This window comes from Bizionia sediminis, assembly GCF_042684585.1.
GTDB classification, from domain to species: domain Bacteria; phylum Bacteroidota; class Bacteroidia; order Flavobacteriales; family Flavobacteriaceae; genus Algorimicrobium; species Algorimicrobium sediminis.
Genome location: NZ_JBHULS010000008.1, coordinates 1 through 57,671, shown reverse-complemented (window position 1 = coordinate 57,671; position 57,671 = coordinate 1). Strand labels below are relative to the sequence as shown.

The following is a 57,671-nucleotide window of genomic DNA, read 5'->3' as shown; positions in this document are numbered from 1 at the left end:
TGAGGAAGAATTTGCCTTTGTAAGAGCTTTTGAATGGAATGCGGCTAGCAACAAAATAGCATTTATTCGTTTTGATGAAACGGAAGTGCCCGAGTTTTCTATGGATGTGTATGGTACGGATTTGTACCAAACCCAACATGTATTTAAATATCCAAAAGCGGGGGAGGCCAATGCAAAAGTGTCTTTACATATTTACGATGTGGCGGCTAATACCACGCAAGATGTAGAATTTAACTACGCGGATAGCGATTTGTACATACCAAGGCTTACATGGACTAACAATCCAGATTTGTTAAGCGCACAGGTAATGAAGAGACACCAAAATGAATTGGATTTGTGGCTTGTAAACGCGGCATCCAACCAGTCTCAAATTATTTTAAAGGAGCGCGATTCTGCCTACATTGATGTGACAGATAATTTAACATTCTTAAAAGACAATAGTTTTATTTGGACAAGTGAAAAAGATGGTTTTAATCACATTTATCACTACAGCAAAGAAGGTGAATTAATTAGTCAGGTTACCAAAGGAAATTGGGAAGTAACCAATTACTATGGGTTTGATGACAAACACAACACTATATTTTATCAGTCTACAGAAAATGGCTCTATTAATCGGGATGTATATGCCATAAAACTTAATGGTCGTAATAAAACACGTTTAACTACTGATACGGGTACAAATAGTGCTGCCTTTAGTGCCGATTTTACGTACTTTATAAACACTTATTCCAGTGTGTCCACACCACCAGTGTATACCTTACATTACGCTAAAAATGGAAAAGAAATAAAACGCATAAAAGATAACGCCAAATTACAAGAAAAGTTGGCGGATTATCAAATGGCAGAGAAACAGTTTTCAACCATACACGTTAATGGTAACGATTTAAATATGTGGATGGTAAAACCACCAAACTTCGATGCAACAAAAACCTATCCTTTGTTTATGTATCAGTATTCCGGACCTGGTTCTCAAAGCGTTGCAAATTCTTGGCATGCTGCTAACGATTATTGGTACCAGCTATTAGCACAAAAAGGATATATTGTGGTGTGTATTGATGGGCGTGGTACCGGCTATAAAGGAGCCGACTTTAAAAAAGTAACACAAAATGAATTGGGTAAATACGAAGTAGCAGATCAAATAGAAGCCGCTAGAAAACTTGGAGCACAAGCTTATATTGATGCCGCCCGAATAGGCATTTGGGGTTGGAGTTATGGCGGTTTTATGAGTAGTAACGCCTTACTGAAGGGTAATGATGTTTTTAAAATGGCTATTGCTGTAGCACCGGTTACAAGCTGGCGCTTTTACGATACTATTTATACCGAGCGCTACATGACAACGCCACAAGAAAACCCAAGTGGTTACGACGATAATTCGCCTATTAATCACGTAGACAAACTGAAAGGCGACTACCTTTTAATACATGGCACCGGAGATGATAACGTGCATGTACAAAACACAATGCGCATGGTAGAAGCTTTAGTTCAGGCCAACAAGCAGTTTGAGTGGATGATTTATCCGGATAAAAATCATGGTATTTACGGCGGAAATACCAGATTACATTTATATACTAAAATGACCAATTTTATTGATAGAACATTGGGGAATTAAAGAGCGTTTTAGGACAGCTTAAAGCAATTAAAAATTTACACTAACACTAACACTAACTAATATTACTTATTATGGAATATAAATTTGGAGGATCTATTGAGAATCAAAAAACAGTTCTGGGCCATCCTTCTGGATTGTTTGTATTGTTTTTTACAGAAATGTGGGAGCGTTTTTCTTATTATGGTATGCGCGCCTTATTGGTTCTTTTCTTGGTATCCTCACTTATAGATGGTGGTTGGGAATGGTCTCGAGCAGATGCCCTAGTGCTATATGGTTGGTATACCGGTCTTGTTTTTCTAACACCTATAATAGGTGGTTTTATTGCTGATAAATTTATGGGCTACCGGCGTGCAGTCGTGCTGGGTGCCTTTATCATGACGCTAGGTCATGCGTCCATGGCTCTAGAGGGTATTACACCCATTTTCTTTTATCTAGGTTTGTCCTTTTTAATTGTTGGAAACGGCTTTTTTAAACCAAATATTTCGTCCATGGTAGGACAGTTGTACAAAAACCAAGGCAAAGAAAAGGATTCTGGATACACCATTTTCTATATGGGTATTAATGCCGGTGCTTTTTTAGGCATTTTATTGTGCGGCTACATTGGCGAAAATGTAGGCTGGCATTATGGCTTTGGTCTAGCAGGTATTTTTATGCTTTTAGGCATGTTACAATTCTTTTTCACACAAAAAATATTTGGAAGTATTGGGTTATCGCCTAAACAATCTGCAGATTTTGATGATGTTATTGAGGATGGGGTTGAGAAAATTGGCGACGATATAGAAGATGCTATTGAAGAAGCAGAAAATTCCAAAGTTGTAAGAGACCGCATGGTGGTTATTGGTGTGTTTTCATTGTTTGTCATCTTTTTCTGGTGGGCTTTCGAGCAGGCCGGTGGTTCCATGACGGTGTTTGCAGCCGACTATACAGACAGAGGTCTAGAGGGCAGTGCCGCTCTAACTTTTAAGGTTGTTAATGCCATAATAACCGTGGTGCCAATGTTAGTTATAACGTGGGTTTTAATTTTATTATTTAAACAAACCTTTCAAAATTACGCCTTGGCAAATATTCTGTTAGGTTTCAGTTTTATAATTATTTGGGGTATTGTAATCTGGATGCTAAATAGAGAGTTCCAATCGGATGCTACCGAAGTACCAGCTTCGTGGTTTTCGGTGTTAAACTCGTTGTTTATTATTCTATTTGCGCCCTTATTTTCTAAACTTTGGGAAAGTAAATTAAATCCGTCTGGGCCTATTAAATTTGCCATTGGCTTGCTATTAGTTGGTTTAGGTTTTGGGGTGTTAGCGTATGGTGCCGCAGGTATTCCAGATGGCGCGAAAACAGCATCGGTTAGCCTATTATTTTTGGTAGCGGCTTACTTTTTACACACGCTGGGCGAATTGTGCGTATCGCCAGTTGGCTTGTCGTATGTAAGTAAATTAGCACCTGTAAAGTTTGTAAGCCTTATGTTTGGTATTTGGTTTACAGCTAATTTCTTTGCTAATTTGCTAGGCGGTTTTACGGGAAGTTTCATCGATCCTATTTCTGAAAAATACGGCTTGTCCACTTTCTTTTTAATATTTACCGTTATACCAATCGCTGCAGCTGTTATTATGATGTTACTAAACCCTATGCTTAAAAAGAAAATGCATGGCGTGGAGTAGTGCCGGGCGTTAGGCCTAAAATGTGCACATTGAGGGCTTTAAACACCAGTCATATAAACACCTACGTTATTAATATGCTTTTTATATACTAATAAATTATACTATGAACACAGACATTGAAAATCTATTTAAGGACACGGTTCTTGGCCACCCGGTAGGACTCTTTATTTTATTTTTTACTGAAATGTGGGAACGTTTTTCATTTTATGGCATGCGTATCCTGCTTATTCTTTTCTTAACAGCGCCGATGATGAGCGATAATCCAGGTTGGGATTGGCCGCGAGAACATGCATTAGCTTTAATAGGTACCTATGCGTCGCTATTATATTTAACACCAATTATTGGGGGCTGGATTGCCGATAAGTTTACAGGATACCGTATGGCCGTAGTTATTGGTTGTGTTATCATGACGCTTGGACATGCTGCCATGGCTTTCGAAACCACCGGTTCATTTTACCTAGGTCTGGCTTTGTTAGTAGTGGGAACTGGTTTTTTTAAGCCTAATATTACTTCTATTATCTCGGAAATGTACAAAACCAGAGAGTCCAAAAAGGATGGTGCTTATACCATATTTTATATGGGTGTTAATGCTGGTGCATTTTTTGGAATGATGCTTTGTGGGTATTTAGCAGAAAACTACGGTTGGCATTGGGGCTTTGGTTTAGCCGGAATTTTTATGCTACTTGGTATGCTGCAATTTTTATTTGCTCATAAAATATTTGGCGATGTAGGTGCAGCACCAACCAAAAAGGTTGATGTCGTGTTTCATGAAGGCGAGGATACATCGGACCCAGAAGTTGTAAAAGAAGAGGTTGAGGCCGCTTCTAAATTAAATCCATTTACTACCCTGGACAAAGCCTTAATTGTTCTGTCATCTGTGGGTGGTTTGCTGTATTTATTTAACGATCCACTTGAAAAAATTGGCGGAACATCTATGTTGCCTTTCGAGATTATGGGCTTAACCGGTTCTAACTTTATTGTACTAACGGCATTAATTTTGTTTTTGGTTCTGTTAATTAGTCGTATTTCACGCTACATCCCAATTGTTCGCGATAGGTTAGTAGCCGTATCCATTTTTGCCTTATTTACGGTTTTCTTTTTTGCGTTTTTTGAGCAGTCTTTGGGCTCCATGACCTTATTTGCAAGCGATTATACAAACCGAGAACTTGTAGGGGGTGCAGCTACGGTCTTTAAAATTATTGATGGTCTTTTAACCACCATTCCGCTTATTATTATTACCTACGTTATTATTCTAATCTTTAAGAAAACCTTTACTAAAATTGGTTTGTCCAATGTGATGTTGGCTATTGCTTTTATTGGTGTTTGGGGGTTGGTAATTTATAGAATTTACGACAAGTCATTTTCTGAAGAATTACGTGTAGATGCTACTTGGTTTGGGATATTAAATTCCTTTTTCATTATTACTTTGGCACCGCTGTTTTCAAAGTGGTGGGAGAGTAAATACAATCCGAGTGCTGCTATGAAATACGCCATTGGTTTAATATTATTAGGCTTTGGTTTTGCTATTTTAGCTTATGGCGCATCCGATATTCCATCAGGAGCAAAAACAGCCTCTGTAAGTATGATTTTCTTAATACTAGCGTATTTATTTCACACCATGGGCGAGCTTTGTTTATCGCCGCTTGGTTTGTCCTACTTAAGTAAATTAGTGCCTGCCCGAATGATTGGTTTTATGTTTGGGGTTTGGTATTTGGCTATTGCTGTTGGGCAAAAAGTAGCAAATACTATGGGTGGTATGATTGATAAAATTTCTGAACAATACTCACTCGGTGTATTCTTCTTAATTTTTGCCATTGTACCTGTTGCTGTCGGTTTAGTTTCAGTGGTATTAAATCCATTATTAAAACGTTTAATGCACGGTGTGCGATAAGCTATAAAATTGTTAAAATTTATTTTAAACACGCCTTTTTGGCGTGTTTTTTGTAAGTTCGATAGTATAATTTCAATATAAATAACATGAAAAAAATAATACATACCCTGGTTTTGTTTGTGGCTGTTTCGGCAATTGGTTTTGCGCAACAAATAAACTGGGTTACCTTGGAAGAGGCGGTAGCACTTCAGAAAAAAAATCCAAAAAAAATTATGATGGATATGTACACTAATTGGTGTGGTCCTTGTAAAATGTTGGATAAAAATACCTTTCAGAATAAAGATGTGGCAGACTACGTAAATAAATATTTTTATGCCGTGAAATTTAATGCAGAAGGAAATGAAACAGTGAATTTTAAAGGGAAAACCTACACAAATCCTGGGTACGATCCAGCAAAGGCCAACAGGCGTAATTCAGCGCACGAACTGGCACGTTATTTTAGTGTACGTGCGTATCCTACCATTGTGTATTTGGATGAAAATGCCGATTTACTGGCGCCTGTTGCAGGTTATAAAACGCCACAGCAAATAGAATTGTATCTAAAAATATTCAAAAACAACGAACATACCAAGTTTAAAACGCAACAGGACTTTCAAGCTTACGCCCAGTCTTTTAAACCGGAGTTTAAAAATTAACTCACGGCCATGTTGCTGTAAAAGCGCCTTTTTCGCCTGTGTAGTGGAAAAGGCGCTTTTTCTTTTTGCAAGTTTCTGCCCATTTGACCACAACTGTTTTGTAGTTGCTTCCGTCTGCAATAAGTAATTTAGGTTGCAACGAATCCAGCATTCGGTTTAAATTAATTTTTGGCGATTGCCGCAATAAAACATAATCAGGTTTAAACGATAAGCCTTTATATATTCCTAAACTATCAATTACTAACAGCTTTTTGTTGTAAAAGGTGTAAACGTTTTTAATACTATCCATGGCTACAGTTTTAATAAAATTACCCACCCTGTAGTCTTTAATGGGGTACTGGCTGCTCTGGTTTTTTATAGGGCCTAAATCGTGGAATACCTTTAAATTCTGGCCATCTCTAAATCCTATCAAACTATGTCTGGTTTTATGGAAAATAACAAGTTCCTTTTTTGATTGCTGCAAAAAAGTATTGCCTATATATACAATTTGAAATCCAAATATGGCAAGTACGGCTATTTGCAACCTAAAAAAGGATTTCTTCAAGACATATTGTACTGCCAAAATAAAGACTATATACAAGCTAATTACCATAATAAGATTAAATGACAGGGCCTTAAAAACAAACGTTTCTTGTTGTGCCACCCAGCCAAAAAACGAATTCATCCAGCTTATAATTTGTCCAAAAAAATCGGATAAAAAACTTTTTGGAGCGCCTAATAAAGCCAATAAAAATATAAAAAGGCCGTAGCCTAGTATAAAACCAAGCGCTGGAATAATAAAAAGGTTGGTAAGTAAAAACAATCCGGGAAATTGGTTAAAATAAAAAATGCTTAATGGAAATATACCTATTTGCGCGGCCAATGACACGGCTATTAAAGCCCATATTTTATTTAAGAAACGGTATTTGGTTTTCAAAGGATTGTAAATTAAGGGATACACAGCAACAATACCCAATACCGCTAAATAGCTTAACTGAAATCCAATTTCAAAAAGCATTAAAGGGTTTATTATTAAAATTAAAAATGCCGAAATAGCCAAGGTGTTGTAAATATTATTAGGTCTGTTTAAATACATGCCTATGGTTAATACACTAAACATGGTTACGGCACGTAAAATGGAAGGCGATAATCCCGCTATAATGGCATAACTCCAAAGTATCATTAATATCAATATCGGCACTAAATACTTACCGTTTTTTAGGTGTAACAGGGGTGTAAAAAGCCATTTTAACAAAAAGAGTATAATGCCAATGTGTAAGCCCGAAATGGCTAAAATATGAATGGCTCCAGCATTCACATAGTTGGTGTATAAACTGGTGGTAATTTGCTGCCTTTGTCCTAAAAATAAAGCGTTTATTACAGCTAGTTCGGAAGGTTTAAATTGATAAGCTTGTAGCGCTTGGTTTAACTTGCTTCTTACATTGTGCGCTAAACCAAAAACACTTTCCGTAGCCTTTTCATGCTTGTAAATTTGCTTGTGCTGGCTGTATAATTGTGCGTATACTTGGTGTCGCTCTAAATACCGTTTGTAATTAAATTGATATGGATTTAGTGGAGGTTGTAGTGCTTGAATAGAGCCGTAAATATGCAATTTGTCATCTACGGATAGTTTGGGTACACTATCTTGTTTTGCAATATTTAAAAGCACGGTGCCAAAAACCGGCGTTTGGTCTATTCGTTTTATTTTGGCTAGGTAACGGTTATTAAAGGCGTTTGGTTTAAGAAGCTCTGTAATTTGGAGTTCATGCAAACGTAAGTTATTAGTTGTCGTATCGGAAATATGCGTGAAATGAGATTTGTAATTGGTGTGTTGGTGTACAGCAACACTAACATAACCTAGACTTAAAATACTGGTATAAGTTGCCATTGCAAACCACAGGTTTCTGTTGTATTTAAGACTATTTAAGAAAAATAAAGCAGTTAAAACAAGTACAGAAATACACGCAAGCAACATGGCAGTAAATAAAGACGTTTGTACCAAATCGCCTGTTAAAATGCCAAGCATGAAACAACATACAAGTCTAACTATTGGAAAATCAACTAATTTCACAATAGTAAGATACAAAAAAATTACAGGATACGTCTGGCTTGAACAAATGCAAAATACCAATAGCGTTCAGATAATTCAGACAACATAACCCCTTTGCTAGTTGAAGCGTGAATGAATTCTACAAAACCAGGGCGGGATTGGGTAACAATTCCGACATGATTAACTTTTCGACTATTTTTTTTGGTTGCAAAAAATAATAAATCACCTTTTTTTACGGCTTTAACATCTACCCAATTACCAGTTACAGCCAATTCGGAGGTTGTTCTAGGCAGCAGCACGCCTTCTTTTTTAAATGAAGTAACAATAAGCCCAGAGCAATCCATCCCTTTTTTAGAACTTCCTCCGTATTTATATTTTACGCCATTAAAAGTCTTGGCGTAATTTATAACCGATTCAGCAGTAGGGTTGTAAGTAGCGTTAGTAGCACCGATGGCCTTGGTGGATGTCGGACTCTTTTTAGAACGGTAAGCCGTATTTTTACTGGATTTACAGGCTGAAAAACAGATGAAACAGATTAAAATAAGTACGATTTTTTGCATAAATCGAAAATACATAAATTTAAATTAATAGTAAAATACGAAGTAAAAACATCATTGGTCATTACATCAAAAACCTGTACTTTTAAAGCAGCATTATAAAATTTTTATGACTCTAATCGATTTATTTTCGGGTTGCGGCGGTTTGGCTTTAGGTTTTAAATGGGCTGGCTACAAAACGTTACTCGCTAGCGATGTGGACCACAACTGCGAGAAAACCTATACCTATAATTTTCCAAATGTCCCTTTTATAACCTCCGATTTGAGGGCGCTTACAACTGCGCAAATTCAAGAAAACCTAAAGGAGCCTGCAGATGTAGTAGTGGGTGGTCCACCGTGCCAAGGTTTTTCTTTGGCCAATAAAAATAGAAACAAAACAAAATCCGATCCGCGAAACGAGTTGTTTTACGAGTTTGTTCGTGTGGTAACCGATATCCAACCAAAGGCTTTTGTAATGGAAAATGTACGCGGCTTATTATCTATGCAAAAGGGAGCTGTTATAAAGCTGATGAAAACAGAGTTCGAAAACGCTGGCATAGGGTATGAGGTGGCCTATAAAGTATTGTTGGCTTCAGATTATGGAGTGCCGCAAACTAGGCAGCGTGTTATAATGATTGGGATTCGTAAAGATTTAAACACAGTACCTGTTTTTCCAAAAAAAACCTATACACAACCTGTAACAGTTTGGCAAGCCATATCCGATTTACCACAAATAGAGGCGGCTCAAGGTACCGAAAACATGGTTTACCCATATGCTTCAAAAAATGCCTACCAAAGTTTTATGAGACAGGACAGCCGTATAGTTTGCAACCATGTAGCCATGCGCCATACACAACGCGTTATTAGTAGGTTCAAGGTTATTAAAGCGGGGCAATCTTTAGCGCATGTTACGCCAGAACATGCCGCGGTTAAGCGCGGAAATCCTAAAGAGAAATCGAAAATTGTGTTTTCGCAAAATAACCAGCGTTTGCATGCAGAAAAACCAGCTCCCACAATTGCTGCTTCATTTCAAAGTAATTTTATTCACCCGTATTTACACCGAAATTTTACAGCTAGGGAAGGGGCGCGTTTGCAGTCTTTTCCAGACACCTTTGTGTTTCAGGGTATGCGTACTAAAATGAGTTGGGAAAAGGGCTTGAGTCAGTATCAGCAAATTGGCAATGCGGTACCACCACTGTTAAGCTATGCCATTGCTAAAACACTTCGAGAAACGCTTCTGGGTACAAAACAATTACATAACACCTTGTTTTAGCATGCTTTAGGAGTTAAGGGCCTTGTAAATTAGTTTGGCAGTTTTGGCACTTGCACCCGTACCCCCTAATTTTTTCTCTAATTCATTATAGGCTTCTAACATCTGTACGCGGTTGTTGTTATTTAAAATGGCGTCTAGTTCGGTTTTCAGGTTTTCAGCAGTAAAATCGTCCTGTATTAACTCCGTAACCACGGCTTTATCCATAACCAAATTCACTAACGAAATAAAATTAATATGCGTAATTAAACGTTTTCCTATTTGGTAGGATAGCCAACTGCCTTTATAGCAAACTACTTGCGGTACTTTAAATAAAGCTGCTTCTAGTGTTGCAGTACCAGAAGTAACCAAAGCGGCGGTTGCAACACTTAAAATATCGTAGGTTTTATTGGAAATGAAATGAATGTTAGCTGCTTTTATAAAAGATTGGTAAAAACTAAAATCCTGACTAGGCGCACCGGCAATTACAAACTGGTAATTGGGGTATTTCGGGACTAAAGTTAGCATAACGGATAACATTTTAGCAATTTCCTGTTTTCTGCTACCGGGCAATAAAGCAATAATGGGTTTGTTTTGCAAACCGTATTTGTTTTTAAATTCGGAAGCCTTTATGGCGTGTCTGTTTGAAATAGCGTCAATGAGCGGATGTCCAACAAAATGAACCGGATACTGGTGTGCCTCGTAAAATGTTTTTACAAAAGGCAAAATAACGTACATGGCGTCTATATCGCGTTTTATAGCTTTTACACGTCCCGCTCTGGAAGCCCAAACCTGTGGCGAAATGTAATAGTGCGTTTTAAAACCGGCTTGTTTAGCCCATTTTGCAATGCGTAAATTAAATCCGGAATTATCTATAAAAATGATAACATCGGGTTGGTATTGTTTTATGTCGTTTTTACAGCGTTTAAAATCTTTTCTTATGGTATTTAAATTCAAAATTACTTCAGCAAAGCCCATAAAGCTTCGCTCTTTGTAATGCTTTACTAGAGTACCACCAACGGCCTGCATTAAATCGCCTCCCCAAAATTGAAATTCAGCCTGGGGATCTTCATTTTTTAAAGCCTTCATTAAGTTGGAGCCATGCAAATCGCCGGAAGCTTCGCCTGCAATTAAGTAGTATTTCATATTACAAATATTTAATAATAAATGTAGCTATGGCAATAACCACAGTAGCCAGCAACACCCCTCTGGCGCGATAGTCTTGTTTCTTCCTTATAAAAATAAAAAAAGCTAATAAATTTAAAATGGCGCCTAAACTAACCAGTTTTCCTAAAAAGCCTTGTGCAGAGGCATTACGAAGCGCTGTTTCAAAATCGTCGTGCGAGCCCAATAAAATGGTGGCTAGTATTAAACCAAGTGTATTGGCCAATAAGCCTACCAAAAACCCGATTAGTATTTCTTTTTTAATCATTAAAATTCCATGTGTTTAATTGTTGCACATAATGGTGTGCCGTCAGGTCAAATTGTACTGGTACAACCGATACAAATCCGTTGGCCAAAGCCCACTCGTCCGTGTCTGTTCCTTTGTCTAAATTAACAAATTTTCCCGTTAGCCAGTAGTAATCTTTCCCTTGTGGTGTTTGGCGTTTATCAAATTCCTCTTGCCAATTCGCTTTGGCTTGGCGGCATATTTTTATGCCTTTTATGTCGGCTTCTTTTATATTGGGAATATTCACGTTCAACACCATATCGTTTGGTAAGGTATTGTTTAAAACTTCCTGCGTAATACGTTTTGCAATTTTTTTTGCTGCCGTAAAATCAGCGTTGTAATTATAATCTAATAAGGAAAATCCTATTGCAGGAATTCCTTCAATACCTGCCTCAAGCGCCGCACTCATGGTACCCGAGTAAATAACGTTTATGGAGGAGTTGGAACCGTGATTTATTCCAGAAACACATAAATCTGGCCGGCGATCCAGTATTTCATTAACAGCCAGTTTTACACAGTCGGCGGGCGTGCCCGAGCAGCTGTATTCAATACGGCCAGAATCGTCAATGGTTACTTGTTCTAAATGGAGTGTCGAGTTTATGGTTATGGCATGTCCCATAGCACTTTGCGGACTGTCTGGTGCAACCACTACAATATCGCCTAAATCTTTTACCGCCTCAATTAATGCCCGCACACCTGGTGCCGCAATACCGTCGTCGTTAGTAACTAAAATGAGTGGTCTTTTTGTCATGGTACTTATTTGTTTTACAATCGCAAAAATACATAAAATAGGCCGCAATGCTTTAATTTATCCTGTTTAACAAAAAATTAATAGCAAGGCACTATATTGGCATGGTTTTTTCGTTAATTTAGTGAAAAATAACCTATGCTTTTTTTGAGACTTATGAAAAGGAATTATAATATGTTGATTTTGTTGCTGTTATTAGCTTTTGCTTCTTGCAGCTTCACCTCTAAAACGTTTGAAGACCCCGATAAAGATAAATTACTGGTGCAAGTAGTAACCTATGTTTTGGAGCGCGGGCATTTTGATCCAAAAACGATGGACGATGCTTTTTCGGAGGCCGTTTATACCGAATACCTAGACCAAATAGACCCACTAAAACAATATTTTTACAAATCGGATATTGAAGAGTTTGAAAAGTTTAAAACCCAGCTAGACGATCAGTTAAGAGTATCGGATATTTCTTTTTTTAATCTTACTTACGAGCGCCTCATGACACGTATTTCGGAGGCAAAAGAAATTTATAAAGCCATACTAAACGAGCCTTTCGATTACAGTAAAAACGAAAATTACAATGCCGATTACGATAGTATTGATTTTGTAAAAAATAAACGCGCTTTAACCGACAGGTGGCGCCAGCGTTTAAAATACACCAACCTTGCCAATTACGACGATTTAATAGAAGAGCAAGAAAATTTGGAAGAATTAAATGCACAAGCCGATTCGCTACAAACGGAGCCTATTGCCAAAAAAACAATGAAAGAGGTAGAGGAAGCGGCACGTAAGGAAACATTAAAAACCATTAACGTTTATTACAACGATTATATAGATGATATGGACCGAGACGATTGGTTTGTACTTTATCTAAATGCGGTGGCCCAGCAATTTGATCCACATACTACCTATTTTGCACCACAGGACAAAGAGGCTTTTAACCAAGATATGGCTGGTAAGTTGGAAGGCATAGGTGCCCGTTTGCAAAAGCGCGATAACAACACAAAAATTTTAGAACTTATTTCTGGTGGTCCAGCTTGGCGCGGAAAAGAACTTGAGGTTGGCGATATTATTGTGAAAGTACGTCAGGAAGACGAAAAAGAAGCGGTAACCATTACCGGAATGCGCATAGACGACGCTATTAAACTTATAAAGGGGCCTAAAGGAACCAATGTTTATTTAACGGTTAAAAAAGTGGACGGTAGTACTAAAATTATTAAAATAACACGCGATGTGGTGGAAATTGAAGAAACACACGCTAAATCTGCTTTTGTAGACAAGGACGGTAAGCGGTTTGGCATTATTAATCTGCCTAAATTTTATGCCGATTTTGAGGATTACGAAAAATTAAACGCCGCCTCCGATGTGAAACGCGAAATAATCCGCCTGAAAGAGCTAGGAATGGAAGGTCTGGTATTAGATTTACGTAATAATGGAGGAGGCTCCTTACAAACCGTGGTGGAAATGGCTGGATTTTTTATAAAATCGGGGCCAGTGGTGCAAGTGCGCTCTACCGAAGCCCCTAAAGAAATTTTAAACGATACCGATAAGTCTATTGTCTGGGACGGACCCCTAGTTATTTTGGTAAACGAATTCTCTGCCTCGGCCTCCGAAATTCTGGCGGCAGCAATGCAGGACTATAAGCGAGCCATTATTATAGGAAGCAAACAAACCTACGGTAAAGGTACTGTACAGTCCTTTTACGATTTAAACCGGATGGTAAAAAACAATAAGGAAGGCGATTTAGGAGCCTTGAAAGTTACCAGACAAAAATACTACCGTATTAACGGCGGTTCGGTGCAACTGGAAGGTGTTAAAAGTGATGTAATTGTACCAGACAGATTTAGCTATATTGATATTGGCGAAAAAGATCAGAAAAATCCATTAAGTTGGGATGAAATTGATGCAGCCGATTATGAAGTTTGGGATGGCTATTTCGATTATGATACAACAATTGAAATGAGTAAAAGTCGCATGCAAAACAATCCGCAACTACAGCTCATTTCCGAAAATGCGAAATGGGTTCGCGAGCGCATGGACGAAAAGGTCTATCCTTTAAATTACGCCGACTATAAAATGCGTTTGGAGACAAATGAAAAACAGTCTAAAACCTTCGATAAAATTGCCGAATACAAAACCAATTTAACCTATAAGTCCTTGCCTTACGAAGCCCGCTTATTTGAAACCGATACGGTTTTAAAAGATAAGCGCGAGCGCTGGCACGAAAGTTTAAGCAAAGATGTTTATGTAGAAGAAGCTTTGCATGTACTTAAAGATTTAAAGGCATCTCATGCCGTTAAAAAACTAGCCAACGTAAAAGAGTAAGCTACTACATGCATTCTAGTAATTCAAGCTCATTAAGTAAATTAGCGCTCCAGAAATTTAAAAAAGATTTCTGGGGCGTTTTTAGTTTGGGCTTCATCATTTTGGTTGGTTTGGTAGCGGTGTTTGCCTACGTTATAGCACCCGATAATTCGGAGTATGCCAACCAAATGCACGTGTCTATACATTCGCAAAAACCAGGATTTAAGGTAAATATGTTGGTGCTGCCACAGGAAACTGCCAATAAGCAATCGGTGTTATCTGCTATGTTTTTTGGTAACAAGGTCCCTGCTACCCAAATACCTATTAGTCAGTATCACATACAGGATTCCATTTTACATTATACAGAGTACGCCACCGATGGCTTGCAAGGTTTAACAAAATCCATACCGTTAAACGGCCTGTCTGAAACCAATATTATTCAGTCTAAAACGTTCTTGTTTGGAACGGATAAATATGGCCGCGATTTGTTAAGTAGAATTTTGGTGGGCGCCAGAATTTCTTTTTTTATTGGATTCATTGCTGTGTTTATATCCTTGGTTTTGGGCATCTTTATGGGTAGTGTTGCTGGGTATTTTGGTGGGCGTACAGATGCTTTAATAATGTGGTTTATTAACGTTTCTTGGTCTATACCTACGTTGTTGCTAGTTATTGCAATTACCTTGGCCCTGGGAAAAGGCTTTTGGCAGGTGTTTATTGCTGTAGGCCTAACTATGTGGGTAGAGGTGGCGCGTGTGGTGCGTGGCCAGGTTTTGAGCGTAAAAAAAATGCAATATGTTACGGCTGCTCGCGCCTTGGGGTTTACAGATTTTCGGATTATATCCAGACATATTTTGCCCAACATTATGGCGCCAGTTATTGTTATTTCGGCAGCTAATTTTGCAGCGGCTATACTTATTGAAAGCGGTCTGAGCTTTTTGGGTATTGGCGCACAGCCACCAATGGCTAGTTGGGGCGCTATGATAAAAGATCATTACAATTATATTATTTTAGGAAAACCCTATTTAGCCCTTATCCCGGGTATTTGTATTATGAGTTTGGTAATGGCTTTTATGCTTGTGGGTAATGCGCTGCGCGATGCCCTAGATGTTAAAACCTAATGTGTAAAACTGGTTTTGTACCGACCTACAAATGTAAAAATCCAAATATTTATTTGGTTTTATCGGTATTCATTTGGTCGTTTATTTGCTGAATGTAATTTAGTAAATGGTCTTTTCCTATGTGCTTTGAAGAAGAGGTAACAAAATAATTAGGCATTTCTTCCCATGTTTGAAGCATTATGGCGGTATAGTCTGCTATATGTTTTTCAATGGCCTTGGGTTTTAGTTTATCTGCTTTTGTAAAAATAATGGAAAATGGAATGCCATTTTCGCCCATCCAAGCCATAAACTCTAAATCTATACTTTGTGGTTCATGCCTAATATCTACTAGCACAAAAGCTGAAACTAATTGTTCCCGCTGCCTAAAATAATCGGTTATAAACTTTTGAAATGTTTTTTTAGAACTTTTAGAAACCCGAGCATAACCATACCCCGGCAAATCTACTAAATACCAATTGGCGTTTATTAAAAAATGATTAATTAACTGCGTTTTACCCGGGCGTCCAGATGTTTTTGCTAAACTTTTTCTGTTGGTTAGCATGTTTATTAACGAGGACTTGCCTACGTTGCTGCGCCCAATAAAAGCATATTCCGGTAGCGGGTTTTTAGGGCATTTAGCAACATCAGAATTACTCATTACAAATTCTGCCGATTTAATTTCCATAACTAGTTCGCGTAATTAGTGTTAGTAGTGGTTTTTTGTTACAAGCCGCGTTTAGTTAACCAAGCACTTAAAATACTATTAAATGTTTCAGGGTGTTCCATCATGGCGGCATGACCACATTTGTCAATCCAAAACAGTTCAGAGTCGGGTAATAAGTCGTTAAACTCTTCTGCTACTTCTGGTGGTGTTACCGTATCGTTTTTGCCCCAAATTATACAGGTTGGTGTAAACATTTTGGGTAGGTCTTTAGCCATATTGTGCCTAATGGCGCTTTTGGCAATGGCCAAGGTTTTTATGAGTTTATTGCGGTCATTAACGGTTTCGTAAACCTCGTCTACAATAGCTTTGGTTGCTACTTCAGGATCGTAAAAAACATCTTGTGCTTTCTTTTTAATAACTTCATAATCACTTCGTTTTGGGTAGCTACCACCCATAGCGCTTTCATACAGTCCGGAGCTTCCTGTTATTACCAAAGCTTTTATTTTTTCTGGGTATAACTTGGTATGGTACAAGCCTATGTGGCCACCTAACGAGTTGCCTAGCAAAATAACTTGGTCTAATTCTTTATGGGTAATAAATTCGTGTAGGTATTTGGCAAAACTCTTTACGTTCGTTTTCAGTAACGACATGGTGTAAATTGGCAGTTCTGGAATAATTACGCGGTAGCCTCTTTTGCTAAAGTAGTCGGTTACCGAGTCGAAATTGCTTAAGCCGCCCATTAAGCCATGTAAAATAATGAGAGGTTTTCCTTCGCCTACTTCAATATAACTATAACTTTTTTCTTTTTTTAATCTATGAGCCATTAAGTTGTTGGTCTTTTCTTCAAACAAATATAGTTAAATCATTCAGAATAATCGGACTTTTATTAAAAGTGACAGACTGGAAAGTCATTTCGCTTGTTAATAACTTTAAAACTGCTATAACATACCGTGTTTAAACGCTTGATTGGTAGATTTTAAGCCAATTTTCTTTTCTATTCAGGAATTTTTAGGTAGGCGTTAAGGGAAAAATTATTAACAAAGTGGTAAAAAGTGGTAAAAGGTGGTAATATTTTCAATATATTTGAATTTGAAACCCAATAGCTAACTAAAATTGTTTTGAGCTCACTTATAGGAACATACGAATGTAAAGTAGACGCCAAAGGCCGCCTTATGTTACCTGTGGCGCTTAAAAAACAGTTAGCGCCTATGTTGCAAAACGGCTTTGTTTTAAAACGTTCCGTTTTTCAGCCGTGTTTGGAGTTGTACCCTATGTCCGAATGGGAAGCGCTTATGCAAAGCTTAAACGGCTTGAATAGGTTTAATAAAAAAAACAACGATTTTATTCGGCGGTTTACAGCAGGTGTCAAAATTATTGAAGTAGATGCTACAGGAAGGTTGTTAATACCGAAAGACTTGGTTGCTTTTGCAGCTATTTCTAAAGAAATTGTTATGTCTGGGGCTATTAATATTGTGGAGATCTGGGATAAAAATAAATATGAACAAGCTATTGACGATGCAACGGTGGATTTTGCAGATCTAGCCGAAGAAGTTATGGGACAAGACATAGGCTTTAATGGAATATCATAACCCTGTTTTATTGAAAGAAACCGTAGATGGTTTAAATATTAAGGAAGATGGCATTTATGTAGATGTCACTTTTGGTGGAGGTGGTCATAGCAAGGAAATTCTAAATCGGTTGGGTAGCAACGGGCGGTTGTTTGCTTTCGATCAGGATCCAGATGCTTTAGCTAATACCCTTCCAGATAATCGGTTTACTTTAATTCATGAAAATTTTGAATTCATGAAACGGTTTTTAAGGTTTTACGGGGTAAAAAAAGTAGATGGTATTTTGGCCGATTTTGGCGTGTCATCTCACCAATTTGATGTGGCGGAACGCGGCTTTTCTACACGATTTGAAGCAGATTTAGATATGCGGATGAATCAAAAAAGTACGCTCTCTGCATACCACGTAGTTAATGAGTACGCCGAAACTGAAATAAGCAAATTGCTTTGGCAGTATGGCGAGCTTCGGCAAGCAAAAGCCATGGCGCAGGCTATAGTAACTTATAGGGAGGAAGCGCTCATTATAACAACAGAACAGTTAAAAACAGCCTTAAAGCCGTTTTTACAGCACAGAAAGGAAAATAAAGTTTTGGCACAAATATACCAAGCTATTCGGATTGAGGTAAATCAGGAGATCGAGGTGTTAAAAAAGTTTTTAATCCAAGTGCCAGAGGTGTTGGTTGTTGGTGGCAGATTAAGTGTTATTTCCTATCATTCATTGGAAGATAGGTTGGTTAAACGCTTTATTAGAAATGGGCTTTTTGAAGGTGAGCCCGAGCGCGATATGTATGGTAATTTTGATGTGCCTCTTAAAAAAGTTGGGGGTTTAATTGTACCAAGCGCAGCCGAGATAAAACTGAACAATCGCGCGCGTAGTGCCAAATTACGCATCGCAAAAAAAATATAAACTTTAATAAAATTAAGTGGCTGTTGATATAAAAAAGCAAGCATGAAAAAAGGATTCCATAACATATTAAAAGGTGCGTTTTTAGTAAACGAGGATGCTCCAAAAAGTTGGCGAATGATTTTGTTTGTGTCTGTTTTGGCTATTGTAATGATTGCCAGTTCGCATAGTGCCGATAAAAAAGTGCATCATATAGCAAAACTTAATAACGAAGCAAAGGAATTGCGCTCTGCCTTTGTAGATGGTAGAACCCATTTAATGGAGCTGAAAAAAGAAACGGTGGTGGCTTTAAAAATGAAGCAAAAAGGATTGGCAATATCCGAAATACCACCAACCAAAATTAAAGTCAAATCTAAAAAGTAGTTCAACTTGGCAACAAACGAGAAGAACATATTAAACCGATTGTATTTTGTGGCAGGATGTATGTTCATCTTCGCACTGGCAGTCGTGTTTAAACTTTTAAGTATTCAGTTTGTACAAGGCGAAAAGTATCGCAGCATGGCCGAGGAACGAAATATAGACAACGTAGTTATTCCTGCCAATAGGGGCAACGTATATTCTGTAAACGGTAATTTACTTGCTACTTCTGTGCCAAAATACGATATCCGTATCGATGCCATTACGCCAACCGCTAGCCGTTTTGAAATGTATTTAAAGCCCTTGTGCGATTCGCTATCCAAATTTTTAGGAAAGCCCTCGGCTTACTACCAAAAGGAACTTCGGAAAGCACGAGCTAACCGAAATCGGTACTATTTATTAGCGCGAGATATTGGTTACAGCGATTATGTGCGCATGCGTAATTTTCCATTATTAAATTTAGGTGCATTTAAAGGCGGTCTCATAGTGGAGCAAACAACCAAGCGCGAACATCCGTTGGGTGGTATTGCGCAACGTTCTATTGGTTACGAGCGTTTTGATGAGGAGGGTAATGCAACACGTGCGGGCATTGATGGTGCTTTTGGTCAGAAGTACTTACGTGGAACGGATGGAAGGCGTTTAAAACAAAAAATAGGAAAAGGCCAGTGGAAACCAATTGTAGATTATAATCAAATAGAGCCTCGCGATGGTTACGATGTGTATACCACCTTAAGCGTAAATATGCAGGATATTGCGCACCATGCTTTGTTGCAGCAATTGGAATTTTACGATGCTGAACATGGTTCGGTGGTGGTTATGGAGGTTGCTACAGGAGAAATCCGTGCTATTTCTAATTTAGGCAAAACTAAAAGTGGTGGCTACTACGAAAAATTGAATTACGCCGTTGGCGAATCGCATGAGCCTGGTTCTACCTTTAAAGTGATGGCCCTCATGGCGGCCTTAGAAGATAAGGTTATCGATACCGCAACTATAATTGATACGAAAAAAGGACGTAAAGTATTTTACAATCGGGCTATAACAGATTCTAAACATGGCGGGTTTGGTAAGATTTCAGCGGCTCGGGTGTTGGAGGTGTCATCCAATATTGGTATTGCTAGTATTATTAACGATCACTATGCTAGCCAACCTACTAAATTTATTAACCGCCTTAAAAGTTGGTCTTTGCACGAGCCCTTGGGTTTACCAATTTTAGGCGAAGGAAAACCAGTTATTCCCGAGCCAGGTCATGACATATGGAGTAAAAACGCCTTGCCCTCTATGGCTTATGGATACAATATGGCTTTAACACCGCTTCAAACGCTTACGTTTTATAATGCGATTGCTAATAATGGTGTTATGGTAAAACCGCGATTTATTAAAGAGGTAAAAGAACTTGATAAGAACATCGAGTCTTTCGACAAGCATATAATTAACAGTAAAATAGCATCGGATAAAACGATTAAAGAGATTCAGGAAATTTTGAAAAATGTGGTGGTGCGTGGCACAGGAAGTTCCTTGTATTCACCTTACTTCTCTATGGCAGGTAAAACAGGAACAGCAAAATCGGAGTATTGGATGAAAGATTGGGAGGATAATCCGCGCTATGTGTCCTCGTTCGCTGGCTATTTTCCTGCCGATAACCCAAAATATTCCTGTATTGTAGTCATTCATAAACCACGTGTTCAGAAGGGTTATTACGGAGCCGATGTTTCTGGCCCTGTGTTTAAACGCATTGCCCAAAAAATATTTACCGATACACCTATTGTAGATGAGGTAGAAACCTTGGAGGTTCGCGACTTGGCGGTTGTTTCGGAATACGATTCTTACTATAAAACAGCGCAAACCTACTTAACCATTATGCCTAGTGTTATTGGTTTGCCTGTAATGGATGCGGTAGCACTGTTGGAAAATATGGGTTTACACGTAACATTTAAGGGCGTCGGAAAAGTGCAATTTCAATCGGTGCCTAAAGGCGAAAAAGTAAAAAGAAATCAAACGGTAACACTCATAACGTCATGATTATTTTAAAAGACATATTGTATAAAGTTCCGCTAATATCGGTTGCAGGTAGTACACACTTGGCTGTAAATGCGATTGCATTCGATTCTAGAAAGGTGGTTAAAAATGACGTATTTGTGGCTATTAAAGGTGCCTTAACCAATGGGCATGATTACATTCAAAGCGCCATAGACAATGGGTGTGTGGCAGTTGTGTGCGAAAACTTACCAGATATTATCTATAAAGATGTGGTGTATGTACAGGTGTCCAATGCTTCCAGTGCTTTAGCTATTATGGCTGCCAATTATTATGGCGAACCTTCGGCTAATTTAAAACTGGTGGGTGTTACCGGTACTAACGGTAAAACCACTGTAGCCAGTTTACTATTTCAACTTTTCCGGGATGCGGGTTATCAAGTGGGCTTGCTTTCTACCGTAAAAATTATGATTGGTAATACAACCTACCAGGCTACCCATACCACACCCGATTCGTTAACAATAAATGCCTATTTGAAAAAAATGAACGAGGCAGGCGTGGCATACTGTTTTATGGAAGTTAGTTCGCATGGTATTCATCAAAAACGAACCGAAGGCTTGCATTTTGCTGGTGGTATTTTTACCAACTTGTCTCACGATCATCTAGATTACCACCAAAACTTTGCAGCTTACCGCGATGTTAAAAAAGCCTTTTTTGATGGCTTACCTAAACAGGCTTTTGCTATTACAAATGCCGACGATAAAAATGGCATGGTTATGCTTCAAAACTGCAGCGCTAAAAAATATACCTATGCCCTGAAGTCTTATGCCGATTTTCAGGCACAAATTTTAGAAAATCAGCTTACCGGGTTGTTGTTAAAAATTAATGGAAACGAGGTGTGGACCCGTTTAATTGGTTCTTTTAATGCTTATAACATCTTGGCTATTTATGCAACAGCCAAATTATTAGGACTGGAAACGGTTGAGGTACTGCGCTTAATAAGCAATTTAAATACGGTATCGGGCCGGTTTCAATACCTAATATCCGATTCTAAAATAACAGCTATTGTAGATTATGCCCACACACCAGATGCTTTAAAAAATGTGTTGGAAACCATAAATAGTATTCGTACCAAAAATGAAGAGCTCATTACGGTGGTTGGTTGTGGTGGCGATCGGGATAAAACAAAACGCCCTAAAATGGGACACATTGCAGCGGCTTTAAGTACCAAAGTTATTATTACAAGCGATAACCCTAGAACCGAAAATCCAGAAAACATTATAAACGAGGTTATGGCTGGCGTAGCGCCTCAAGATTATAAAAAGGCCTTGGCTATAACCGACAGGAAACAAGCTATAAAAACGGCATGCCAATTGGCTAGGCCTAACGATATTATCCTTATTGCGGGTAAGGGCCATGAAACATATCAAGAAATTCAAGGACAGCGCCTTAATTTCGACGATTTTAAAACGGTGAAAGAAACTTTAAACGAATTAGATAAATAAGATGCTGTATTACCTTTTTGAATATTTAGACACCTATTATGACTTCCCGGGCTCCGCCTTGTTTGGTTTTATATCATTCCGAGCCGCGGTAACCATTATATTGTCGTTGCTAATTTCAACTATTTTTGGTCGGCGCATTATTCGTTTTCTTCAAAAACAACAAGTTGGCGAAACCATTCGGGATTTAGGATTAGAAGGTCAGGTAGAAAAAGCTGGTACCCCTACAATGGGCGGTGTTATTATAATTCTTGCTACGCTAATCCCTGTTTTACTGTTCGCAAAACTTGAAAATATTTACATCATTCTTTTGGTAATTACCACGCTATGGATGGGTACCATTGGTTTTATTGATGATTATATTAAAAAGTTTAAAAACGATAAAGAGGGCTTAAAAGGACGATTTAAAGTGTTAGGCCAAATAGGTTTGGGTATTATTGTAGGCGCTACATTGTATTTTCATCCAGACGTTACACTAAAAGAAAAACTACCACAAGCGCAACAGCAAGAAATTCTGGCAGCCAATCCAGAGGTGGCTTCTTCTAAATTGTTTCAAATGGAAGAGAAGTCTACCAAAACCACCATTCCTTTTGTAAAACAAAATGAATTTGATTACGCCGACTTAATAACCTGGATTAGTCCGGATCTTGCAAAATACGCTTGGATTGTTTTTATCCTGGCGGCTATTTTTATTATTACTGCGGTATCTAACGGTGCTAATTTAACCGACGGTATAGATGGTTTGGCCGCAGGTACCTCGGCAATAATTGTTCTAACCTTGGGTATTTTTGCCTGGGTGTCTGGTAACATTATTTTTTCCGATTATTTAAACATTATGTACATCCCCAGGGTGGAGGAAATAACAATTTATATAGCTGCTTTTGTGGGCGCCCTTATTGGGTTTTTGTGGTACAATGCGTACCCAGCACAAGTGTTTATGGGCGATACAGGTAGTTTAACTATAGGTGGTATCATAGCTGTAATTGCTATTGCTGTTAGAAAAGAATGGCTTATACCTGTATTGTGCGGTATCTTTTTAGCTGAAAATCTTTCGGTAGTCATGCAGGTTAGCTGGTTTAAGTATACCAAAAAGAAAACAGGTGTGGGCAAACGTATTTTTAAGATGGCACCTTTACACCACCACTACCAAAAGTCGGGCTACCACGAGAGTAAAATTGTTACCCGTTTTTGGATTATAGGTATTTTACTAGCCATTATAACCATTGTTACGTTAAAAATTAGATAAAAAAATAAGGCGAATTAGCACAAGCAACACACGCATTACAAACACGAAAATGAAACCAGAAACAACCAACACAATACGTATTAAAACACCTTTTAAAAAAGAAGGCAGGTTGGTTGTGCTTGGTGGTGGCGAAAGCGGTATTGGTGCGGCACTATTAGCCCAAGCAAAAGGTTATGAGGTGTTTGTGTCGGATAAGGGTGTTATTAAAAACAAATTTCGGGAGCTGCTTAATCAGCATGCCATTCCTTGGGAAGACACACAGCATACAAAAGCACTTATTTTAAATGCCGATGTTGTGGTTAAAAGTCCGGGTATTCCAAATACTGTGCCTTTAGTGGCGGCCTTAAAAGAGCAGGGTATTCCGGTAATTTCTGAAATAGAATTTGCTGCAAACTATACCCAAGCAAATATTGTGGCTATTACAGGAAGTAATGGCAAAACCACCACAGCGTCGCTAACACACCATGTGCTTAAGCAGGCGTTAAGTGTGGGTTTGGCTGGTAATATTGGTGCTAGTTTTGCCAAACAAGTACAGGCTAATAATTATCCTAATTATGTACTGGAAATAAGTAGTTTCCAACTGGACGACTGCTTCAGCTTTAGGCCGCATATAGCCGTATTATTAAATATAACACCAGACCATTTAGATAGATATAATTACAATTTTGATGCCTATGTGGCTTCTAAATTTAGAATTACTAAAAACCAAACGGCAACCGATTATTTTATTTACGATGCCGACGATCCGGTAATTACCAACTGGCTTGAAAAGCATCCAACTAAAGCCACGTTATTGCCATTTTCGTTGCACAAACGAATTGAAAATGGTGCCTATTTCGAAAATAATACATGTATAATAACCATAGATAATAACCAAATAATTATGCCAGCAAAGGATATAGCATTGCAAGGGAAACACAATATTAAAAACGCCATGGCGGCCTCTACTGTGGCACATCTCTTAAAAATAAGAAAGCAAACTATACGCGAAAGTCTCGAAAATTTTCACGGCGTAGAGCATCGTTTAGAAGATGTGCTTAAAATTAATAAAGTAAATTATATTAACGATTCTAAAGCTACTAATGTAAATGCCACCTACTACGCTCTAGAAAGTATGGATGCTCCAACTATATGGATTGTTGGCGGAGAAGACAAAGGGAACGATTATACGGAGTTGTTTCCGTTTATAAACGAGAAGGTAAAGGCTATTATTTGCTTGGGAGTGGATAATAAAAAGTTATTCGAAAACTTTCAATCGATGGTCGATATCATGGTGGAAACCCAAAACATGAGCGAGGCGGTTAAAATAGCATATAAATTAGCCGAGTCCGGCGATAACGTTTTGCTTTCGCCAGCATGTGCTAGTTTCGATTTATTTGAAAACTACGAAGATCGCGGCCGTCAATTTAAGGAGGCCGTTAGAAATTTATAAAGTATGTAAAGCAAAAAGCAATTTAAACTAAAACAAAAACAGTGCAACCAATTTTTAAAAATATAAAAGGCGACCGATTGTTATGGGCTGTAGTGGCCGTACTTGGTATTTTTTCTTTTTTACCAGTGTACAGTGCTGCAAGTAACTTGGCTTACACCGGTGTTGGCAGAGGAACCTTTTCTATATTTTTTGGTCATTTTATGCACTTGGTATTGGGTTTTCTCATTGTGTTTGTAGTGCATAAAATACCCTATCGTTACTTTAGGGCTTTTTCTATTTTGCTATTGCCTGTGGTGTTGGTGTTATTGGTTATTACACTTATGCAAGGTTCGGCTACGGCAGGAACCAACACCAGCAGATGGATACAAATTCCAGTAGTGGGCGTGTCCTTTCAAACATCTACATTCGCTTTTGTCGTGTTAATGGTTTACGTAGCGCATTATATGGCGCGAATAAAAGATAAAATAATTACGTTTAAAGAGTCAATTTTACCGCTTTGGATGCCTGTATTTTTAGTTTTAGCCTTAATTTTGCCAGCTAATTTTTCTACGGCAGCCATTATGTTTAGTATGGTGCTCGTTTTGGTGTTTTTAGGCGGCTATCCGTTTAGGTACATTGCTGTTATTATTGGCTCTGGTTTGCTGGCTTTAACGCTATTTGTGTTAACAGCAAAAGCGTTTCCCGATGCTATGCCAAACCGTGTAGACACCTGGATGAGTAGGATAGCTAGTTTTACCGACGATGCTATTACCGAGGAAGATTACCAGATAGAAAAAGCAAAAATAGCCATTGCTAGTGGCGGCTTGCATGGTGTGGGACCTGGAAAAAGTATTCAAAAAAACTTTTTACCACAATCCACATCCGATTTTATTTTTGCCATTATTATTGAAGAATATGGCTTGTTTGGTGGCTTGGTACTTATGTTTTTTTACTTAACATTTTTAGTGCGTGTGGCTGTTATTGCCCAAAAATCGGATACCATATTTGGGAAATTGGTGGTTTTAGGTGTAGGACTACCCATTGTTTTTCAGGCGCTTATTAACATGGCCGTTGCGGTCCAGTTGTTTCCAGTAACAGGCCAGACATTACCGCTAATAAGTAGTGGTGGTACCTCTATTTGGATGACATGCTTGGCAATAGGTATTATTTTAAGTGTAAGCGCTAAACGAGAAGAATTAGTAAAAAAGGAAGCACAAGACGAACAAGAAGATAATCCGTTAGATATTTTATCGGAAGCAGTTTAATTATAAAATGAAGCATACCACAGTGGTAGATTACAACAAAACATATCATATTATTCTCTCGGGAGGTGGTACAGGCGGCCATATTTATCCCGCTGTTGCCATTGCTAACGAGCTTAAACAGCGTTTCCCGAATGCTAAATTTTTGTTTGTTGGCGCCAAGGATCGAATGGAAATGGATAAAGTACCCGAAGCAGGTTACAAAATTCATGGCTTGTGGATTTCTGGTATTCAAAGAGCATGGACACTTAAAAATTTAAGTTTTCCGTTTAAGCTAATAAGCAGTTTGTGGGGAGCTAAAAAAATTATTGCCAAATTTAAGCCAGATGTGGTTATTGGTACTGGCGGATTTGCCAGCGGGCCGCTGTTACATATGGCTGCTGCCAAAGGTATTCCAAGTTTAATACAGGAGCAGAATTCGTTTCCGGGAATTACCAATAAACTGTTGGGTAAAAAAGTGTCCAAAATTTGTGTGGCTTACGATGGTTTGGAGCGCTTTTTTCCTGCTAATAAAATTATTAAAACAGGAAATCCGGTGCGAGCAGATTTATTACATATTAACGAAAAACGGAGCGCAGCCCTAAAAACGTTTCAGTTAGATGCTGAAAAGAAAACCATTTTAGTGCTTGGCGGTAGTTTAGGCGCGAGAAGAATTAATGAGTTACTAGAAAAAGAACTGGATTTTTTACTTACACACAATGTACAGGTGGTGTGGCAATGTGGTAAATTATATTACAATCAGTATAAAATTTACAACCACACAAAACACATACAAGTACATCAATTTATTAACGATATGGCCAGTGCTTATGCGGCGGCCGATATTATTATTTCGCGAGCCGGTGCCATTTCGGTATCGGAGTTATGTATTGTTGGTAAGCCGGTTATTTTTATTCCCTCGCCAAATGTGGCCGAGGATCATCAAACAAAAAATGCACAAGCTATTGCCAACGAACAGGCCGCTATTCTAATAAAAGAAAGTGACTTGGATGTAGATTTTCAAAATAAATTCATCCAACTTATTGTGGCGCCAGATAAGCAAAAAGCTTTGGCAGACAACATAAAAAAGTTAGCACGGGAAAACGCAACCAAGGATATAGCGGATCAGGTGGAACAATTATTAGGGGTTCAAAAAGCAAAAACGGCCTAAAAGGAATTAGTAATTATGCAACAAAGGCAGTCTATAAAATTAACTAAAAACAACAGTCACTCCAGCACAGCATGGTCCTGGGAGGCAGTTTATTTTATTGGTATTGGCGGTATTGGTATGAGTGCCTTGGCGCGGTATTTTCACGCCTACGGAAAACGGGTTTCTGGTTACGACAAAACCCCATCGGCCATTACCAAAGGCTTGGAGGCATTGGGCATAAACATACATTACACCGATGCCGTGTCTGCCCTGACAAACGAGACCTTGGATCCGGAAAAAACGCTTATTGTTTACACGCCAGCTATTCCAAATACGCATGCGCAGCTATTGTATTTTAAGGCTAATAACTTTAGCATTTTTAAACGCGCTCAAGTATTAGGGCAAATAACGCAAAATACGTTTTGTTTGGCAGTGGCAGGAACACACGGAAAAACCACTACCACAAGTATTTTGGGGCATATTATGGCAGTTTGCCAAGCACCGGTAACGGCTTTTTTAGGCGGTATAAGTGAAAACTATCAGAGTAATCTCATTTTAGAAGGCACCGATGTAACGGTTGTGGAGGCAGACGAGTTTGATAGGTCCTTTTTAACACTTACACCAAACATAGCATGTATTACGGCTATGGATGCCGACCATTTGGATATTTATGGTCATGCGGAAGCATTGGAAGCAGCCTTTAAGGAATTTGCGAATAAACTAAAACCTGACGGTAAATTATTTGTTAAAAATGGTTTGCCCATCTCTGGAATTACCTACGGTATTGAAGACGATGCAGCCTATTCTGCGCATAATATTCGTATAGAAAATGGTGGTTATGTGTTTCACGTAAAAACACCTGTAACTACCTTGCATAATGTACGCTTTTATTTACCAGGCAGACACAATTTATCCAATGCTTTGGTAGCTTTGGCTATGGCTTTGGAGTACGGTTGTCCGGAGGAAACAGTTATTGCGGCTTTAGCTTCGTATTTGGGCGTAGAGCGCCGTTTTTCATACCAAATAAAAACACCAGATTTGGTATATATAGACGATTATGCGCACCATCCCGAGGAAATTTTAGCCGTACATCAAGCGGTGCGCGAAATGTACCCAACCGATTCTATTTTAGTGGTGTTTCAGCCGCATCTATACAGTCGTACGCGGGATTTTGCTGCAGGCTTTGCAACCAGTTTGTCATTGTTTGATAGCGTTATATTATTAGATATTTATCCTGCCCGCGAGGAGCCTATTCAAGGGGTTACCGCCGCTTGGTTATTGGAAAAAATAACGCAACCAAACAAACAATTAGTATCCAAACAGGATCTTATACCAGCTATTAAAGCTCAAAATAAAAACATTGTTTTAACATTAGGAGCGGGAGACATTGGTCAAGAAGTTAAACATATAAAACAAGCCTTACAGCATGAAAATTAATTGGCATCATATAAAAATGGTTTTGCTGCTAATTTTGGTGGTTACCTTATTTGCGTTTTCGTCTAAAAAAAACGAAGCACGCCTAGTAAGCAACCCAAAAGTGCATTTTAAAGGCGATAATAATCTGTTTATCACGCAAGAAGCTGTTAGTAAATTGTTAATACAAAATCAAGGAGGAACGCCAAATGTGCGTAAAGAAAGCCTAGATTTGAATGTATTGGAAACTGCCTTAAATGCAAATCCCATGATTAAGTCGGCCGAGGTGTTTGTAGATATAAACGGCAATTTAACCGCCGAAGTAGAACAGAAAAAACCCATTGCACGGGTTACGCATTCGGAGCCTTTTTATATAGATGATACTGGACATGTTATGCCTTTGTCTGCAAACTATACAGCCCGGGTGCCACTGGTAACGGGAACCGTTTCAAAAAATAATTTGGAAGTGGTATACCAAATAGCTCAAAAAATTAAAAGCGACCCGTTTTTAAATATGCATGTTACCAGCATACACCAGTATCCGGATCAAACGGTGTCGTTGCGTTTGCGGCAATACGATTTTGAAGTTTATCTGGGGCATTTAAGTCAACTGGATAAAAAAATTAATAATTTAAAAGCGTTTTATAAAAAAGCGTTTAAAGACAAGATATTAACTAATTACAGCAAGGTGAATCTGCAGTTTGATAGCCAAGTAATATGCACTAAATCTTAAATCATGGAAGGGAATATTGCAATAGGATTAGACATAGGAACCACAAAGATTGTGGCTATGATTGGTCGTAAAAACGAGTACGGTAAAGTGGACATTTTAGGTATAGGGCGGTCTAAAAGTTTAGGCGTTCATCGTGGGGTGGTTAATAACATCACACAAACCATTCAGTCTATTCAGCTTGCTGTACAGGAGGCCGAAGCTGCTGCAGGTGTAACCATAGAAAATGTGACGGTTGGCATTGCTGGGCAGCATATTAGAAGCCTACAGCACAGCGATTATATTACGCGTAGCAATTCTGAATTGGTAATAAATGAAGAAGATATAGACCGACTTATTAACCAGGTTCATAAATTGGTTATGTTACCTGGCGAAGAAATTATTCATGTACTGCCGCAAGAATACAAGGTAGACGGCCAAGCCGAAATTAAGGAGCCCGTTGGTATGTACGGAGGGCGTTTAGAGGCTAATTTTCATGTGGTTGTTGGTCAGGTTTCATCTATCAGAAACGTGGGGCGCTGCGTTAAAAGTGCGGGCCTGTATTTGGAGGGCATTACACTGGAACCACTGGCTTCTGCCAACGCGGTATTGAGTCAAGAGGAAAAAGAAGCCGGTGTGGCTTTAATTGATATAGGTGGCGGCACCACGGATTTGGCTATTTTTAGAGATGGTATTATTAGGCATACCGCGGTAATTCCTTTTGGAGGCAATGTTATTACAGAGGACATAAAAGAAGGGTGTTCCATTATTGAAAAGCAAGCCGAACTTTTAAAAATTAAATTTGGCTCGGCTTGGCCAGGCGAAAATAAAGAAAATGAAATCGTTTCTATTCCTGGTCTGCGTGGTCGCGAACCCAAAGAAATAACACTAAAAAACCTTTCAAAAATAATTCATGCCCGCGTGGTAGAAATTATTGAACAGGTGTATGTAGAAATTAAAAACTACGGCCACGAGGAGCAAAAGAAAAAGCTTATTGCAGGTATTGTGCTTACCGGTGGTGGCGCGCAATTAAAGCATTTAAAGCAGTTGGTAGAATATATTACAGGTATGGATACCCGCATAGGGTTTCCTAATGAACATTTGGCAGGAAACAGCGATGAGGAAATTACCAGTCCGTTGTATGCCACAGCTGTTGGTTTGGTAATGGATGGCTTAAAACGCCAAGAACGTAAAAATATGGAATTAGCTCTGGAAGAAGCCAAAAAAGAAGCGGAAGCAGAAACCGAACTACCATCCGAAGAACCTGAAGAACCAGTAGCACCACCAAAACGCTCGTTTTTAGACAAATTTACAGAGCGTATAAAAGATTTTTTAGACAATGCCGAATAAGGCAAGCCTAAAAAAATAAATAACCATAATAAGAGAATAATTAAGTACATATAAAACGAAATTCATGAGCAGCAACAGAGAATTCGAAACAAACATTTCATTCGATTTACCTAAAAATCAATCAAATGTTATTAAAGTAATTGGTGTAGGCGGCGGCGGCAGCAACGCCATTAACCACATGTTTCAGCAGGGGATTAAAGGAGTCGATTTTGTAATTTGTAATACCGATGCGCAAGCGCTTCAAAATAGCGGTGTTCCCAATAAAATTCAATTGGGTGTAAACCTTACCGAAGGATTAGGAGCTGGTGCCAATCCAGAAATTGGCGAGCAGTCCGCCGTGGAGAGTTTTGAGGACATTCAGCGCATGCTGGATACCAATACCAAAATGGTGTTTATAACCGCTGGTATGGGTGGTGGTACAGGAACTGGTGCAGCACCTATTATAGCTAAAATGGCCAAGGAATTGGATATACTAACGGTAGGAATTGTTACCATGCCTTTTCAGTTTGAAGGTAAAATGCGAAACCAACAAGCGCAAATAGGTATCGAAAAATTACGAGAAGTTGTAGACTCTCTTGTGGTTATAAACAATAACAAACTTCGCGATGTGTACGGAAATTTAGGCTTTAAGGCTGGTTTTTCTAAAGCCGACGAAGTCCTTTCTACAGCTGCTCGTGGTATTGCCGAAGTTATTACCAATCACTACACACAAAACATCGATTTACGCGATGCTAAAACCGTGTTAAGCGGCAGTGGTACAGCCATTATGGGCTCGTCTAAATCTGCTGGTCAAGACCGTGCTAAAGAGGCTATTAGGAAAGCACTCGATTCGCCATTATTAAACGATAACAAAATTACAGGTGCTAAAAATGTATTGCTGCTTATAGTATCTGGAACGCAAGAAATTACCATTGATGAAATAGGCGAAATAAACGATCATATTCAAGATGAAGCCGGACACGGTGCTAATATTATTATGGGTGTGGGTGAAGACGAAACCTTGGGCGAATCGATAGCTGTAACCATTATTGCTACTGGTTTCGATATGGAGCAACAGGACGAAATTTCGAATACCGAAGTTAAAAAAGTTATTCATGCGCTGGAAGAAGATAAACCCGAAGAACCACAGCCTGTAAAAAAGGAGAATAATCCAACCATAGTAACCCCGCGCATAGATTTTGAAGCAAGTCAGGCGCAGGAGGTCGTTAAGCACACCTTGGATTTAAATGATTTGGAAGACCTTAAATCGCCAGAACCTAAAAAAGATGCTGGTACAGGTTTAATTCAAACAACGCAAGCTATTAAAGATATTGAGGTTAGTTACACCAATGCCTTAACCGAAGCAGATGCAGACGATTTTGTAATTACCAATGCACATGCAGAAGCGAACGAACCTGAAAAAACAGTTGTGCAACCAGAGGAGGAACAGCAAATAACCCTAACATTCGATTTGCCCATAAGCAATCCGCCAGCCACCGAAACACCTAAACAGGACACTATTACCCACCAATTGGATGCCGAGGTTTCCAATATACAGGTAACCGATCCTGTTGAAATTATTCCGGTAACAGAAACCAGTCAAAAAGGCGAGGTGCGCTATGCCTTGGACGATTATATTGAAGCCGAATCTGAAATGAACACGAAAAAACAAACGGAAGCCTCTAAAAAATCGTTAGAAATTGAGGACACCGACGTGGTATTCGAGAAAAAAACCTTACAGCCAGATGCTGAAGAGGCGCCTACAAAGTCGGCCGAAGATATAGATCCTATACACACACCTATTTCCGAAATGTTGAAGGAGCGCGCAGCGGAACGCCGACTAAAAATGAAGGATTTTAATCATAAGTTTAACCGTTCTAAAATCGACGATATTGAGCGCGTGCCTGCCTATAAACGCCAAGGCGTTAATTTAGATCATACGCGGCCTTCGTCAGATTCTAGCTTGTCTGGAACACGAATTAGTCTAGACGATAACGACGATTTGCAATTGCGTAATAACAATTCCTTTTTGCACGATAACGTAGATTAGTGTGTACTAATTAATTACCAGAAAAAAAGACATTCAAATGCCTAAACGCATTACATTGAATGTCTTTTTTTATAATAGACACTTAAAAAAAGGTTTTGTTTACTATCTTTGCGCCACAAAAAAGCATTAATAAAACATGAGTTTACAGCAAGACATAATGGCCGCTATGAAAACGGCTATGAAAGCCAAAGATCAAAGAGCTTTAACAGCTTTACGTGCTGTGAAATCGGCTATACTACTAGCGCAAACTGAAACCGGTTCGCAAACCGAATTAACAGAAGCCGACGAATTAAAAATGCTGCAAAAACTTGTAAAACAACGTAAAGACAGTGCTGCCATTTTTATGGAGCAAGGTCGCGAAGATTTGGCGCAACCTGAATTGGAGGAAGCCGAAGTTATTAGTCAGTTTTTGCCAGAAGCTTTATCGGAGGCCGAAATTGAAGCCGCCGTTGTGGCTGCAATTAACCAAACGGGCGCAGAAGGAATGAAAGATATGGGTAAGGTTATGGGTGTAGTTAGTCAAGCATTGGCAGGAAAAGCCGATGGTAAAACTATTTCAAATATTGTAAAAGCGAAACTGTCTTAACCCAAGGCGGATAAGAAAAATAAACAAAGGCCTCGTAGTTCAACTGGATAGAATATCAGATTTCGGCTCTGAGGGTTGGGGGTTCGAATCCCTTCGAGGTCACGAATAAAAGAAACGGACAAAAAGAAAATTGAGGGCACTCAAAACTTTCTTTTTGTCCGTTTCTTTTTCAAAGCGGCGCTTTGGGGATGTGCGCAGCAAATCTCTTCGTGAAAGGTGTTGTTATTTGTTATTGTTCACTAAAAAAGTTCTTTTTGTCCGTTTCTTTTTCAAAGCGGCGCTTTGGGGATGTGCGCAGCAAATCTCTTCGTGAAAGGTGTTGTTATTTGTTATTGTTCACTAAAAAAGTTCTTTTTGTCCGTTTCTTTTTCAAAGCGGCGTTTTGGGGATGTGCGCAGCAAATCCCTTCGTGAAAGGTGTTGTTATTTGTTATTATTCACTAAAAAAGTTCTTTCTGTCCGTTTCTTTTTCAAAGCGGTACTGTAGAGGTGTGTGTCAGTTATTTTAGGTATGCTCTCTGATACCTTGTAAATAACAATGGTATGCATTATAGCTCAATATTGCTCAAAAAATGCCAAGAACTAAAAAACGCCAAATTAGCTTTCCAACGCACTTTTGGGGTTTCTGAAGTTTTTTTAGGGTTTTGGTAAATAAAATAAAAACCAGAAATAGACTTTTTTTCTGGTAAAAAGTTAATAAAAGAGCTTTATTTTAAATAAAAACGCAACCAAAAATCAATTAAATTCATTTTACTTAAATTTTATAAATAAAAATAAATTTATCTTTTTTAACTTTGGTCATTCCAAATAGCGGTCCACTTAGGGCACAGTCCTACTTATATGAAACAAAGTAAACATGTTAACGCATACATGCTGTTCTTGAAGGTTTTTAATGCTTTAGCAACAGGAACAAAATTAAATTTATTTAAAAATATAGGGTTAATTTGTCTGACTTTGTGTTTTTCTGTGCCTGGCGCTCAAGCACAAAATCAGGAAACCCTGTTAGATTCTATTTCAAGTTACAGAAGGATTCTCTTTCAATCGCCTGATGAGGTTAAAACAAAGCTTAACAACTTAAAGCAAAGCATACCTGAAGCAGATTCGCTTGTTTTTCATATTTATCACGATCTTTATGGTATTGCCGAAGCAATTTCTGGCAACCCTTTAGAGGCACTTACAAATTTTGACTTGAGTTATAATTTTGCCACTACAGATAAGCAGAAAGTGGTGGCTTTGGTTAATCAATCTAATATTTATAAAAATATTAATGAGAATAAAAAAGCACTCGAGTTATTAGATATCGCAGAAAAAAAAGTGCTCAAATTAAAAGATTCTACGGGTTTAATTCGCATTTATTCTGCTTCGGCTTCTATTTACAAAAATAAAGGCTTGTTAGATTTATCTGTAGAATTCTCTTTAAAAGCAATTGCAGTCATAAAAGCAACCCATAATAAGCCTTACGATTTAAATATTGAACGTCAAAAATTGGGAAATACCTATTTGGTGTTGAAAGATTATAAGTTCGCCATACAAGAATACGAATCTATTTTACCTTATTTTAACGAACAGAATAATGTATACACGGCAGCAGTTATAAATTATAATTATGCAGACGCTCTGTATAACGATGGCCAATTTAATAAGGCCAGTAAATTGAATGATGAAGCGGTTTCTATATTTACTAAAATTGACAACAGGCCGCTTCTTGCATTATCATTAACCCAAAAAGCACGCTTACTATATTTGAATTCAGGGAACTTAACAGCCAGTACAGAAATATATGAGCAGGCTATGCAAATGGTATCGGGTGAGAATGACCAGTTCCGATTAGAAATTACATTGGATTATCTGAATTTTTTAAATGATAACAAGAGTGTACAGGAATTTAATAACCTTTTTAAAGCGCAGCAAGATTATATAAGTAGTCAAGATTTGGAGCTTACAGAATCTATAGAATTTCAAAATTTATTATTGGCTTACCATACTAATGTAGGTGCTTTAAAGGCCGCTTTAAATGTTGCCGAAAATTTAATGTCCCTAAAAGACTCTTTAAGTAATAGGCAGTCTGATATAAGAGCCCGGCAATTACAGGTAAAACATAAAACAAATTTACTAGAGGCGGATAATAAGCTCATTAGAATTGAAAAAGAGTTGTTAGAGAGTCAGAATGCGCTTAATAGAAAACAAATTTGGGTACTCATTGCGCTATCGCTATTATTAATTGTTTTATTAGTAGCTCTGGGTTTTATGATAAATTACAAACGAAAACAAACAAAGTTAAAGGTGCAATTCCTGAAAGACGAAAATTTGCTACAGGCAAGAAATATGGCGCTTAAAAACACCATCCTAAATCAATATAAAACAGAAGCATTAGAGGCTGCTGGCAAAGAGGCGTTGTTGGTTAAAGGAATAAAGGATTTAAACAAGGCAATTGACGCTAAAAATATAACCAAAGCAAAAACGATTCTAAAAGAAATACATATTCCAAAAAGAACTTGGAAACTGATTATTGAAAAGTTTAAAAAATTTGATAATTATTTCATTCAGAATCTATTAAAAGAACATCCTAATTTAACGGCGTCTGAAATTGATTTCTGTATTTTAATTAAACTAAACTTTACCAACCAAGAAATTGCCGAAATTTTAAATATTACGCAAAAAAGTGTTTTTATGAAAAAATACAGAATTGTAAAAAAAATGGCACTTCCCGAGTCACGAGATTTCTTACATTACCTAAATACAATTGAAGAAAAAAATGCAGCACCCTAGCGTTTATGCTATTGGCAAGTGCAGCGCCTGGGCTTTTGTTCGCTCAAATAAACAGCCTTACCCATATATTGGATTTACTGACAATTCAATTGTAGCAAACTTCTCCCAAAAAGAAACGGGTATTTAGTCCTTTGTTAATTTTAAAAATTTTAAAAAAGGGGTCGTTTTTTTGCCGTTAAAAGCACAAAAACAGAATCGCTAAAAAGAAAATTGAATGCAATTAAAGGGTTGTATAGCGCAGTATAAAATTCTAAATTAAAAATACGAGCAGTATGGCCTGTGGTATGCTTTGCAGTGCTGTTTCTAGCTGTATATAATTAAGTATATATTTTAATGATTTGGTTTTGAGTGGTGTATAGATGGTATTGAGGTGTTATAAATACACTTTTTTTTAGTTTGTAGAACTTTTGTAGAACTCACAAAAGCCATTTGTTTCGATTTATGCTATAATTTCGCTGCATAAATTTATGGGTTTCTTTACTACCATTTCAAAAGTAATGGTAAATGCCGAAAAACCCTATTAAAAATTGTTTAAAACGAACAGAATGAGTCAGCCTCATTTTAGGGTTCAAAATAAAAGCAACTTTAATTACAAACAAATAATAACAGTAATAGCAAGCTTAATGCAAACACAATTTACTAAACTATAGAATACCCAAAAACCAAAAACTTAACCTATTTATGCGACTACAAAAAGAACGGAGCTTCAAAGCGGCGTACTTTACTACCAGCTTTATACTGCAACCTTTAATGTTTGGACAAGAAGGCATAACTACTAATGCAGCAGGAAATTTAGCTATGTTAGAAGTAGCCTATGCAAACAAAGGAACGCCTTTACCCTAACCAAGCGCCAAACCTTAAGTTTCTCCATTTGGCAAGCAATGGCAGCCTACTTAATTATGGCTGCACAATCTTGGAGAGTCCCTAAAGTCATGAATACTATGTAACTGTCAGATTACACGCATCTTCCAAAGCAATTCCAATACAAATTATTTTAACATGAGGGCGTGTAAACCGGGTTTTAAACAAAAATAGAACCCGCGACACAGGTATTAAAGGCATATCTAATTCATTACATACATTTTAAAACAATCCTAATGAAAAAAATTATTTTACTATTTTGTTTAATATCTAGCTTTTACGCGTTTGCTCAGTGTACACTAGAAAAAGGTTATGCCGATTTTCCGTTTACCATCGATGGGGTTACGGTTACTGGAACAGGTACTGGAGGCTTTACCAACTACGCCTATGCTTACTCATATTGCGGTGTAAACTTAAAACCTAACAGCGTTTATATTGGGCAATCCGCATCAACGTATACAAACACGTTCTCTGCCCCAGTCAATGATATGATTTACAATTTTGCTGGTGCTAATCCTGGAGAAATTATTACCGTTACTGTAAACTCTGGCACACCTACATTAACATCCTTTGGCGGCAATTGCCCGCAAAACACAATAATTACAGGTAATGTAGTTACATTTTCTGGTATTGCTGGCGGTAGCATTAAGGTGTCGTCAAGCTCACCATACACAAGTATAACGTTCTCTCATAACGGAGGTGTAGGTGGAGTATTGATGACCATGTGCTTTGATGGTGTACAAGAAGTGATATCACCACCTGATTTAAATCCTGCCTTAACTGTAGATGCTTCGGCACTATCCAATTTTACGTCTTGCTTTGGTACGTCTTCAGATGAACAAATTATAAGCGTTACAGGTACGGAGCTTATAGACGATGTTTTAGTAACAGCGCCTGCAGGTTTTGAAGTAAGTTTAACATCAGGGGGTACTTTTTCTAATTCGGTAACAATACCAGCTAATGGTACCTTACCGCTTACAAATGTTTATACTAGAACGATAAATACTGCAGCCTCGGGCTCTTTTTCTGGTGTAATTACCTTGGCATCAACGGATGTTACAACTCAAAATGTTGCGGTTGCTGCTACAGTAAACTTGGTGCCACAACCCTTAGTTGTATCCAATTCATTATGTGAAGCCAATAGTTTAGAATGGGTGGTTTTTAATACGATTACATCCACAACGGGAACAGGAATTTTGTTCGGGGATGTTACGGCTACCGTAACACACTCTAATGGTGGTATGCAAACTTCGGCAATGTTTAATCACGCCGCATTCCCTACAGCGTATAATGTACCAACTAACAACGTTGTAAGAAATGATTTTGCCGGTACGTTTACTATTGCTTTTAGCGAACCGGTTACAAATCCACAAGTCGCATTTTCAAGTATCGGAAACCCTACTTATCCTGTTGGTATTGTTACTTCTGTACCGTATCAGGTAATTTGGAATGGTTTAGGCATGACCTACTCAAATTCCACGAGTATGACTGGTGCAGAGGGGTTTACCATTGTTAGTTTTCCGGGCACGCATTCGTCCTTAACATTTGATTATTTAAATGATGAAGTGTATGTAAACATGGCATTTGGTGCGCAAAACCCAGCTTGCAACAATATTACCCTTTGTGAAGGTGAGTCGATTACATTAACAGCGTCTGGAGGCACAACATATGCTTGGAGTCCTGCTACCGGCTTAAACACAACATCGGGCAATCAAGTTATTGCAACGCCTACAGAAACCACAACTTATTCGGTTGTGGATACCTCCGATCCTTGCGCACAACCAGCCGAAGTTGTCATTACGGTTAAACCAGCTCCAGAGGCACCTGTGGTTCTTGATACTGGCAGAAAATTAATTTGTAATGGCGATACACTAGCAGACTTACAAGCCACAGTGCAAAATGACGAAACCTTACAATGGTTTGATGCTGCCACTGGTGGTAACGTGCTTTCGGATACCGAAGTATTGGTTTCTGGAACAACGTATTACGCCGAGTCCCTTGCTTCAAACGGTTGTTCCAGTGTAACCAGAACACCAGTTTACGTTTCTACTAACAATTCATTGTATTTTGATGGCGTTAATGATTATGTGTCTCTATCCGGCTTAAGTATTCAGGACGGAGCCACTGCGTTTACAATAGAGGCATGGATTAAACCCGATGCAAGCAATTTTGATGATACTAATTACCATGCTATTTTTGGAAATCAAGCTGGAAGTACATCAAATACAAGAAATCCATCAATTTATTTTAAAGAAAGTAAAATATATTTAGATACTTATGAGGACAACACCCTTAATCGTTTTGAATATTATCCGGATACGAATCAGCCCATAGTTTTTACGGAAAATAATTGGTCTCATATCGCATTAGTTAAGCAAGGTAACCAGTATATAGTATATGTAAATGGTGCGGTATGGGTAACAACACCTGCACCAAATAACGTTAATATTACCGGGCCTTATCAATTTGGCTTTATAGATAACTATTTTGCAGGGCAATTGGATGAAGTTCGTTTTTGGGATGATGCCAGAACGCAATTAGAAATTCAAAACAATATGAATACGTCTCTAACTGGCCAAGAGAATGGCTTGTTAGGATATTATACTTTCGACCAAGGTGTTGCCAATGGTGTTAATACAAGTGTTATACAATTACTGGATGCTACCACTAACAACAACACAGGAACCTTTAATAATATGTCCTTAACGGGCAATAGTAGTAATTTTGTAGAAGGCTACTTTCCACAAATAACAGGTGGCCATGAATTGCCAGTAGGTGGTAGCTTAACATTGTCGCATGTGTATCCAAATGGCACGTGGTCAATAAGTGATTCAAATATCGCTTCTATTAGTGCTAGTGGCGAAGTTACAGGACTTACAGTAGGAACTACAACAGCTATATTTACTTCTTGTGGTAATAGTGCTTCAAAATTAATTTCGGTTATTAATCCAGCACCTTCTATAACCGCTGTAAGCAATCAAGAAAGTTGCCCTAATTCAGATATACGTGTTACTGTAACAGTTGCAGATTTTGCAACGCCAGTAGATAATTTAACGCTGTCAGGAAGTTCCTCAAACACAGCTATTGTTGCTAATGCAAATATAGTGGCATCTAGTACAGGAGCAGACCGCACCATTACCATTACCCCGGTTACAGATGCACAAGGTTCAGCAACCATAACCTTAACGGTTACAAACGACTTTGGGGTAAGCGAAACAACAACTTTTGATGTCTCTTTTACAGATTCAGAATTACCTACCGTAATGACACAAGACATTACTGTACAATTAGATGCCAATGGCGAAGTTACGATTACGCCAGATTTGGTTAACAATGGCAGTACCGACAATTGTGGTTTTGATGACATGTCTCTGGATATTACAAATTTTACCTGTGAAGATATAGGCGCTAACCAAGTAATCTTATCAATTACAGATTTTAGCGGTAATGTGTCAACAGATACGGCTATTGTAACGGTTGAAGATGCTTTAGCACCTACCGTAATGACACAAGACATTACCGTACAATTAGATGCCAATGGCGAAGTTACGATTACGCCAGATTTGGTTAACAATGGCAGTACAGACAATTGTGGTTTTGATGACATGTCTCTGGATATTACAAATTTTACCTGTGAAGATATAGGCGCTAACCAAGTAATCTTATCAATTACAGATTTTAGCGGTAATGTGTCAACAGATACGGCTATTGTAACGGTTGAAGATGCTTTAGCACCTACAGTAGCCACACAAAATATTACCGTACAATTAGATGCCAACGGCGAGGCAATGATTGCTGCGTCCGACATTGATAATGGTAGCAGTGATAACTGTGGTATTGCAAGTATGACACTAAGTAGTACGAACTTTGATTGCAGTCATTTAGGAGCTAATACGGTGGTATTAACGGTAACGGATGGTAGTGGTAATGTGAGCACCATGGCAGCAGAGGTTACAGTAGAAGACACGACAGGAGCCACAGTAGTAACACAAGACATAACGTTACAACTAGATGCTAACGGCGAGGCAATGATTGCTGCGTCCGACATTGATAATGGTAGCAGTGATAACTGTGGTATTGCAAGTATGACACTAAGTAGTACGAACTTTGATTGTAGTCATTTAGGAGCAAATACAGTAACGTTAACCGTAACAGATACTAGTGGTAACGTGTCAACAGGTACGGCTACGGTAACGGTTGAAGATGCTGTGTTACCTACTGTATTCACGCAACCGCTTACTATAGAGCTAGATGCTTCCGGAACAGCAAGCATAACCGCAGATCAAGTTAATAACGGTTCGTTTGATAATTGTGCGGTGGCTTCTGTGGTTGTGTCACAAACTACGTTCGACTGTTCAAATTTAGGAACCAACACGGTAACTTTAACGGTTACAGATGTTAATGGAAACGAAAACACAGATATAGCTATAATTACCGTGCAAGATTCTATTGATCCTGTGTCTGCAGCACAAAATATAACGCTAGCCTTGGGCGCTAATGGCCAACTGGTTATTACACCCGATCAAGTAGATAATGGCTCCTCTGATAATTGTGACTTTAGCCTATTGGTTTCTCCAAACAGATTTGGAACGGCCAACGTAGGCGATAATGCCGTTATTTTAGTGGCAACAGATGCATCCGGGAATCAGGATTATAGCACGGCAATTGTTACTATTGTGGATACCACGCCTCCGGTAGCAATGACACAAGATATTACCCTTGTTTTAGATTCAAATGGTGATGTAAGTATGACACCGAATCAAATAAACAACGGTTCTACAGATAATACGGAAATAGCAAGTGTTATAGCAAGTATAACCGATTTTGATTGTACGAATTTAGGTGTGAATATGGTTACGCTAACCGTAACAGATATATACGGTAACCCGAGCACGGCTACAGCCAATGTAACTATAATTGATACCACAGCACCAACTATTACGGTGCCTGCGGATGTTGTAACAACCGCCGATGCCAATTGCGAAGCCACAACGGTAGCATTAGGCACCGCCACAACCGCCGATAACTGTGGCGTGGCTACAACCACCAACAATGCACCAGCCACATTCCCATTAGGCGACACGGTTGTAACCTGGACCGTAACAGACGCATCCGGAAATGTTACAACAGCAACACAATTAGTAACTGTAATAGATGCAAGCAGCCCAATAGTAACGGCTCCCGCCGATGTAACGGTAAGCACTAACAACAGTTGCGATGCTTTAAACGTCACATTAGGCGTACCAACGGTAAGCGATAACTGTGGTATTGCAAGTGTAACAAACGATGCGCCAGCAACCTTCCCACTAGGAATCACGGTGGTAACCTGGACCATTGCAGATGAAGCCGGAAACACCACAACGGTAACACAAAATGTAACAGTTAATGATACGGTGAATCCAACGATTGTCGCACCAGCCAACATCACGGTAGCAGCCAACGCTGCCTGCGGTGCAGAAATCGCGACATTAGGTAATGCCATTACCAACGATAATTGTGCTGTCGCTTCGGTTACCAACAATGCACCGAGTATTTTCCCATTAGGCGAAACCACAGTTATTTGGACTGTAACAGACAACGCTGGAAACACGGCAACAGATATGCAGTTCGTAACGGTTTTAGATGAAACACCACCAATTTTAACCTGTATAGACGATATTTTAGTAACAAGCGAGGACGAATTATGTGGTGCCGTAGTCACTTTTGATCCACCAACAGCAACAGATAACTGTTCTGGTGCTGGACAGACTAATACAGAAATATTTTATATCCCATTATCTCAAATTTCGTATAACGAAGATGATGCTCCTTATGTAAATACTGGTGGTCCTTTATGTAACGATACATTAGATTTTTTCGCATGTCATTACACTGGGGAGTCTATACCTGTAATAAATTTTGCATGGACGTCTACAAATCTAGAAACACCATCTTCTGTTGTGGTGGAGTTTTACCAGTCGTATTTACTTCCAAATGAATACGATTTACCACTACAAGAAGGAGATTGGTTCGAAACAGGATCCATGCCATCTCAAGGCTCACGATTACCAGATTTTAGTAATTTTCCAATTAGTTTCAATGGGAATGCAGATAATTTGTATGAAGGTCCCTATAATGTTTGTCAAAATACTATAGTTACAGTTCCTTTAAACCCAAATAGTTATGTGTCAAATGGGGAGAACGCTTTCAGTATTGCTATAGAAGACCATTGTTTAGTTTTAGATCAAAATCCAAATACAGAATGGGCAGCAGGGTCATATGCACGTGTCATTGTTACCTATTCTGAAATAGAAACAGAAATAGAAGTATTACAAACAGATACCACAGGATTAACGTCTGGTGATGTATTTCCAGTAGGAACTACAACATTGGAGTATACGGCAACAGATCCTTCAGGTAACCAAACAATCTGTTCGTTTGATGTAACAGTTACGGATACTACCAATCCAATAGTAACGGCTCCCGCCGATGTGACGGTAAGCACCAACAATAGTTGCGATGCTTTAAACGTCACATTAGGCGCACCAACGACAAGCGATAATTGTGGTATTGCAAGTGTAACAAACGATGCCCCAGCAACTTTCCCACTAGGAATCACGGTGGTAAACTGGACCATTGCAGATGAAGCAGGAAACACCACAACGGTTACACAAAATGTAACAGTTAATGACACAGTGAATCCAACCATTGTCGCACCAGCCAACATTACGGTAGCTGCCAACGCTGCCTGCGGCGCAGAAATCGCGACATTAGGTAATGCCATTACCAACGATAATTGTGCTGTCGCTTCGGTTACCAACAATGCACCGAGTATCTTCCCATTAGGGGAAACCACGGTTATTTGGACGGTAACAGACAACGCCGGAAACACGGCAACGGCCGCGCAACTGGTACAAGTAAACGATACCACAGCACCAACTATTACGGTGCCTGCGGATATTGTAACAACCGCCGATGCCAATTGCGAAGCCACAACGGTAGCATTAGGCACCGCCACAACCGCCGATAACTGTGGCGTGGCAACAACCACCAACAATGCACCAGCAACATTCCCATTAGGGGATACGGTTGTAACGTGGACTGTAACAGATAATTCAGGAAACATGACAACAGCTACACAATTAGTAAGTGTTAATGATACTGTAAACCCAATAGTAACGGCTCCCGCCGATGTAACGGTAAGCACCAACAACAGTTGCGATGCTTTAAACGTCACATTAGGCGCACCAACGGCAAGCGATAATTGTGGTATTGCAAGTGTAACAAACGATGCGCCAGCAACCTTCCCACTAGGAATCACGGTGGTAACCTGGACTATTGCAGATGAAGCCGGAAACACCACAACGGTAACACAAAATGTAACAGTTAATGATACGGTGAATCCAACGATTGTCGCACCAGCCAACATCACGGTAGCAGCCAACGCTGCCTGCGGTGCAGAAATCGCGACATTAGGTAATGCCATTACCAACGATAATTGTGGTATTGCCTCTGTAACCAACAATGCACCGAGTATTTTCCCATTAGGCGAAACCACGGTTATTTGGACGGTAACAGACAACGCCGGAAACACGGCAACGGCCGCGCAACTGGTACAAGTAAACGATACTACAGCACCAACTATTACGGTACCTGCGGATATTGTAACAACCGCCGATGCCAATTGCGAAGCCACAACGGTAGCATTGGGCACAGCCACAACAGTCGATAATTGCAACGTGATTGGGCTTGTTAATGATGCACCAGCTACATTCCCGTTAGGTGACACGGTTGTAACCTGGACCGTAACAGACGCATCCGGAAATGTTACAACAGCAACACAATTAGTAACTGTAATAGATGCAAGCAGCCCAATAGTAACGGCTCCCGCCGATGTAACGGTAAGCACCAACAACAGTTGCGATGCTTTAAACGTCACATTAGGCGCACCAACCGTAAGTGATAACTGTGGTATTGCAAGTGTAACAAACGATGCGCCAGCAACCTTCCCACTAGGAATCACGGTGGTAACCTGGACCATTGCAGATGAAGCAGGAAACACCACAACGGTAACACAAAATGTAACAGTTAATGATACGGTGAATCCAACGATTGTCGCACCAGCCAACATCACGGTAGCTGCCAACGCTGCCTGCGGTGCAGAAATCGCGACACTAGGTAATGCCATTACCAACGATAATTGTGGTATTGCCTCTGTAACCAACAATGCACCGAGTATCTTCCCATTAGGGGAAACCACGGTTATTTGGACGGTAACAGACAACGCCGGAAACACGGCAACGGCCGCGCAACTGGTACAAGTAAATGATACCACAGCACCAACTATTACGGTGCCTGCGGATATTGTAACAACCGCCGATGCCAATTGCGAAGCCACAACGGTAGCATTAGGCACCGCCACAACCGCCGATAATTGCAACGTGATTGGGCTTGTTAATGATGCACCAGCTACATTCCCATTAGGCGATACGGTTGTAACCTGGACCGTAACAGACGCATCCGGAAATGTTACAACAGCAACACAATTAGTAACTGTAATAGATGCAAGCAGCCCAATAGTAACGGCTCCCGCCGATGTAACGGTAAGCACCAACTATAGTTGCGATGCTTTAAACGTCACATTAGGCGCGCCAACCGTAAGTGATAACTGTGGTATTGCAAGTGTAACAAACGATGCGCCAGCAACCTTCCCACTAGGAATCACGGTGGTAACCTGGACTATTGCAGATGAAGCCGGAAACACCACAACGGTAACACAAAATGTCACGGTAACTGATTTAACAGCGCCGCAGGTTATTACAAGAGATCTGACTGTAATGTTAGATGCAAACGGTATGGCTAGCATAACACCAGAAATGATTAATAATGGAAGTGAGGACACTTGTTCAATTAGCAGCTTGTCTCTGGATATTTCAAGTTTCGATTGTTCAGATTTGGGTCCTAATGAGGTAACATTAACGGTAACGGATGCTAGCGGAAATTCCGCAGAAAATACAGCAATTGTAACCGTAGTGGATGCTATCAGTCCAACAGTTGCAGCAGAAAATCTAACCATATTTTTAAATGATCAAGGATTTGCAAGCATTACAACAGCAGATATTGATTCAGGCAGTTTTGATAATTGTGTTTTCACTTTAAGTTTAAGTCAGACGGAATTTAACTGCAGTCATCTGGGTGTGAATACCATTCTACTTACAGCTACAGATACCAGTGGAAATAGTAGTACGGCTGCAGCTGAAGTGACTGTATTGGATTTAACAAGTCCTGTTATAAACAGTCAAGACATCACGATTGAATTGGATGCCGCAGGGCAAGCAAGTATTACCGTAGCAGATATTGATACGGGTAGCTTTGATACGTGTAGCAACATAACTACCGAACTAGATCAGTATAGCTTTGGTTGTTCGGATGAAGGTGTTAATCAGGTTTTATACACGGTTACAGATGCTAGTGGAAACACAGCGACTGTTATTGTAAATGTAACGGTTGAAAATAACTTTATAGATTCCAATGCCGATGGGGTAAAAGATAATTGTGGTGCCGATGATGATAATGATGGTGTGCCAGATACAGAAGATAATTGTCCGTTCGCCAATAATCCCAATCAAAGTGATAATGATATGGACGGTATAGGTGATGCTTGTGACGATGATGATGATAACGATGGTGTTCCAGATGAAGACGATAATTGCCCATTTACCTACAATCCAGGTCAGGAGGACAGGAATAATAATGGTCAAGGCGATGTTTGCGATCTAAACGTTATTAATATTTCAGAAGCGATTACACCAAATGGCGATGGTATAAATGATTACTGGATGGTGTTTAATATTGAAAATTATCCAAACAACAAGGTGTCTGTTTATAACCGATGGGGCGCCCTTGTGTTCCATGCGCGGTCTTACAGAAATACCTGGGATGGCTATTATAAAAATAATAGTAAACCACTTCCAGGGGGATCCTATTTTTATCAAATTGATTTAAATGGTAACGGCGTTGTAGATTATGAAGGTTGGATATATTTAACAAGATAGAATAACAAACAAAAGGTATCATGTAGAATCCGGTATTCTACTTAAAAATATATAAAATGAAAAAAGTAATTTTTTATCTATTAGTAATCGTTTCTGGCGTTGTTATGGCGCAACAAGAAAGCACTATTGGTTTTTATCAAAACCATCTTAATTTAGTAAATCCCGCTTACAATAGTGTCGATGGGAATACCTACTTTAAAACCGGCGTTCGCAGTCAGTGGTCGGGTGTAAAAGAAGCACCAGAAACACAAGTGTTTTCATTTATGACACCTTTAAGCGATAAAATATCAATAGGGATTTCGGTTATAAACGATCAGGTTTTTATAGAAAAGCAAACCTTTGTTTCTGTAGACTTCTCGTACCGTGTCCAATTAAGTAATGCGCTTAACCTGTATATGGGTGTAAAAGCAGGTGCCAACAGTTACCGCGTAAATTCAGCAGGTTTAAGTACCTTTAATATTGTTCAAGATCCTAGTTTGGGCGATATTTCTAGAATGAATCCTAATGTTGGTGTTGGTTTTTATTTAAAGCATGAGGCTTACTTTTTGTCTGTATCCACACCTAGACTGCTAAACACCGAACGCGCCAAAAATGAGGACGGCTATGCAACTGTAGCTACAGATCGGGTTCATTATTATGTAAGTGGGGGTTACAATTTTAGTTTAAGTAAGTCCCTAGCTTTGCAGCCTACATTTATGTTTCGCTATGTTGGTGGCGCGCCGGTATCAACCGATTTCACGGCAAAATTGGTTTTAAATGATAAGTACCAAATTGCTGCCAACTTTCGAACAGATAATACTTTAGGTGGTTTGGTGCAGCTGGATATTTATAAAGGTACCGCTATTGGGTATTTATACGAATATGCGGTGAATTCCGACTTGTTAGGAAGGTCTAACGGGAGTCATGAGTTTTACTTGCAGATTCGTTTCTAGGCAAGCTATCATATCAGGTGCGTTGGCTGTTTGTTCTACCAACTACGCCAAATACAACACCCGAATTTTTAACAAAAAAAAAATGAGCGCGATGGCCTATCGTGCTCATTTTCATTTTACGGGATTTTAGCTATTCAATATAAATTTTTGTATTTACTTACATGAACACAAGTTTTAGTATAGCGCCAATTACTCGTAGGGTATGCAAACAGGAAAAAAATGGCTATAAATTTTGTAGCCCAGTAGTTGTTACGTTCAGTACTTACTACATGGCCTTGGTGCTAAAAAATGCTTTATAAAGGACGTGTCAGATATTCGGGTTGTATATAATTATGGCCGATCCAACTTCTTTACTAATAGCATATTTAACATCTATTACCTGAATGCCTTTTGCATAAAAAGCGCTTAATTCCTCGTTTATAAGAAATTCTAATTTAGAAGGCCTATCGGCCATAACAACTTTAGTGCGTTTTTCCAAAAGGGGCATGTTTTGGTTATCTGTTGCGGGTTTCATCCTGTCCATTTTTTTAATAAGCTGTTGTTTTGTAGTTTAAAATGTATAATTAATATGTTAGTTGACGGAATTGGTATTTTACACAGTGTACCTTTCAGGGGTATTTAAGGGAAACGTGCACCAAATTACCCAACTTCAAAAAAATCTACCCCCGGACTTTAAAGAGACTATTGTTTTCAATATCGGCATATACATTTAAAAGCGCGTTATAAATAGCCTCCTGTTTGTCTGTTTCATTTAACATGGTTGCTTGTTGTAGTTGGCGTATTTTTTTAGCTCCAGACTTAACCGCTTTTTTAGTGCCTAAAAAATGTGGTTCGGAGCTGTTTAAAATGCCAATTTGAATACCTTTTCGGAAGGTGTGCAGCCAGTTTTGTGTTCCCAATTTCTCAAAAATACCTTGCCTTAAAATTCTAAATTTAGGCGTGCTTAATTCAAGATTCTTTCGAATATATTGCGCGCTTCGGCCTTTAAACTTTAGTTTAATTAAAGTAATTTCTACCTCTGTTAGTTTGTTTGTTTCAGTTTGGTTGTTGTAGGCTTGAAGAATGTTTTTTTGGTACTTAAGTAAAACTTAAACACGGCTTTTTGCATGGCCGCCGGTTTATCTATTTGTAAGAGATGCGAAACTTGCTTTAAAGCAATTTGTTTAACCAAATCATCTACATAATCCGATTTGTTAAGGTGTCCTTGCTCCAGGGCCAAAGCAATAATTTGGCACCAGTTTTTAGTTTTAAATTTGGAATAAATGGTAAAGCGGAGTCTGTTAATTTTTAGTTTTTCTAGGTTTAAAAAATCGCATATGGTATCGCTATTCATGCCATGGGCGTGCAGGCGCAAGTAAAAAACTTCTAGATGGTTTAAACTTATTTGATTGGTGTAATTTCTTTTCTGGATATTGTAGGTTTGGGACATTGTGATTGGGGTTTAAAAAACTAATTTGTTTTCATAAAGGAAAATTCATGAAAGGTTGTTATTAGTATTAAATTTAATTTTAAGGAACTGATTTTAAATCTGCACCTGCAATTCATTTTACGTATGTTGGTTGTTATCAAGAGGGTCATTTTATCAAAGTTGTTGGTACATAACGCGTTATTCCATGTTTAAAAGGCGCCGTAATTCAGCCTGGCGGCGTTTGGCAATGGGCAAGCTACTGCCGTTTGTTAATTCAAAGTAATTACCAGCGTGTTTATTCATGTTTACAACTTTATTCAGGTTAACAATGTAGCCGTGGTGAATTCTGAAAAATTGTTTGGTATTTAAGGTTTTCTCGTAAAAGCCAATATTCCTATTAGCAACTTTGGTAGCGCCATTACTTAAATAAAACACGGTGTGTTTACCCTCGGCTTCTAAATAGAGTACCTCATCTGCCTTTACTATGGCAATGCGGTTTGCTTTAGGTATGGCAATTAAATTGGAACTAACGGTGGTTGTGTTAAATTCTAGAATACGTTTATTTAAACTGGTTATGGCCTTATCTATGGCTACAATAAATTGCGCTAATTTTACAGGTTTTAAAATATAACTAACCGGTTTAGGCTGCCCGTTTAAGGCTTTTATGGCATACTGACTATGGGCGGTAATAAAAATGATTTCAACTGGGTGGTCCGGTAGACTGTCTAGCAAGGCAAAGCTGGTTTCATTATTGCCTAGTTCTATATCTAAAAGCATAATAGAAGGCTGGTGTGTTTGGCATATGTCTGTAGCATCTTTTAAATTGAAGGCCTTTAAAATCGTCCCCACAGTTTCAGAGCAGTAGGTGGTTAGCATAAACTCTAATAATCGCACATTGGCAATATTATCGTCTACAATCAGCGTAGTATATTTATGCATACTTAAATAAATCTATTAATTTTAAACCACAGCTTCGCCCGGAAACGAATGTTAGTTTCTTAAAATTTAAAAATGATTACGAAATATTGGTCCGTTTTCGTGGTACGGTTGATTAATAGCTTATTGTTGACACATTTATGTTCTAAAGATAATTTTTTCTATGTTAATAGAAGGGTAAAATGTAACAAGCGGCTCAAATTTGACATAAGTGAGCAGTAAAATATCAAAACAAGTAATTTTCTGAAAAATTAATTACTTAAATTACCTAGTGTATAAAAAAAGCTGTAAGATGGTTGTTTGTCTGGCTTAAAAAGCTGATTATCTTATTTTATGTTTAATAATTTCTGAAGTTGTTCTTGGCGGCGTTTGGCAATAGGTAAATTTTTACCGTTGGAAAGTTCAAAGTAATTGCCAGACGATTTGTTAATATTGGTAACCATGTTTAGGTTTACAATAAAACTGTGGTGTATTCTAAAGAATTGTTTGGGATTAAGCTGTTTTTCGTATTCGCCAATATTTCTACACGCTATTTTTTGGCGTCCTTCGGCCAAATGAAAAATGGTGTAGCGTCCTTGTGCTTCAAGATAAAAAATAGCCTCTGGTTTTAAAATTTCTATTCTATTAGCAGAGGGTATGGCCAAAAAAATGGAATAGGCAGTGGGGTTTTCCGTGTTTTTGTAAGACGCTTTTGTTTCTAGTTTTTTCATGGCCTTGTCCATAGCGCCAATAAAAATAGGTAGTTTAACAGGTTTTAAAATATAACTAACAGCCTGCGATTCGTTTATAGCTTGTATGGCGTATTCTTTGTAGGAGGTTATAAAAATAACTTCTGCTTTGGCATTGGGAATGGATTCTAATAAAGAAAAACTGGTTTCGTTTTTTCCTAAAACAATATCCAAAAGTAAAATGTCTGGATGGTTTTTTAAACAAGATGCAATGGCGTCATCCACAGTTTTTGCTGTGTAAATTTTGCCAACGGCGTTGCAATAAGTAGTTAACATGTACTCTAAAATCTTGATGCTGGTGGCATCGTCGTCTACTATTAAAACATCGTATTTTTGCATGCACTTTTCTTTAAGGCTTTCATAAAGCTATTTACAACACCGCTGTAAAACAGGCTTTTTAACAAAGATAAGGCTACTTTTAAAAAAAACCGCTTGTAAAATTAAAGGATAATCAAGGTTTTAACAAACCTTTTCATGGTAAAATACGTTTTAGCTTGCTTTGTTAGGAATTCACGGGCGGCTGGTTGCTTTTTTTTGAATTTTTAATAATTTGATTATCAGGTAGTTGTTTCTGTTAATAATAAAAAACGTGTTTGGTGTTATTTTTTTTGCAAATTCACGTTACGTACCGGTGTGTAACTAGTGTGTGCTTTTTGTTGTAAGAAAATGTAGCCGAAAAAAATGTAGGCTGTAGTGGGTTACCTACGTTACAAAACAAATAAAGGCGAGATGAATCTCGCCTTTTAAAGAATCCACAAACTTTAAACCTACTTTAATTTGTGAATGGTAAAAATAAAACACAATGGGAATACTGACTATATAAATGAAACAACTGTCCCATTGGTGTAATAAGTGGTTTTAATAGTATGTAGTAACACGCCAAAATTGGTTGTGCCACTTTGTTAAACTTCAAAAAAGAGGCGTGCAAATAGTTGTAATCCTTTTATTTATTGATATTTTTGGACTGAAAAAATTTGAATGAAGCTATTAATATGAGTTCTCGGAAATGGTATGTCCTGTATGTAAAACGACAGCATGAGCGCAAAGTGGAAAAACGCATTAACGATGAAATTCCTGATGTAGAGGCCTTTTGTCCTACGCGCACAGAAATAAGGACATGGAGCGATCGGAAAAAAAAGCTACAAGTACCCATTTTTAATGGGTTGGTGTTTGTGTGCTGCGAAGATAAACACCGTGCCGCGGTATTTCAAATTCCTGGCACCATGGCCTATTTGCACGAACAGGGTAAACCGGGCATTGTTAAAAACAACGAAATTTCACACCTTAAATCCTTGTTGGAAAACCCGAATATTACCCAACATACAGTGGAACAGTGGCAGCCTGGAAATAAAATTGCGTTAGATGCCTTTGGTTTTCAAAATCAAGAAGGCGTTATTCAAAAGAAAACGAAAAACAAATTATGGGTGGTGTTAACCGCATTGGGTTTTGTGGTTACCTTTCAATTAAAAGACGACACCTTAAAAACGGCCTATTAATACTTGTTTTTTTACAAAGCAGCCACGCGTAAATTTTTTAGTTTTAAATACTGGTACGCATTGTAATTAATTGTATTTTTGTCGATTAACGTGTTGGTTTTCTCGTTAGAAGGTTGTTTTTGTCTCGTGAATGACATGTCCGGATGTTAAAAAAAACAAAATAATTTTGGGAACTAAAAAGCGTTTACTCGTTTTATATTCGATAGCAAAACTGAAAGCGCTTGTTCAAAAAGCGACTAACACCTTTGAAAACAGTTAAAGCTGTCTGTTTAGCTGTTTATTGCAACGCCCTGTAACATAGGGCGTCATTTTAAAAACAATACCATTTAAAAGCCTAAAATGTAACAGGTTGTAGCGAAGCTGTATTCAAGCCTCACAATACACGCTCCAAACAACACGTGGTTTCAGTTTTATTTCAAAAAAAAACGTTATTAATCCAAATCAAATAATGCCTACTTTAACGTATACCAATATCCATTTTGTTTGTGTGTAGTATATAGCGGTAGCCATTAGAAAAAATTAGTACCATTCTTATGGATAATTTTCCCTCAAATCATCAAGACATTGCAGCGTTTTTCGCGCATCACCACGAGTTGTGTGCCTTGGCAACGGTGTTTTTCTCCTTACTAGTTACCCTTATAGTTATGCCTCGGGTAATTGCAATTAGCAAAGCCAAAAACCTAATTGCGCAAACTAACAACAGAACCTCGCACAAAGGCATTGTGCCAACCCTAGGCGGTGTGGGCGTGTTTACCGGTTTGCTACTAACCGTAAATATTGCCGCTTTGGTGTTTGCATCTTACGGACAATTAATCGATTTAGTTGTTTTCAACATTCTGGTGTTGTTATTGCTTCTTATTGGAGTTTCAGACGATTTAATGCCTTTAGCGCCGCGCAAAAAAATGGCCTTTCTTTTTGCCATTGCTTGTATTTTCGCCGTGGCCACCAATATTCAAATAATTAGTTTTTCAGGACTTTTTGGTATTCAAAATATACCCAACTATATAGGGTTACCGTTTAGCGTATTCGTTATGGTGCTTATTATAAACGCTTATAATTTAATTGACGGTATAGATGGTTTAGCCGGTGTGTTGGGTGCTGTAATTTCGGCAGTTTTGGCGGTTACGTTTTATGTAAGCGGCCACTTTTTCTACGCGCTCATTTCCCTGTCTTTGGTGGGGTCGTTAAGCGCGTTTTTAGTTTACAACTTTTCGCATCAGCGCAAAATATTTTTAGGCGATACGGGCTCTATGGTTGTGGGGTTTGTTTTGGCCTTTCAAATTGTATTGTTCTTAAGTTTGGGCGCTAAAAGTCAAGCCGATGTTTTTAAAAACGCCCCCATTTTTGTAATGGCCTTGTTGTCTTATCCATTATTAGACACGTTACGCGTGTTTATGGTGCGCATTCGGAAGGGAAAAAATCCGTTTTTAGCCGATCGGAATCATATACATCATCATTTAATCGATTTGGGATTATCGCATAAATACGCCACGTTGGCCATTGGGTGTTATACTATTATCATGACGGCTTTGGCTTATGCGACACACGATTTATCCATTAATGTAACCTTTGCATTTATGTTGCCAACCTCCATGTTGCTGTTAGGGTTGCCGTTTTGTATAAAACGTACCAAAAACAAATACATTTTTGGTTTGCCAACATTCTAATCATGTGGGCATACTATATGAAAGCGGTTATACCAACATAAAGTAAAACCGCAACACTTGGCCTAGATTTTTTTGGTTACTTTTTTGATCAATGCAAAAAAGTAATAACAAGCTTAAAAATCAAAACGGTTATTAAACCAGAAACCAATAAACTTAAAACCCACAAATAAAAGTTTCATGAAGAAGCATCAAGCTAAATCAAAAAGCCAAAACAAACTGAAACCGCAATATTTGGCCTATTTTTAATTTTCGTAGTAAAACAATTAAAACCTGCAGTTAGGGCAGCGGAGGATGACCTAGCGCAGCGATTGTCATCCGCAGGATAAAGGTTTTAAGCTGTTTTCAAGAAAATTAAAATCAGCCTAGATTTTTTTGGTTACTTTTTTGATCAATGCAAAAAAGTAATAACAACCTTAAAAATCAAAATGGTTATTACACCAGAAACCAATAAACTAAAACCCATAAATGAAAGTTTCATGAAGAAGCATTAAGCTAAATCAAAAAGCCAAAACAAACTGAAACCGCAACATTTGGCCTATTTTTAATTTTCGTAGTAAAACAATTAAAACCTGCAGTTAGGGCAGCGGAGGATGACCTAGCGCAGCGATTGTCATCCGCAGGATAAAGGTTTTAAGCCGTTTTCAAGAAAATTAAAATCAGCCTAGATTTTTTTGGTTACTTTTTTGATCAATGCAAAAAAGTAATGGTAACCTTAAAAATCAAAACGGTTATTAAACCCGAAACTAATAAACTAAAACCCATAAATGAAAGCTTCATGAAGAAGCTAAAACCAACAATAAAAAAACCAAAATAAGTAAAACCGCAACATGTTATTGGGCCTATTTTTATTTTCGTAGTAAAACAGTTAAAACCTGCAGTTGGGGCAGCGGAGGATGACCTAGCGCAGCGATTGTCATCCGCAGGATAAAGGTTTTAAGCCGTTTTCAAGAAAATTAAAATCAGCCTAGATTTTTTTGGTTACTTTTTTGATCAATGCAAAAAAGTAATAACAAGCTAAAAAATCAAAACTGTTATTAAACCCGAAACCAATAAACTAAAACCCACAAATAAAAGCTTCATGAAGAAGCTAAAACCAACAATAAAAAAACAGCGTTGTTAAACCACAACATGTCATTTGGCCTATTTTTAATTTTTGTAGTAAAACAATTAAAACCTGCAGTTAGGGCAGCGGAGGATGACCTAGCGCAGCGATTGTCATCCGCAGGCTAAAGGTTTTAAGCCGTTTTCAAGAAAATTAAAATCAGCCTAGATTTTTTTGGTTACTTTTTTGATCAATGCAAAAAAGTAATGACAACCTTAAAAATCAAAACGGCTATTAAACCAGAAACCAATAAAAAGGCGTTATTAAAACCTTCTTTAAAAGTCGTTCAAAAAGAAAAAATTACATAACGCGTATCACGACTTTTCAACAGGCAAAAAAAGACCCTAAAAAAGCCTAAAAAAATAGGTTTCAAAATTTAAAAACCCCAAGTATTTTAAAATACAAGGAGTTCAAACATAAAAACAACAACAATAACAATAACAACCATTTACACCATAAAACACCGTATATGACAATAGCAATTATTGGTTTAGGTTACGTAGGCCTACCACTAGCCCGTTTATTTGCAACAAAATACCCTGTAATTGGGTTCGATGTAAACAGCCAGCGCGTAGCGGCCTTACAAAACGGACACGATAGCACGTTAGAAGTTTCGGACGAAGCCTTAAAAGCGGTTACGGTTTCTAGTCCAGAAGCCTTACTAGAAAACCAAGCGGCTTCCGGCTTGTTTTGCACGGAAAATCCCAATTTAATAGCAAATTGTACCCATTATATTGTAACGGTACCAACGCCAGTAGACAAGCACAACAGACCCGATTTAACCCCCTTGTTAAAGGCAAGCGAAACGGTGGGCGCGGTATTAAAGCCAAACGACATTGTTATTTACGAATCTACCGTATATCCGGGTGCCACGGAGGATTCCTGTGTTCCGATATTGGAAAAGTGCAGTGGCTTAATTTTTAACCGTGATTTTTTTGTGGGCTATTCACCCGAGCGTATTAATCCGGGCGACAAAGAGCATACCGTAGAAAAAATCCTGAAAGTCACCTCTGGCTCCACACCAGAAACAGGCCAACAAGTAGACGCTTTGTATAAAAAAGTCATTACTGCGGGCACGCATTTAGCGCCCAGTATAAAAGTTGCCGAAGCCGCCAAAGTGATTGAAAATGCGCAACGCGACATAAACATAGCCTTTGTAAACGAGTTGGCAAAAATATTTAACCGCATGGATATTGATACCCGTGCAGTTTTGGAAGCTGCTGGAACCAAATGGAACTTTTTAAAATTCAAACCAGGTTTAGTAGGTGGTCATTGTATAGGTGTGGATCCGTATTATTTGGCTCAAAAGGCTCAAGAAGTGGGCTATCATCCTGAAATTATTTTAGCAGGTCGCCGCATGAACGATTCTATGGGCACCTATGTTGCTTCGGAGGTGGTAAAGCGCATGCTGCAAAACGATTTAAAAGTGAAGGGCTCTAAAATTCTCATGTTAGGCATTACCTTTAAAGAAGACTGTCCCGATGTGCGTAACACCAAGGTGGTAGATGTGGTAAGCGAATTAAAACAATACGGAGCTTCGGTATGTATATACGATCCGTTAGCCGATCCAACCGATGTGGCGCGCGAATACCAACTAGAAACCACCCAAACCCTACCAACAGACACCTATGATGCCATTGTATTAGCCGTGGCTCATAAGGAATTTATGACTTTAAATTTTGATGCGCTCAAAACTAAAAATGCGGTTGTTTATGATGTTAAAGGCGTGTTAGGCAATCAAGCCACAGCCACGCTATAAGGTTACTTGACGGTTACTGGTAATTGGTTTTTTTAGGTTGAAATATTAGTGAAATTAAAATCAGCCTAGATTTTTTTGCTTACTTTTTTGATCAATGCAAAAAAGTAATAACAAGCTAAAAAATCAAAACGGTTATTAAACCCGAAACCAATAAACTAAAACCCACAAATAAAAGTTTCATGAAGAAGCATCAAGCTAAATCAAAAAGCCAAAACAAACTGAAACCGCAACATTTGGCCTACTTTTCATTTTCGTAGTAAAACAATTAAAACCTGCAGTTAGGGCAGCGGAGGATGACCTAGCGCAGCGATTGTCATCCGCAGGATAAAGGTTTTAAGCCGTTTTCAAGAAAATTAAAATCAGCCTAGATTTTTTTGGTTACTTTTTTGATCAATGCAAAAAAGTAATCACAACTTTAAAAACAGAAAAATATTTAAAAACACATTACGGAAAAATGTATTTGGGAAAGCGCCTCAAATCTTATTTCACAAGTCAAGAAAAATAAAAATGAACCTACAAGAATTTAAATCACTAGAAAATAAAAACATATTAGTAACAGGGGGAGCTGGGTTCAACCCGTGAAATAAAGGCAATGGAGGGATTTTACTATACATATATTTTAGTAAGTGAAAAAGACGGTAAAAACTATACAGGATATACTTCTAACTTGCCTTTAAGATTT

At 38.4% G+C, this 57,671-nt stretch carries 40 protein-coding genes and 1 tRNA gene (1 of these 41 running past the window's edge); 29 read left to right on the top strand and 12 right to left on the bottom strand.

The features are described from left to right. The 4 genes from ACFSQP_RS12750 to ACFSQP_RS12735 form a co-directional block, all read left to right on the top strand. Nucleotides 1-1,609, top strand: partial view of a S9 family peptidase gene (locus tag ACFSQP_RS12750; protein WP_376895119.1) — the 3' portion only. The gene continues 572 nt to the left of window position 1, outside the view; only the last 1,609 of its 2,181 coding nucleotides appear in the window; the start codon falls outside the window, past its left edge; it ends in the stop codon at nucleotides 1,607-1,609. Nucleotides 1,610-1,680: 71 nt separating this feature from the next. After that, nucleotides 1,681-3,270: a peptide MFS transporter gene (locus tag ACFSQP_RS12745; RefSeq protein ID WP_376895117.1), complete on the top strand. Its 1,590-nt coding sequence runs from the start codon at nucleotides 1,681-1,683 to the stop codon at nucleotides 3,268-3,270. Nucleotides 3,271-3,373: 103 nt separating this feature from the next. Beyond that, nucleotides 3,374-5,161 carry a peptide MFS transporter gene (locus tag ACFSQP_RS12740; protein WP_376895115.1) on the top strand — a complete coding sequence of 596 codons (1,788 nt, stop codon included), beginning with the start codon at nucleotides 3,374-3,376 and terminating at the stop codon, nucleotides 5,159-5,161. An 86-nt stretch (nucleotides 5,162-5,247) separates the two neighbouring features. After that, the gene (locus tag ACFSQP_RS12735) at nucleotides 5,248-5,796 is read left to right on the top strand and encodes a thioredoxin family protein (RefSeq protein ID WP_376895113.1); all 549 of its coding nucleotides are present in this window, start codon (nucleotides 5,248-5,250) and stop codon (nucleotides 5,794-5,796) included. A 1-nt stretch (nucleotide 5,797) separates the two neighbouring features. Here the strand turns inward: ACFSQP_RS12735 and ACFSQP_RS12730 are convergent, their stop codons facing one another. Together ACFSQP_RS12730 and ACFSQP_RS12725 are read right to left on the bottom strand one after the other, a co-directional pair. Next, nucleotides 5,798-7,801, bottom strand: coding sequence for a ComEC/Rec2 family competence protein (locus tag ACFSQP_RS12730; protein ID WP_376895111.1), 2,004 nt, complete (start codon nucleotides 7,799-7,801; stop codon nucleotides 5,798-5,800). A gap of 65 nt (nucleotides 7,802-7,866) precedes the next feature. Further along, nucleotides 7,867-8,385: a C40 family peptidase gene (locus ACFSQP_RS12725; protein WP_376895109.1), complete on the bottom strand. Its 519-nt coding sequence runs from the start codon at nucleotides 8,383-8,385 to the stop codon at nucleotides 7,867-7,869. A 106-nt stretch (nucleotides 8,386-8,491) separates the two neighbouring features. Between ACFSQP_RS12725 and ACFSQP_RS12720 the strand changes: the two genes are divergently transcribed. Beyond that, the gene (locus tag ACFSQP_RS12720) at nucleotides 8,492-9,634 is read left to right on the top strand and encodes a DNA cytosine methyltransferase (RefSeq protein ID WP_376895107.1); all 1,143 of its coding nucleotides are present in this window, start codon (nucleotides 8,492-8,494) and stop codon (nucleotides 9,632-9,634) included. 6 nt (nucleotides 9,635-9,640) lie between these two features. On the opposite strand, the gene lpxB is transcribed toward ACFSQP_RS12720, so the two are convergent. Genes lpxB through surE form a run of 3 tightly spaced genes read right to left on the bottom strand, consistent with a single transcriptional unit; the run spans nucleotide 9,641 to nucleotide 11,811 of the window. Then, the gene (lpxB, locus tag ACFSQP_RS12715) at nucleotides 9,641-10,756 is read right to left on the bottom strand and encodes a lipid-A-disaccharide synthase (RefSeq protein WP_376895105.1); all 1,116 of its coding nucleotides are present in this window, start codon (nucleotides 10,754-10,756) and stop codon (nucleotides 9,641-9,643) included. Between the two features lies 1 nt (nucleotide 10,757). Next, the gene (locus tag ACFSQP_RS12710; RefSeq protein ID WP_376895103.1) at nucleotides 10,758-11,042 is read right to left on the bottom strand and encodes a hypothetical protein; all 285 of its coding nucleotides are present in this window, start codon (nucleotides 11,040-11,042) and stop codon (nucleotides 10,758-10,760) included. Next, nucleotides 11,035-11,811, bottom strand: coding sequence for a 5'/3'-nucleotidase SurE (surE, locus tag ACFSQP_RS12705; protein WP_376895101.1), 777 nt, complete (start codon nucleotides 11,809-11,811; stop codon nucleotides 11,035-11,037). The genes ACFSQP_RS12710 and surE overlap by 8 nt, the downstream gene beginning before the upstream one ends. 153 nt (nucleotides 11,812-11,964) lie before the next feature. Between surE and ACFSQP_RS12700 the strand changes: the two genes are divergently transcribed. Beyond that, nucleotides 11,965-14,121 (top strand): carboxy terminal-processing peptidase, encoded by a 2,157-nt coding sequence (locus ACFSQP_RS12700; protein ID WP_376895099.1) that lies wholly within the window; start codon nucleotides 11,965-11,967, stop codon nucleotides 14,119-14,121. Nucleotides 14,122-14,129: 8 nt separating this feature from the next. Beyond that, nucleotides 14,130-15,218, top strand: coding sequence for an ABC transporter permease (locus tag ACFSQP_RS12695; RefSeq protein ID WP_376895097.1), 1,089 nt, complete (start codon nucleotides 14,130-14,132; stop codon nucleotides 15,216-15,218). 49 nt (nucleotides 15,219-15,267) lie between these two features. Here ACFSQP_RS12695 and yihA read toward each other — a convergent pair whose 3' ends face one another. Together yihA and ACFSQP_RS12685 are read right to left on the bottom strand one after the other, a co-directional pair. Then, a complete protein-coding gene (yihA, locus tag ACFSQP_RS12690) occupies nucleotides 15,268-15,882 on the bottom strand; it encodes a ribosome biogenesis GTP-binding protein YihA/YsxC (RefSeq protein WP_376895095.1) in 615 nt (204 codons plus the stop codon). A 38-nt stretch (nucleotides 15,883-15,920) separates the two neighbouring features. After that, nucleotides 15,921-16,685, bottom strand: coding sequence for an alpha/beta fold hydrolase (locus ACFSQP_RS12685; RefSeq protein WP_376895093.1), 765 nt, complete (start codon nucleotides 16,683-16,685; stop codon nucleotides 15,921-15,923). 294 nt (nucleotides 16,686-16,979) lie between these two features. On the opposite strand from ACFSQP_RS12685, the gene mraZ reads away from it, so the two are divergent. From mraZ to ACFSQP_RS12590, 19 genes are all read left to right on the top strand, one after another. Further along, nucleotides 16,980-17,450, top strand: a complete 471-nt coding sequence (gene mraZ, locus ACFSQP_RS12680; RefSeq protein ID WP_376895091.1) for a division/cell wall cluster transcriptional repressor MraZ — start codon at nucleotides 16,980-16,982, stop codon at nucleotides 17,448-17,450. Further along, on the top strand, nucleotides 17,437-18,333 hold the full coding sequence (rsmH, locus tag ACFSQP_RS12675) for a 16S rRNA (cytosine(1402)-N(4))-methyltransferase RsmH (protein WP_376895089.1): 897 nt from the start codon (nucleotides 17,437-17,439) through the stop codon (nucleotides 18,331-18,333). Before mraZ ends, rsmH begins: the two co-directional genes overlap by 14 nt. Before the next feature lie 42 nt (nucleotides 18,334-18,375). After that, nucleotides 18,376-18,693 (top strand): FtsL-like putative cell division protein, encoded by a 318-nt coding sequence (locus ACFSQP_RS12670; RefSeq protein WP_376895087.1) that lies wholly within the window; start codon nucleotides 18,376-18,378, stop codon nucleotides 18,691-18,693. Nucleotides 18,694-18,753: 60 nt separating this feature from the next. Then, a complete protein-coding gene (locus ACFSQP_RS12665) occupies nucleotides 18,754-20,706 on the top strand; it encodes a penicillin-binding protein (RefSeq protein ID WP_376895145.1) in 1,953 nt (650 codons plus the stop codon). After that, nucleotides 20,703-22,166 carry a UDP-N-acetylmuramoyl-L-alanyl-D-glutamate--2,6-diaminopimelate ligase gene (locus tag ACFSQP_RS12660; protein ID WP_376895085.1) on the top strand — a complete coding sequence of 488 codons (1,464 nt, stop codon included), beginning with the start codon at nucleotides 20,703-20,705 and terminating at the stop codon, nucleotides 22,164-22,166. The genes ACFSQP_RS12665 and ACFSQP_RS12660 overlap by 4 nt, the downstream gene beginning before the upstream one ends. Nucleotide 22,167: 1 nt before the next feature. Continuing rightward, nucleotides 22,168-23,409, top strand: coding sequence for a phospho-N-acetylmuramoyl-pentapeptide-transferase (gene mraY / locus ACFSQP_RS12655; RefSeq protein WP_376895083.1), 1,242 nt, complete (start codon nucleotides 22,168-22,170; stop codon nucleotides 23,407-23,409). A 49-nt stretch (nucleotides 23,410-23,458) separates the two neighbouring features. Next, on the top strand, nucleotides 23,459-24,841 hold the full coding sequence (gene murD, locus ACFSQP_RS12650) for a UDP-N-acetylmuramoyl-L-alanine--D-glutamate ligase (protein WP_376895081.1): 1,383 nt from the start codon (nucleotides 23,459-23,461) through the stop codon (nucleotides 24,839-24,841). 41 nt (nucleotides 24,842-24,882) lie between these two features. Continuing rightward, nucleotides 24,883-26,085, top strand: coding sequence for an FtsW/RodA/SpoVE family cell cycle protein (locus ACFSQP_RS12645; RefSeq protein WP_376895079.1), 1,203 nt, complete (start codon nucleotides 24,883-24,885; stop codon nucleotides 26,083-26,085). Nucleotides 26,086-26,092: 7 nt separating this feature from the next. Then, a complete protein-coding gene (gene murG, locus ACFSQP_RS12640; RefSeq protein ID WP_376895077.1) occupies nucleotides 26,093-27,232 on the top strand; it encodes an undecaprenyldiphospho-muramoylpentapeptide beta-N-acetylglucosaminyltransferase in 1,140 nt (379 codons plus the stop codon). 15 nt (nucleotides 27,233-27,247) lie between these two features. Further along, the gene (gene murC / locus ACFSQP_RS12635) at nucleotides 27,248-28,648 is read left to right on the top strand and encodes a UDP-N-acetylmuramate--L-alanine ligase (RefSeq protein WP_376895075.1); all 1,401 of its coding nucleotides are present in this window, start codon (nucleotides 27,248-27,250) and stop codon (nucleotides 28,646-28,648) included. Continuing rightward, on the top strand, nucleotides 28,638-29,357 hold the full coding sequence (locus ACFSQP_RS12630) for a cell division protein FtsQ/DivIB (RefSeq protein ID WP_376895073.1): 720 nt from the start codon (nucleotides 28,638-28,640) through the stop codon (nucleotides 29,355-29,357). The genes murC and ACFSQP_RS12630 overlap by 11 nt, the downstream gene beginning before the upstream one ends. A 3-nt stretch (nucleotides 29,358-29,360) precedes the next feature. Further along, on the top strand, nucleotides 29,361-30,683 hold the full coding sequence (ftsA, locus tag ACFSQP_RS12625; RefSeq protein WP_376895071.1) for a cell division protein FtsA: 1,323 nt from the start codon (nucleotides 29,361-29,363) through the stop codon (nucleotides 30,681-30,683). A 64-nt stretch (nucleotides 30,684-30,747) separates the two neighbouring features. Further along, nucleotides 30,748-32,712, top strand: a complete 1,965-nt coding sequence (gene ftsZ / locus ACFSQP_RS12620) for a cell division protein FtsZ (protein WP_376895069.1) — start codon at nucleotides 30,748-30,750, stop codon at nucleotides 32,710-32,712. Between the two features lie 136 nt (nucleotides 32,713-32,848). Beyond that, entirely contained in the window at nucleotides 32,849-33,298 is a 450-nt protein-coding gene (locus ACFSQP_RS12615; RefSeq protein WP_376895067.1) for a GatB/YqeY domain-containing protein, read from the top strand. Nucleotides 33,299-33,326: 28 nt separating this feature from the next. Next, a tRNA-Arg gene (locus ACFSQP_RS12610) sits at nucleotides 33,327-33,400 on the top strand. 737 nt (nucleotides 33,401-34,137) lie between these two features. Then, nucleotides 34,138-36,066: a transcriptional regulator gene (locus tag ACFSQP_RS12605; protein WP_376895065.1), complete on the top strand. Its 1,929-nt coding sequence runs from the start codon at nucleotides 34,138-34,140 to the stop codon at nucleotides 36,064-36,066. Nucleotides 36,067-36,747: 681 nt separating this feature from the next. After that, nucleotides 36,748-36,909, top strand: a complete 162-nt coding sequence (locus ACFSQP_RS12600) for a hypothetical protein (RefSeq protein ID WP_376895063.1) — start codon at nucleotides 36,748-36,750, stop codon at nucleotides 36,907-36,909. 254 nt (nucleotides 36,910-37,163) lie between these two features. Further along, entirely contained in the window at nucleotides 37,164-46,961 is a 9,798-nt protein-coding gene (locus tag ACFSQP_RS12595) for an HYR domain-containing protein (protein WP_376895061.1), read from the top strand. Between the two features lie 56 nt (nucleotides 46,962-47,017). Continuing rightward, on the top strand, nucleotides 47,018-47,893 hold the full coding sequence (locus tag ACFSQP_RS12590) for a PorP/SprF family type IX secretion system membrane protein (RefSeq protein ID WP_376895059.1): 876 nt from the start codon (nucleotides 47,018-47,020) through the stop codon (nucleotides 47,891-47,893). Nucleotides 47,894-48,200: 307 nt separating this feature from the next. Here ACFSQP_RS12590 and ACFSQP_RS12585 read toward each other — a convergent pair whose 3' ends face one another. From ACFSQP_RS12585 to ACFSQP_RS12565, 5 genes are all read right to left on the bottom strand, one after another. After that, nucleotides 48,201-48,407, bottom strand: a complete 207-nt coding sequence (locus tag ACFSQP_RS12585) for a hypothetical protein (protein ID WP_376895057.1) — start codon at nucleotides 48,405-48,407, stop codon at nucleotides 48,201-48,203. Nucleotides 48,408-48,552: 145 nt separating this feature from the next. Continuing rightward, nucleotides 48,553-48,792 (bottom strand): hypothetical protein, encoded by a 240-nt coding sequence (locus tag ACFSQP_RS12580; RefSeq protein ID WP_376895055.1) that lies wholly within the window; start codon nucleotides 48,790-48,792, stop codon nucleotides 48,553-48,555. 122 nt (nucleotides 48,793-48,914) lie between these two features. Beyond that, nucleotides 48,915-49,322 carry a hypothetical protein gene (locus ACFSQP_RS12575; RefSeq protein ID WP_376895053.1) on the bottom strand — a complete coding sequence of 136 codons (408 nt, stop codon included), beginning with the start codon at nucleotides 49,320-49,322 and terminating at the stop codon, nucleotides 48,915-48,917. Between the two features lie 177 nt (nucleotides 49,323-49,499). Beyond that, the gene (locus tag ACFSQP_RS12570) at nucleotides 49,500-50,240 is read right to left on the bottom strand and encodes a LytR/AlgR family response regulator transcription factor (RefSeq protein WP_376895051.1); all 741 of its coding nucleotides are present in this window, start codon (nucleotides 50,238-50,240) and stop codon (nucleotides 49,500-49,502) included. Between the two features lie 323 nt (nucleotides 50,241-50,563). Further along, the gene (locus tag ACFSQP_RS12565; protein ID WP_376895049.1) at nucleotides 50,564-51,304 is read right to left on the bottom strand and encodes a LytR/AlgR family response regulator transcription factor; all 741 of its coding nucleotides are present in this window, start codon (nucleotides 51,302-51,304) and stop codon (nucleotides 50,564-50,566) included. A gap of 653 nt (nucleotides 51,305-51,957) precedes the next feature. On the opposite strand from ACFSQP_RS12565, the gene ACFSQP_RS12560 reads away from it, so the two are divergent. The 3 genes from ACFSQP_RS12560 (at nucleotide 51,958) to ACFSQP_RS12550 (ending at nucleotide 56,989) form a co-directional block, all read left to right on the top strand. Next, on the top strand, nucleotides 51,958-52,461 hold the full coding sequence (locus ACFSQP_RS12560; protein ID WP_376895047.1) for a UpxY family transcription antiterminator: 504 nt from the start codon (nucleotides 51,958-51,960) through the stop codon (nucleotides 52,459-52,461). A gap of 533 nt (nucleotides 52,462-52,994) precedes the next feature. Beyond that, on the top strand, nucleotides 52,995-54,128 hold the full coding sequence (locus ACFSQP_RS12555) for a glycosyltransferase family 4 protein (RefSeq protein ID WP_376895045.1): 1,134 nt from the start codon (nucleotides 52,995-52,997) through the stop codon (nucleotides 54,126-54,128). Nucleotides 54,129-55,699: 1,571 nt separating this feature from the next. Next, complete coding sequence (locus ACFSQP_RS12550; protein ID WP_376895043.1) at nucleotides 55,700-56,989, top strand: nucleotide sugar dehydrogenase; 1,290 nt, start codon at nucleotides 55,700-55,702, stop codon at nucleotides 56,987-56,989. The last annotated feature ends 682 nt before the right edge of the window (nucleotides 56,990-57,671 follow it).

Coding starts and splice junctions, on each gene's coding strand:
- ACFSQP_RS12745 (WP_376895117.1), top strand. CDS start 1,681: ATGGAATATAAATTTGGAGGATCTATTGAGAATCAAAAAACAGTTCTG.
- ACFSQP_RS12740 (WP_376895115.1), top strand. CDS start 3,374: ATGAACACAGACATTGAAAATCTATTTAAGGACACGGTTCTTGGCCAC.
- ACFSQP_RS12735 (WP_376895113.1), top strand. CDS start 5,248: ATGAAAAAAATAATACATACCCTGGTTTTGTTTGTGGCTGTTTCGGCA.
- ACFSQP_RS12730 (WP_376895111.1), bottom strand. CDS start 7,801: ATGCTTGGCATTTTAACAGGCGATTTGGTACAAACGTCTTTATTTACT.
- ACFSQP_RS12725 (WP_376895109.1), bottom strand. CDS start 8,385: ATGCAAAAAATCGTACTTATTTTAATCTGTTTCATCTGTTTTTCAGCC.
- ACFSQP_RS12720 (WP_376895107.1), top strand. CDS start 8,492: ATGACTCTAATCGATTTATTTTCGGGTTGCGGCGGTTTGGCTTTAGGT.
- lpxB (WP_376895105.1), bottom strand. CDS start 10,756: ATGAAATACTACTTAATTGCAGGCGAAGCTTCCGGCGATTTGCATGGC.
- ACFSQP_RS12710 (WP_376895103.1), bottom strand. CDS start 11,042: ATGATTAAAAAAGAAATACTAATCGGGTTTTTGGTAGGCTTATTGGCC.
- surE (WP_376895101.1), bottom strand. CDS start 11,811: ATGACAAAAAGACCACTCATTTTAGTTACTAACGACGACGGTATTGCG.
- ACFSQP_RS12700 (WP_376895099.1), top strand. CDS start 11,965: ATGAAAAGGAATTATAATATGTTGATTTTGTTGCTGTTATTAGCTTTT.
- ACFSQP_RS12695 (WP_376895097.1), top strand. CDS start 14,130: ATGCATTCTAGTAATTCAAGCTCATTAAGTAAATTAGCGCTCCAGAAA.
- yihA (WP_376895095.1), bottom strand. CDS start 15,882: ATGGAAATTAAATCGGCAGAATTTGTAATGAGTAATTCTGATGTTGCT.
- ACFSQP_RS12685 (WP_376895093.1), bottom strand. CDS start 16,685: ATGGCTCATAGATTAAAAAAAGAAAAAAGTTATAGTTATATTGAAGTA.
- rsmH (WP_376895089.1), top strand. CDS start 17,437: ATGGAATATCATAACCCTGTTTTATTGAAAGAAACCGTAGATGGTTTA.
- ACFSQP_RS12670 (WP_376895087.1), top strand. CDS start 18,376: ATGAAAAAAGGATTCCATAACATATTAAAAGGTGCGTTTTTAGTAAAC.
- ACFSQP_RS12665 (WP_376895145.1), top strand. CDS start 18,754: ATGTTCATCTTCGCACTGGCAGTCGTGTTTAAACTTTTAAGTATTCAG.
- ACFSQP_RS12660 (WP_376895085.1), top strand. CDS start 20,703: ATGATTATTTTAAAAGACATATTGTATAAAGTTCCGCTAATATCGGTT.
- mraY (WP_376895083.1), top strand. CDS start 22,168: ATGCTGTATTACCTTTTTGAATATTTAGACACCTATTATGACTTCCCG.
- murD (WP_376895081.1), top strand. CDS start 23,459: ATGAAACCAGAAACAACCAACACAATACGTATTAAAACACCTTTTAAA.
- murG (WP_376895077.1), top strand. CDS start 26,093: ATGAAGCATACCACAGTGGTAGATTACAACAAAACATATCATATTATT.
- murC (WP_376895075.1), top strand. CDS start 27,248: ATGCAACAAAGGCAGTCTATAAAATTAACTAAAAACAACAGTCACTCC.
- ACFSQP_RS12630 (WP_376895073.1), top strand. CDS start 28,638: ATGAAAATTAATTGGCATCATATAAAAATGGTTTTGCTGCTAATTTTG.
- ftsA (WP_376895071.1), top strand. CDS start 29,361: ATGGAAGGGAATATTGCAATAGGATTAGACATAGGAACCACAAAGATT.
- ftsZ (WP_376895069.1), top strand. CDS start 30,748: ATGAGCAGCAACAGAGAATTCGAAACAAACATTTCATTCGATTTACCT.
- ACFSQP_RS12615 (WP_376895067.1), top strand. CDS start 32,849: ATGAGTTTACAGCAAGACATAATGGCCGCTATGAAAACGGCTATGAAA.
- ACFSQP_RS12605 (WP_376895065.1), top strand. CDS start 34,138: ATGAAACAAAGTAAACATGTTAACGCATACATGCTGTTCTTGAAGGTT.
- ACFSQP_RS12600 (WP_376895063.1), top strand. CDS start 36,748: ATGCGACTACAAAAAGAACGGAGCTTCAAAGCGGCGTACTTTACTACC.
- ACFSQP_RS12595 (WP_376895061.1), top strand. CDS start 37,164: ATGAAAAAAATTATTTTACTATTTTGTTTAATATCTAGCTTTTACGCG.
- ACFSQP_RS12590 (WP_376895059.1), top strand. CDS start 47,018: ATGAAAAAAGTAATTTTTTATCTATTAGTAATCGTTTCTGGCGTTGTT.
- ACFSQP_RS12585 (WP_376895057.1), bottom strand. CDS start 48,407: ATGAAACCCGCAACAGATAACCAAAACATGCCCCTTTTGGAAAAACGC.
- ACFSQP_RS12575 (WP_376895053.1), bottom strand. CDS start 49,322: ATGTCCCAAACCTACAATATCCAGAAAAGAAATTACACCAATCAAATA.
- ACFSQP_RS12570 (WP_376895051.1), bottom strand. CDS start 50,240: ATGCATAAATATACTACGCTGATTGTAGACGATAATATTGCCAATGTG.
- ACFSQP_RS12565 (WP_376895049.1), bottom strand. CDS start 51,304: ATGCAAAAATACGATGTTTTAATAGTAGACGACGATGCCACCAGCATC.
- ACFSQP_RS12560 (WP_376895047.1), top strand. CDS start 51,958: ATGAGTTCTCGGAAATGGTATGTCCTGTATGTAAAACGACAGCATGAG.
- ACFSQP_RS12555 (WP_376895045.1), top strand. CDS start 52,995: ATGGATAATTTTCCCTCAAATCATCAAGACATTGCAGCGTTTTTCGCG.
- ACFSQP_RS12550 (WP_376895043.1), top strand. CDS start 55,700: ATGACAATAGCAATTATTGGTTTAGGTTACGTAGGCCTACCACTAGCC.